This window comes from Haloechinothrix alba (assembly GCF_900188115.1).
Lineage (GTDB): Bacteria > Actinomycetota > Actinomycetes > Mycobacteriales > Pseudonocardiaceae > Haloechinothrix > Haloechinothrix alba.
Genome location: NZ_FZNW01000011.1, coordinates 56385 through 114055, shown reverse-complemented (window position 1 = coordinate 114055; position 57671 = coordinate 56385). Strand labels below are relative to the sequence as shown.

Sequence of the window (57671 nt, the reverse complement as noted above, 5' to 3'; positions counted from 1 at the left end):
GTTGCTGCTCGGCATCCATTCCCAGGAGCGTGGCGAGACAGCGCGGGGCAGCGCATGGTTGTCGCGGGTGCGCAGGCTGGTCGCGGACGAACCCGACAGCGCGGTGCACGGTTACCTGCTCTATACCGACATGTTCGCCACCATGGGCGACGGGGACGTCGAAAACGCGTTGTCCTACGCGCGCCGCATGGAAGCGCTGGGGAACAGGCTCGGCGACCCGAATGTGGCCGCGCTGGGCGTACTCGGCCAGGGGCGGGCGTTGGTGAAGCAGGGATTGGTTGGCGACGGGTTGTCGCTACTAGACGAGGCGATGCTGGCGGCGGTGTCCGACCAGCTCGACCCGACCTGGGCCGGAGCGATCTACTGCCACCTTATGGACGTGTGTCAGGAGCTGCTCGATCTTCGCCGAGCGGTGGAGTGGACGATGGTGGCGACGCGCCAGTTGGATGTGCATCCTGAGGTCAGCACGCTACCGGGAATCTGCCGGGTCCACCGCGCGCAGGTGTTGCAGGTCCAGGGCGACTGGAGACGGGCCGAACGCGAAGCGAGCCGCGCGTGCCAGGACATGTCGCACGTTCACGTCCTGAGCGCGGCCGAAGGTCATTACGAACTGGGCGAGATCCGCAGGCTCAAAGGCGATCGGACCGGCGCGGAAGAGTCGTTCAAGCACGCCCATCGGCTCGGCCGCGACCCGCAGCCGGGACTGGCGCTGCTCAGGCTCACGGAGGGCCGAGTCGACGTGGCGGTCGGATCACTGCGTGCCGCACTGGCCTGCGAGCGAAACGACCGCCTGAAGCGCGCTCGGCTGTGCGCGGCACAAGTCGAGGTGGCCACCGTTGCGGGAGACCTCACGACTGCCGCTGGTGCGTGCGCAGAGCTCGAGAGCACTGCGCACGCGTACGGCAGTTCGGGACTGGAGGCGACTGCGTCACAAGCGCGGGGACGGGTACACCTTGCCGAGGGGTCCGCCAGCGAGGCGTTGGCCGCTCTCCGTGCGGCCTGCCGCAGTTGGCAGGACTTGGATGCGCCTTACGAGGCCGCGAGGACGCGGGTGTTGATCGCGGAGGCCTACCGCGCGCTCGGCGATGACAGTGCCGTCGAGCTCGAGCTCGAAGCCGCCCGCGTCGTGTTCCAGCGGCTGGGCGCCGCCACCGATGCACGGCACGCCGCCGAGCGCGCTGCCAGTGCACCGCTGCCTGGTGGGCTGAGTGACCGCGAGGTCGAGGTATTGCGCCTGGTGGCCACGGGCCGCAGCAACAGGGAGATCGCCGCGGAGTTGGTTATCAGCGAGAAGACGGTTCACCGACACCTGTCCAACATCTTCGGCAAGCTCGAGCTCTCGTCTCGTACTGCCGCCGCTGCGTTCGCCTACGACCACGGTCTCGTTTCCCAGCGGGATGGGTAGTCGTACCCACAACGAGCTCGGTCGTCAATGGCTCGCTTTTCCGATGAGAGTTTCAGCGTGCGCTGCCAGGCTCGACGTCGTAGCCAGCGGGTCGGATGCCCGCTGGCATCGACCGAAGGAGGACGACATGGACCTGTACGTTATTTTCCGCCGAAGCGGCTGGGGCAGTCAGGCCGAGCTCGCAGCCGCGGACGCGCGCTCGAACGCAGAAGCGGACAAGCGCAACGACACCGTTCGCAAGATCCGCTCCTACCTGCTCGAGGAACCCGATGGCCGGTTGGGCACGCTGTGCCTGTACCAGGCGACGGGCCCCGAGGCGTTGCTGGAACATGCCGAGGCCGCTGACCTACCGTGCGATGAGGCCGTGCGTATCAGTGCGATCGACATCCACCGGCCTGATCCCGAGCTCAGCGCGATCTGATCGTCGGATACCGAGCTCCACCTCGTCTGTTGTGGACGGCACCACGGTCCCTGCTGGTAGGCCCAACAATCCGTCCGCCTTCTCCGGATTGGCTGGCACTAGCAGCAGGGACGTCGGTGTCAGCCTGCCGGGAGAGGACATCTCGGTCGCTTCTGCCTCGATGGGGCTTTCCGGGTCGGCCGGCTGATGGTGGTCGCGGAATCGCCCGTCCGCGTTCACCACGTCCGCTGAGAGCAGGTTGTCGCACGCCGGCCCGTACTTGCGGTTCAGGTAGCCGGTACCGCCGCCAAGGGTCAGCCCCGCGACACCGGTGCCGGGCATGATGCCTCCGCTGGTCGCCAGGCCGACGGTCTGGCGCGCGACCGCTCACGCCACGCATGCGGATCGCGGGCTTCCGAACACTGGCTTCGGGGTCGGACAAGTGGGATGATTAACGCGGTGATCGTGGCGCCCCGCTCGGTGCGTGTGCCGGACCAGGCGCAGGCTGATCCGCCCCTGCCGGTGGTCGGGCCGGGACGGTTCCTTCAGTAGGGATTCCCGATGCACGCTACCGACGCAGTCACGCAAGGCCGGGAGTCGTACGCGCGTCGCGCCTGGCGGGATGCCTACGAGCAGCTGTCGGCGGCGGATGGGCCTACGCCGTTGGACGCGGACGACCTCGACCGGCTCGCGAAGGCTGCGTACTTCATCGGCCACGACGATGCTGCCGTCGAGGGCTTCGAGCGGGCCCATCGAGCGTTCCTCGATCGGGCTGACATCGGCCGCGCCGCCCGCTCCGCGTTCTGGCTCGGGTACTTCCTGGTGCAACGCGGCAGGCATGCCGAGGCGGGTGGCTGGTTCGGACGGGCCCAGCGGTTGCTCGACGAGCACGCTCTGGATGCCGTCGAGTGCGGCTACCTGCTGATTCCCGCCGCGAGGAGGGCACTGGACTCCGGTGACCCGCACCGGGCCCACGAGATGTTCGACGAGGCCGTGAGGATCGCACACCGCTTCGGCGACGCCGATCTCATCGCGCTGGGCACGATGGGTCGCGGGCGGGCACTGATCTCGGGCGGCGACGTGCGCCGGGGCATGGCGATGCTCGACGAGGCGATGCTCGCGGTGACCACGGGCGACGTGTCGCCGATGGCGGCCGGGCTCGTCTACTGCGTGCTGGTGATCTCCTGCAGGGACATCTTCGACTGGCGCCGTGCGCAGGAGTGGACGGTGGCGCTGACCCGGTGGTGTGCGAACCAGCAGGACCTCAAGCCGTACCGGGGCCAGTGCCTCGTGCATCGTTCGGAGATCATGCAGCTGCGCGGCGAGTGGCCCGATGCCATGGCGGAGGCGCAGCAGGCCTGCGAGCATCTGGCCGACCCGCCGGGGGACCCTGTACTGGGGATGGCCCATTACCAGCTGGCTGAGTTGCTGCGGCTGCGCGGCGAGTTCTCGGGGTCGGAACGGGCCTACCGTAAGGCGGGTGAGGCCGGACATGCCGTGCAGCCGGGGCTGGCGTTGCTGCGCCTGGCCCAGGGGCGTATCGACGAGGCCGAGGCGGCTATCCGGCGGGTCGTCGCCGAGGCCGAGGACGACCGCGTGAAACGCTGCCGGGTGCTGGCCGCGTTCGTCGAGATCGTGCTGGCCGCCGGGGATATCGACGCGGCCCGCACGGCGAGCGACGAGCTGGCGGAGTTCGCTGCCGATCTCGACACCCCCTACCTGCGTGCGGTCGCTGCGTCCGCACGCGGGGCGATCATGCTCGCCGACGGTGACGACCACGCCGCGTGTGTGGCGCTGCGGCGCGCGTGGCTGTCCTGGCAGGAGCTCGACGCGCCGTACGAGGCGGCACAGGTGCGCCTGCTGATGAGCCGGGCCTGCCGGCGGCTTGGTGACCATGACACGGCGAGCATGGAGCTCGATGCCGCCCGCCGGGTGTTCGAGCAGCTCGGTGCGGGCCCGGCGCTGACCAAGGCCGCCGAGCTGTCCGGCCGGTCGAGGGCGAGCGCACCCGGCGGACTGACCGCGCGCGAGGTCGACGTGCTTCGGCTGGTCGCTACGGGGGCGAGCAACCGCGAAGTCGCCGACCGGCTCGTGTTGAGCGAGAAGACCGTGGCACGCCACCTCAGCAACATCTTCGCCAAGCTCGGCGTCGCGTCCCGGGCCGCAGCCACCGCCTACGCCTACCGGCACCAGCTGGTGTAGCGCACCTCGACCCCAGGGGCGGCTACACAGAAATGCCCATCCGTCCCGGGCCGCCGGAGATGGGTGCTTCCGCCGAAGCGCCGGTGGGTCGGTTTGCCGGATGCTCTGCTCGTCGGTGTCGGCGAGGAGAACGGGGACCGATGATGCCAACCGAACGAGATCCAGGCGTGAGGCGCGGGCCCGGCGACCACGTGGCCGGTCGCACCGAGATCCACGTGAGCGTGCACAGCCGGGACTGACCGGACCCTGCTGAGGAGAGACGGCGATGACCACCGGGTTGCGGACCACCGAGCAGCGGCGCGTCGCGTGGGAGAAGATCGCCCCGGCCTACGACGAGTACGTCGCGCCCCTGGCGACCACCCTCGCGCAGGCGATCATCGGTGAGTTCGGTATCCGGCCCGGCCTGCGTTGCCTCGACGCGGGTGCGGGCGTCGGGGCGCTCGCCGTCCCGGCCGCCCGGCTCGGTGCTCGGGTCGTCGCCGTCGATTTCGCACCCACGATGATCAGCAGGCTCACGGCACGGGCGGCTACAGCCGGACTGTCCGATCTCGACGGTCAGGTCATGGACGGTCAGGCCATCGAGGTCGACGACGGGAGCTTCGACGTGGCCGCCTCGCTCGACGGCATCGCCTGGTTCCACGATCCCCGCGCGGGGCTGGCGGAACTGGTGCGCGTCACGAAGCCGGGTGGCCGGGTGGTGGTCGCCGCGTCCGGGGCGCCGTGGCGGACGGAATGGGGCAGGTTCTTCCGGAGCGCCCTGCACGTGGCGGTGCCCGGTGCCGCCCGGCCCGCGGACCTACCTGCATACGCGGAGCCGTTCGACGATCCGCATCAGTTGCGTCGCGCGCTTACCACAGCCGGGCTTGCCGGTGTGCAGGTGATGACCACCGACGTCAGCACGCGGTTCCGGTCGGCCCAGCACCTGTGGGACGTGGTGATGTCCGGCGACCCGACCGGGACCGGGCGGAGCATCGGGTTGACCGACCGTCGGATCGCAGACACCCGGCAGGTGCTGGACGGGATGTTGCGGGAGCGCTCGGGCGGCCGTCCCGGAGCAGTACTGCACACCGGGCTCGCTGTTGCTACCGGAATCAAACGATCAAGGGGACGGCCCGTCCCCGCACACACCAAGGAGAGAAGATCATGACATCGACAACGTCGACAACCCGGGCGCGGTTCGGTGCCACCGCCCTCGCGCTGGCACCGGCGATGATGTTCGCGGCGCTCGTCAGCCACCCGTTCATCGCGCGGTTGCCGGACGCTACCGGCGTCGCTTCGGCCGTCGAACAGGGCACGACGCAGTGGGGAGTCGTACACCTGCTCACCGCCGTGGGCGTCATCCTGACCGCGCTGGCCTTCCTGGCTGTCCGGGTGTGGCTGCGCGACGCCGGGGAGGACCGGCACAGCGCGTGGGCGCTGCCGTTCGTGCTCGCCGGCAGCGCCCTGTACGCGCTGCTGCCTGCGCTCGAGTTCGCGCCCATGGCGGCCGCGTTGACCGGAGGTGACGTCGCCGGAGTCCAGAGCGAGCTGCAGCCATGGTTCATCCCGATCCTGGCGAGCGGCGGGCTTCTTTTCGCCGTCGGGATCGTGGGATTCGCATGGGCTGTCGCCTCCTGCCGGATCCTGAACCGCTCACTGACGTACCTGGTCGTCACCGCGCTCGTCGTGCTTGCCCTGTCGCGGATGGTTCCGCTCGGCGCGGTGCAGTTCTACGTGCAGGCCATCGCCGGCCTCGTCGCGTTGTGGCCGCTGGCGTACCAGCTCTGGCGCGCACCGCGGTTGACACGGGCCAGCTCGGGACGGGCCGCGGCTGCGCGGCAAGCACCTGCCGTGTCGTGAGCCAGTGGGGCTCGGTGACGGGACGAGTCACCCGTGCCGTTACCGACACCGACCCTGCCGGTAGGACCACCACGTGCCCGGTTCACCCGGTGCGAGTGGCACGACCGGCAGGGTCCCCGGATCTGTGTCGTACCTCCGGCATACCGTGCTGTCCGACGAGGGGAGGACATCGTGCCCGACGCAGTAACGCCCTTCACCGTGGCCCAGGCGCGCGCGGCAGGCTGCGACAGGGCGGCCATCCGGCGTGCGCTGCGCAGCGGAAGGTGGGTCCCGCTGCGGCGTGGAGTGTACGTCCAGGCAGCGCAGCTCGCCGCCGTGGCGGGTTGCCCGGAACGGCGTCATGCCGTCGACGTGGCGGCGGTGCGGCTTGTCCTCGGCTTCGACGCGGTTGCGGGTGGGAATTCCGCCGCCCGGATTCTCGGGCTGGACCTGCTCGACTCGCGTGTCCGGGAACCCGTCCTACTGACCGGTGCGGCGGCGGTCAAGGGCACGCACCGCAACGGCTACGTGCTGCGTTCGGCGGCGCTACCGAGCCATCACCGGGCGACCAGACACGGCGTCCCGATCACATCCGCTGCGCGTACCGTGGTGGACCTGGCGCGAACGCGGTCCTTCGCCGAAGGCGTGGTGGTAGCGGACTCGGCGCTGCGGGCGGGTCTGGTGTCGATCGCCCGGCTGCGCGCTCTGCTCGGGGAGTGCTCGACGTGGTCCGGTACGACTCGGGCACGGCGGGTGATCGACTTCGCCGACCCGCTGGCGGAGTCGGTGTTGGAGTCGCTGTCCCGGATCGCGATACACGAGCAGAACCTGCCCGCACCACGCACCCAGGTGACGCTCGGCGACGATCGTGGCCCGCGCTGTCGCGTCGACTTCCTGTGGGACGACGTTCGCGTGGTGGGGGAGGCCGACGGGCTCGGCAAGTACGAGCCGGGTGATGGCCGCTCCGCACGTGACGTCGTGCGTACCGAGAAGCGCAGGGAGGAGTGGCTCGCCGACGCGGGCTACGAGGTGCTGCGCTGGGGTTGGGAGGACGCGAACGACCCGCCGCGGCTGGCACGGCGGGTCAGGGCGGCCTTCGCGCGTGGAGCCGAGCGCCAGCGCGGTCGCCAGCAGCCCGGTGCGGCGTGAGTTGATCACCGACCCTGCCGGTAGGCCCATCACGTGCCAGGTTCGCCCGGCACAAGTGGCACTACCAGCAGGGTCCCGCGCGCCGCCGGCGCTCATTGCGGCGCGACTACGGGCATGGCCGAAGTCGACAGTCGCTCTGCCCGGTCACGGATGCGGCAGGCCAGCCCCACCTCCGCCTCACGTTCAGCGACCGTTCTCGCTTCCTCCGCTAGGCGGCTGTGTACCGTGGCGACCCTTTCGAAGTATCCGGCCAGCTGGCTCGTGGTCGCGTGCGGGCCAGGACGGCGCAGCACAAGACAGGTCAGTTCGGACAGCGTGCTCATCGGGCCGGGCACCGGCACGCTCGTGGGGGAGAAGGATCGGTTGGCTTCCATGACCGTTGCCCTTTCACGTCCGGTCCCGCGTTCCGCCGCTGGGACGACTGCCCCGAGCATGCGATGGGCCGGGCCGTTCCCACATCGGGAACGTCCCCCTCGTGGTCGTGCCTCGGTAGGGGATCGGCCATCGCATGCGGAGCCGGGCGCCGGCGCGGTCAGCTTGCGGCCAGGAAACGATCGATCTCGTCGAGAAACACGGGCCAGGCAGGCTCGGTTCCGGTCAGGATGTGGTTGCGGCTGTCCAGCAGCACGAGCCGGCTGCCGGGGATGCGCGCGGCCAGTTCCTGCGCCTGCGCCTGCGGCACCCGCACGTCGCCGCGCGCGTGCACGATGAGGGTGGAGCAGCGCACCTGGTCCACGATGCCGGTCACGTCGATGTGGGCGAACGCGTCGAGGAACCGCACCACATTCTCGGTCGAGGTGGTCATGCGTTGTAGCTCGTTGAAGGCTTCCCAGGTCTGCCGGGTGGCGTCGGGCATCAGCCGGCTGGCGAAGACCTGGCGCAGCGAGGGGTCGTCTCGACGCCAGCCGGTCCTGGCGAGCGGGCTGGGACATCGAGACGCACGGGCTGGTCGGGGCACCGCCGACCCGGGTGCTGCCAAGTCAGGGTCGGCACGACACCGTCGACAGGGCGCTGCGGTTCCGCGACCTCGGGGTCTCGGCGATCACGTCTGTACCCACGGACGCCGGTGACCGGATGGACCTTGCGGCGCTGAGCCGGCTCCTCGCCGCCGACGGGGACCACGACTCTCACACCCGGGAGGCGGCGATGCGGATACAGCAGGACGGTACGACCTCGATGGGCGGGACCACCTGGCGAGGACGGGCGCCGTACCTGCTGCGGTCGGGCCCGGGACGCTGCTGACGGTGCGCCGTGCCGAGCCCGCCCCCGCTGGATCCGCGAGCACCGACCCGTGGGCACTGTTCCGGCGGCTGGTCGCGGCCTCAGCGCTGGTCATGGCAGTCTCGGCCGTACTCGTCCTTCGCGTCCCACGCGCCGCGAGCCGGGAATCGCGCGCGTGACAGAGCGTGCGGGCGTGGGCAAGCCAGGGTGAGGTGATCACCGATCCCGCTGGCAGACTCAGAATGTGTCCCTGTTGCCCGACCCGATTGGCTCCCCCAGCAGGGTCCCCGCCGGTCGGCACGACCACGGGCACCCATCCGGTCATTTCGGATCAACGTTCTCAGGAGGAAGCTGGGAGGATGTCGGTGCGACTGGCGGAGTTGCTGACAGGACTGTCGCGGCTGGGCGATCTGGGCTTCGGGCTGCAGGCCGGTGAGTCGCTGCGTTCATCGGCACTCGCGATCGAGCTGGGCCGCTCGCTGGACCTGCCGGACGAGGACGTCCGGGCGGCGATGTACACGGGACTGCTGTTCCACGTGGGGTGTGTCGGCTACGCGCACGAGACAGCGCGGGTGTTCGGGAACGAGTTCGTCGTGAACATGGCCGCGGAGCAGTCCGATCTGGCGGACCCGCGGGACGTCGCGGCGACGATCGTTCCGGCGGTGACACGGGGTCGCTCGCCGCTGCGGCGGGTACAGCTGGCCGTCACCTCGCTCACCAGGGGCAAACGTTTCGGCGCCGCCTACGACACCGCCTCGTGCGAGGTCGGGCGGGACGCGGCGCGACGCCTCGGCCTGCCCGACGGGGTGCAGCACAGCATCTACCACTCCGCCGAGTGGTGGAACGGAGGCGGCTCGCCTGCCGGTCTGGCAGGCGAGGCCATCCCTGTCGCGGCGCGACTCGCCATGCTCACCGGCATCGCCGTGCTGTTCGACACCATCGGTGGGGTCGAGGCGGCAGTCGACGCGGTACGCCGCCGCGGCGGCGGCATGGTGGATCCGCAGCTCGCCGAGCATTTCACCGGCCGGGCGGCGGCGCTGCTGGGCAAGGTCAACGCCACCGACCCCCGCGACCTGGTGCTGGAGGCCGAGCCCGGACCGGTGGTGTCGGTACCCGAGTGGCGGTTGGTCGACATCGCCGGGGTGTTCGGCGACCTTGCCGACCTCAAGACGCCGTACACGCACGGTCACTCGCGCGAGGTGGCCGCACTGGCCCGCGCGGCCGGGCAGCGGCTGAACCTGGGCCCGGACGAGGTTGCCGACCTCGAGGTGGCGGGACTGCTGCACGATGTGGGCCGGGTAGCCGTGTCGACCACCATCTGGGAGAAACCGGACCGGCTCAGCGCGCACGAGTGGGAGCAGGTACGGCTGCACGCCTATCACTCCGAGCGGATCCTGTCGGGATCGGACCGGCTTGCACCCCTCGCGCGGCTGGTCGGAACGCATCACGAACGGTGCGACGGGAGCGGCTATCACCGTGGTTGCGCGTCCACCGAGCTCACGATGGCAGCGCGGGTGCTGGCGGCGGCCGACGCCTACCAGGCGATGACCCAGCAGCGGGCGCACCGGCCTGCGCTGGCGCCCGAGCAGGCCGAGCAGTGGCTGCGCGACGACGCGGCGGGCGGCCGGCTCGACGCGGATGCCGTGGCCGCCGTGCTGGCCGCGGCCGGGCACATGACTGCGGCGGTCCGGCGGGAGCTACCCGCGGGATTGACCACCCGTGAGGTGGAGGTGCTCCGGCTGGTCGCGGGAGGGTGCAGCAACAAGCGCATCGCCGAGCGGCTGGCGATCTCCAGGCGCACGGCCGAGTTCCATGTGCAGCGGATCTACACGAAGATCGGCACGTCGAGCAGGGCGACGGCAGCCATGTTCGCCATGGAGCACGACCTGCTCGACGGCCAGGACCGGTAGTTCTACTGATCCGCGCTCCGCCGCGGCCGGTGCAGGCTCGGGAAGAACCCACCGGGAAGGAGCCACACATGGACACCTGCCGCATTCACCGAGCCATTTCGGCCGACGGCACTGAGATCGCCGGACGTGTGCACGGCCACGGACCGCCGCTCGTACTCGTGCCGGGCGGCCCGGCCGACGGCGAGACCGCCTGGCCGGCGCTGCTTCCGCACCTGTCTGAGCACTTCACCTGCTACGCGATCAACACGCGTGGCCGTGGCATGAGCGGAGACCACCCCGACCACTCGCGCGAGCGCCTCGTGGCCGATGTCGTCGCGTTCGTCGAGAGCATCGGGAACGAGGTGCTGCTGTTCGGCCACTCGGCGGGCGGGACCCACGCCCTGGAGGCAGCGGCACACACCTCGGCGGTCGGCGCGCTCGCGCTCTACGAGCCGACGCTCACCGAGCTCGCCGACGAGAAGGTATCCGCACGGTTCTCGGACGCCTTCGCCCGGGTGCGCCGTGCCGTCGACGAGGGGAGACCGGCCGACGGGGCCTGGATCTTCCTCGAGGAGCTGGCCATGGCCAACGACACCGAGCGGGCGATTCTCTCCGAGGTGGACGCGGCCCGGGAGATGGCGCCGCTCGTCCCCGTCGTCCTGGAGGAGCAGGCACAGTCCGGCCTTCCCCGGCTCACCGAGCTCGCGCTACTCGAACGGGTCACGATGCCGGTGCTGCTGCTGCGCGGCTCGCGGACCAACCCGTTCTACACCGCGGTGGTGACCGAGCTCGCCGAGCGGATCGCCGATTGCCGGGTACGCGAGATCGCGGGCGTCGGTCACCTCGGGCCCGAGATCGAACCTGAGCCGGTCGCGGCCGAGCTGGTGCGTCTCCGCGAGGCTTCGGGCCTGCGACACGGCTGAACCGTCGCGGGGCGTCCGGGACGCCAGTGCCAGCTGCTCGTGATGAGCACATCATGGTTCGTTATCTCTGAGATCGACACGGTCGACCGGAGCGCTTCATAGCTGCATGTCACAGGGTTTGAGTGTGTCATCTTCACGTTAATAACGATAATTTATGTGAACAACACTTGACTTGATGTTAAGAAAGCAGCAAACTCCTGTGACACAGACCACCACGAGGGTGTTGTCCCGGGTCGGGGACCGCACTGCTCGACAGCGAAGGCTTCTGGCCGAGCAGCGCGGGGGACTCGCGTGGTTGCGCGCCGATCATTCGGAGGTTTCGTCAGCACCATGGACCACAACCAGTTTTTCGACAGTCTCGCGAGCAGGGGGATCAGCAGACGGGGCATGTTGCGCATCGCCGGCACCGCGGCAGCCGTCGCCGCCGGCTCACCGATATTGCAGGCCTGCGGCTTCGGCGGCGCCGGGGGGCAGGGCGGCGGCTCCGAGGCGGACGCTGTCACCGGCTCGTTCGACTGGCGCAAGCACGAAGGCACGACCGTGCGGCTGCTGATGAACAAGCACCCGTACACCGACGCACTCAAGGCGAACCGGAAGGAGTTCGAGGAGCAGACCGGCATCAGCCTGGAGATCGACGAGTTTCCCGAGGCGAACTACTTCGACAAGCTCACGCTGGAGCTGCAATCCCAGCAGGGCAACTATGACGCCTTCATGCTGGGTTCGTACATGGTGTGGCAGTACGGTCCACCCGGCTACCTCGAGGACCTCAACCCGTGGATCCAGAACTCGTCGGCCACGCACGCCGAGTTCGACCCCGATGACTTCTTCCCCAACCTGCTCACCGCGGGGCAGTGGAACTTCGAGAAGGGCGCTCCACTGGGCGGCGAGCAGCAGTGGATGCTGCCGTGGGGATTCGAGACCAACACCGTCGCCTACCGCAAGGACGTGTTCGACAAGCTCGGCCTGCGACCCGCGGAGACCTTCGACGAACTGATCGAGGTCGCCGCCGCCATCACCGAGAAGGCCCCGGCGGCGGGCTTCGGTGACATGTACGGCATCGCGGTGCGCGGCTCCAAGGAATGGGCGACCATCCATCCCGGGTTCATGACGATGTACTCGCGGATGGGCTTGACCGACTTCGACTTCTCGGGTGGCGAGCTCGTCCCGAAGATGAACTCGCCGGAGGCGGTCGAGTTCACCGATAAGTGGGCCCGGATGGTCCGGGACTCGGGGCCGTCCGGGTGGACCTCCTACACCTGGTACCAGGCCTCCAGCGATCTCGGTGCAGGCAAGGCGGGCATGCTGTTCGACGCCGATATCGCGTCGTACTTCCAGAACACCGACACGGCCGCGGAGGGCAAGATCGCCTGGTACCCGGGGCCCAAGGGTCCCGATGGCTCGCTGGACACGAACATGTGGATCTGGTCGCTCGGGATGAACGGCGCATCCGAGAACAAGGAGGCGGCGTGGTGGTTCCTCCAGTGGGCCACGTCGAAGGAGCACCTGCAGTTCGCCGCGACCGAGAAGCAGCACATCGACGCCGTCCGTCAGTCGGTCGCCGACTCGGGCGAGTACAAGGACATGCTGTCCAAGCACACCGGGTTCATCGAGACGTTCGAAGAGGTCATGCCGCACACCGAGATCCAGTTCACCCCGCAGACCAGCTTCTTCGACGCCACGACCTCGTGGGCTGCCGCGCTGCAGCAGATCTACGGTGGCGACGACGCGGCGTCGACCCTCGACCGTCTGGCCAGTGACCTCGACAGGACGGTCAACCAGTGATGTCGGCACCCGTCGATACCGAAGACCGGCAGCCCAGCGCTGCCCAGCCGTCGCTGCGCGCGGCGCCGACCGTCTCCAGGCGGCGCCGCGCCCTGCGGCCCTACATCCTGGTCGTCCCGGCGGTGTTGCTGTGTGTGGGCGTGCTCTACCCGTTCGTCCTCGGTGTCTCGTACACGTTCTTCGACTTCTCCGCCACCAACCCCGAACCGGACTTCATCGGCTTCGACAACTTCGCGAACATCCTTTCCAGCGACGCGTTCTGGAACTCCGCCCGGGTCACCGGGTTGTTCGCGCTGGCAGCGACCGCGGTCGAGACGGTCCTGGGGATCGGGGTGGCACTGCTGCTCAACCGCAGCAGCCTGATCGGCCGGATCTTCGAGCGGGCGCTGATCGCGCCGCTGATGGTGGCGCCGATCCTTGCCGCGATCATGTGGCGCCTGTTCCTGCTTCCGGAGGTCGGCTGGGTTCGCCCGATCGCCGAGTCCGTGGGCATCGGCAACTACACGGGGACGGACTCTCCCGTGGGAGCGTTCGCCTGGTCCGTGGTCGTCGATACCTGGATCTTCACCCCGTTCGTCGCCATCATCGCGCTGGCCGGGCTCCGTTCGCTGCCGCGCTCACCGTTCGAGGCGGCAGCGGTCGACGGGGCGGGCTGGTGGCTGACCTTCCGCAGGCTGACGCTGCCCATGATCTGGCCGTACGTGCTTGTCGCGGTGATCTTCCGGCTCATGGACAACCTGAAGATGTTCGACGTCATCTTCGGCCTCACCACGGGCGGCCCCGGCAACGCGACGACCACCCTGCAGATCAGTGCCTACCTCGACGCGATCAGCTACGCGCGGTACAGCCAAGGCCTCACCCACATGATCTTGCTGTGGGCGCTGGTGTTCCTGACCTTGATGATCCTGGTCCGCTACCTGCGCAGGGTCCAGAACCGCGCCGCGGGAGTGTGATGTCGATGTCCACAACGGTTACCGAAACGGCAGACCCGAGCGGCAGCACCGCCGCCGGTAGCGACGCGGCGCCCGCGCGGCCGCGGCCGGAGTTGCGGTCCAGCAGGCGCAAGGCGCTCGCCGGGTCGCTCGCGAACGTCTCGCTGGCGGCCTACTTCGCCTTCTCGTTGATCCCGATCGTGTTCATCCTGGCGCTGAGCTTGAAGTCCAATGCGGACCAGACCACGACCTACCTGGCATTCAGCCCGACGTTCGAGAACTACCGGACCGTGCTCGGCATCGGTGACGGCGGTTCGTCCTACGTACGCTTCTTCCTCGCCAGCCTGGTGACCTCGGTCGGTGCGGTGCTTGTCTCCCTGGCCATCGGCATCCCCGCGGCGTACGCGGCAGCGCGGTACCGCTTCCGTGGCAGCGAGGACCTGCTGTTCACACTGCTGAGCTTCCGCTTCGCGCCGGAGCTCGCCGTCATCATCCCGCTGAGCGTTATCTACCAGCAGCTCGGGCTGTACGACACGTTCGTCGGCATGATCTGGGTACTTCAGCTGGTGACGATGCCGCTGGTGGTGTGGATCCTGCGCTCGTTCTTCCAGGATCTGCCTGCCGAGCTGGAGGAGGCCGCGCTACTCGACGGCTACACCCGGCGGCAGGCCTTCTTCAAGACGGTCCTTCCCCTGGTGCGCCCGGGCATCGCCGCGGTCTCGCTGCTCGCGTTCATCTTCGCCTGGAACAACTTCATCTTCCCGTTCACGCTGACCTCAAGCAACGCGCAGACCGTGACGGTGAGCTCGCTGGCCTTCCTCGGGGGCAATCAGGTTCAGTTCAACCTTGTCGCGGCGGGAGTCGTCATGGCCGCGCTCCCGCCGCTTGTACTCGCGCTGTTCATCCAGCGTTACCTGGTACGCGGCCTATCCTTCGGGGCGGTGAAAAGCTGATGGCAGCGATCGAGGTACAGGGCATACGGAAGAAGTTCGGCAAGCTTGTCGCGCTCGACGACGTGTCGTTCTCGGTGGCCGACGGCGAGTTCTTCTGCCTCCTCGGGCCGTCCGGCGCGGGCAAGACGACCACGTGCAAGAGCGTCGCGGGCCTGGTCCGGCCGGACGAAGGTACCGTGCGCCTTGCCGGCCATGACGTGGGAGACGTCGAGCCGAACCATCGCAACCTCGCGATGTGCTTCGAGAGCTACGCGCTCTACCCGCAGCTCAACGTATTCGACAACATGGCCTCCCCACTGCGCTCGCCGCGTTTCCGGCTGTCCGACGACGAGGCACGCGAGCGGGTGGGCCGCACGGCGGAGATGCTCGGAGTCGCACAGCTGCTGCACCGCGGCGTGGATCAGCTGTCCAACGGCCAACGGCAGCGGGTCGCCCTCGGCCGGGTGCTCGTCCGGCCCGCGGAGGCGTACCTGCTCGACGAGCCGCTCGCCCACCTGGACGCGAAGCTGCGTACGGCCATGCGCGCGGAGCTCAAGAGCATCAGCCACGGTGACCTGACCACCACCACGATCTACGTCACGCACGACTACGTGGAGGCGCTGTCGTTGGCCGACCGCATCGGTGTCCTCAGGGAAGGCCGCATCCTGCAGGTCGGCACCCCCGAGGAGATCTGGGACAGGCCGTGCAACGCGTTCGTCGCGGAGGCGTTCGGCAAGCCGCGGATCGGTTTCGTGGACGGAGGCCTCGTCGACGGCGAGCACGGTATCCGGTTCGTCAGCTCGGACGGCGCCGTCGAGGTGCCTGTACCGGGGGTCGAGGCGAACGCGGGTGAGGCGGTGCGTATCGGTGTCCGGCCGCACGACCTGGAGCTGCATCCCGGTGCCGAGGACGTGCCCGCAGGTCGGGTGCGGGTGGACGGGGTCGTCTACGTCCTCGAACACCTCGGCAGGCAGACCGAGGTCACCGTCCAGGTCGGTACGGCGCTGCTGTCGGTGGTCGTGCCGCGCGAGGATGTACCCGACCTCGCCAGAGACGACAGGGTGGGGCTGTCGCTCGACCCGTGCGCGGTGCACGTCTTCGCGCGGGGCGAGGACGAGAGGCGGATCTCATCGTAATGGAGGGCAGGATCGTGCGAAGTCCGGAAGGTCGGCAGAAGGAGATCTCTGATCTCGTGCTGGAGCGCGGAAGTCTCTCCGCGCAGGAGCTGGCCACGTTGTTCGATGTCAGCGTCATGACCATCCACAGGGACCTGGACGAGCTCGAACGGCAAGGGTTCGTGCGCAAGTACCGGGGTGGTGTCACGGCGCTGCCATCCGGTGTCTTCGAGTCCAACGTGGCGTACCGGCAGAAGGCGATGCGCGCGGAGAAGGAAGCGATCGCCAAGCACGCGTTGCAGTACGTCGAGCCCGGTATGTCGATCATGCTGGACGACGCGACCACGGCCGCCAAGATGATCCCGCACCTGGCCGGCTTCACACCCCTGCGGGTGGCGACGAACTACCTGGAGGGGATGCGCCAGCTGAGCCAGATACGTGAGGTCGCGTTGATGGCGCTCGGTGGCGACTACGAGCCGTTGCACGACTCGTTTCTCGGTGAGACCTGTCTGGAGTGCATCGAGTCGATCCGGGTGGACGCTGTGTTCATGTCCACCTCGGCGCTGTCCGGCCAGTACAGCTTCCATCAGGAGGATCGCATCGTCGCGGTGAAGCGCAAGATGCTCGAGGTCGCGGCGAGGCGATACCTGCTGGTCGACCACAGCAAGCTCGGCAAGGTGGCCCTGCGGCGGCTGGTCTCACTGTCCGAGTTCGACCTGGTCATCGTCGACTCCGGTGCCCCGGAGCACGCCTTGGCCGAGCTGGCGCGCCGGGATGTCGCCTACGAACTCGCGTCGTGACCGCACCCGAACGATCAGCGAATCACCGGGACTGTTCACCGGAGATGGAGTGGAAACAATGAGTGACCTTGCGATACGGGATCTGCGCAAGACCTACCGGACCAAGGGGCGTCCGGAGGTCCATGCGGTGCGCGGTTTCGACCTCGAGGTAGACAGCGGCGAGCTGGTCGGCCTTCTCGGGCCGTCCGGGTGCGGGAAGTCGACCACCCTGCGCATGATCGCCGGGTTGGAGGATGCCACCAGCGGAGACATCCGGGTCGGCAGCAGCTCGGTCGTCGGGTTGCCCCCGCAGCGGCGCAACATCGGTGTCGCGTTCGAGAACTACGCCCTGTACCCGCCGCTGAGTGTCTCGGAGAACATCGCGTTCGGCCTGCGGGCGCGCGGGAAGGGCGACCGCAAGAAGCGGGTCGCCGATGTGGCGCACCGCATCGGCCTCACCGACATCCTGGATGCCACACCGGTGGGATTGTCCTCCGGGCAGAAACAGCGGGTGGCGCTGGCGCGAGCGATCGTCCGGCGACCCGATGTGCTGTTGCTCGACGAGCCACTGTCGCATCTGGACGCCGGGCAGCGTGACACGACGCGGCGCGAGCTTCGGCACCTGCAGCAGGAGCTCGGATACACCACGATCCTGGTCATCCACGACCAGGAGGAGGCGCTGAGCCTCGCCGACCGGGTCGTGGTGATGAACGACGGTGTCGTGCAGCAGGTCGGCACTCCGGACGAGATCTACGACGACCCGATGAACCTGTTCGTCGCCCGGTTCGTCGGGGAACCGCCGATGAACCTGCTCGACGGCGCCCACCAGGCGGACGGCACCGTCCGGCTGTCCACGGAGACCCGCGTGGCCGTCGGCGACGTACCGGATGCGGTGGGGCCGGTCGTGCTCGGCGTGCGACCGGAGGACGTCGTGCTCGCCGGCGAGGCCGACGCGGACGTCAGCGGCGTTGTCGTGGTCTACGAGAACCTGCTCGAGCACGGCCTGCTCACGGTCGAGCTGCCCGGTGCCGAGGAGCGCATCGTCGCCCAGACGGCTCCGGGGCTGGGTCTGGAACCCGGCCGCGAGGTGTCACTGGCCCTGCGCCGTGACCGCACCTACCTGTTCAGCGCGGAGACCGGCAGGAGAGTTCGCTGAGCGGGCAGCTCCGGCCGGTGCGTCACCCGACGGACTGAACAACACGGGAAACGAAGGGAATACCATCATGCTTCTGAACGACGAACGGCGCCAGCTTGTCGACTACGGCAAGCGGATGCAGGCCGACAACCTCACCGTAGGAACGTCGGGCAACATCAGCATCCGCAGTGGCGACCTGATCGCCATCACCCCGAGCGGGGCCGCCTACGACGAGCTCACGCCGGAGTCGATCAGCGTCATCGACCTTTCCGGAAGGCACGTGGACGGGCAGCTGGAGCCTTCCTCCGAGGTGCCCATGCACACCAAGGTCTACCAGCACACGGATGCGGTCGCTGTCGTGCACACCCACCCGCTCTATGCCAGCGCCCTGTCCACACTGCTCGACGAGATCCCGCCGGTGCACTACATGATCGCCCTGCTCGGCGGGCCCGTGCGGGTGGCTCCCTATGCCACCTTCGGCAGCCCGGAGCTGGCCGAGAACAGCGTGCACGCGATGAAGGACCGGTACGGTGTCGTTCTGGCCAACCACGGGGCGACCACCTACGGGGAGAGCCTGAGCAAGGCCTACAGCCGCAGCATTTACCTCGAGTGGGTCTGCCAGATGTACTACCAGGCGCGCCTGCTCGGCCGGCCGCGCCTGCTGCCGGAGGACGAGATCGACCGTGTCGGCGGGAAGCTGACCACCTACGGGCAGACGGTCGAGCCATCCACGACGTAAGGGCCGGCGATGGAGACTTTTCTCGGTGTAGACGTAGGCACCACCGTCACCAAGGCCACGCTCTTCGACGAGGCGGGCACGAGCCTCGCGGTCGTCGAGCGGGCCACGCGGCTCGAGCAACCCGCACCGGATCGCGTCGAGCAGGATGTGGAGGAGGTCCTGGCCAGCGTGGCCGAGGTGATCGCCGAACTGCTCCGGAGCAGCACGAGGCAGGCGCCGAGCCTGCTCGCCATCACCGGCCAGGGTGACGGGTGCTGGCTCGTCGACGAGCGTGGGTGGCCCACCCGCAAGGCGGTGTCCTGGATGGACGCTCGGTCGAGCGGCGTGCTCGCCGAGTGGGAACGCGACGGTACGGCGGAGAGCGTCTTCCGGGTGACCGGCAACGCGCTGTTCCCCGGCGCGCAGGCCTGCATCCTGCGGTGGCTGGACCAGCACGAGCCCGACGCGCTCGACAGGGCGAGCACCGCGACGTACTGCAAGGACGTCATCTTCCAGCGGTTGACCGGCGTGCGCGCCACCGATCCCTCGGACGCGTCGCTGCCGTTCGGCAGGCCCGACGGTGCGGGCTACTCCGAGCAGGCACTGAAGCTGTGCCGGCTGGATCACCGGGCCGGGCTGCTCCCGCCGGTCACCGGGCCGGTGCCGGTCGCCCCGCTCGACGCGGCCGGTGCCGCGCTGACCACGCTCGCCGAAGGTACGCCGGTGACAGCTGGTCCTTTCGACCTGTCCGCCTGCCCGGCAGGTGCCGGCGTCACCGAGCCGGGCGACGGCCTGCTGATCATCGGTACGACGCTCGCCTGCACGGTCGTCACCGACACCGTCGACGTCCAGACCCGGGCCGGCGCCACAGGGATGCACCTGGCGACGACGCGACCCGGCCGCTGGCTGCGCGTGCTGCCGGCCATGGTCGGCAGCGCCAGTCTGGACTGGGTCCTTGGCATGCTCGGCAAGGACCACGACGACCTCGACGCGGCGATCGCGGGCAGCGTCGCCGGGGCCGGGGGAGTGGAGATGCTGCCCTACCTGTCGCCCTCCGGGGAACGTGCGCCGTTCGTCGACGCGGGAGCCCGCGGTCAGCTCACCGGCCTACGGCTGACGACAGCAGCGGCCGACGTGATCCGGGCCACGTGCGAGGGGATCGCCTACGCGGCGCGCGACTGCTTCGCGTCGACCCCGCTGGAGGGGGAGGTCGTCGTGTGCGGCGGTGGGGCGCGGTCACGCCGGTGGCTGCAGGTCTTCGCCGACGTCCTGCAGCGGCCGTTGACGGTGACCCCGGATCCGAACGTCGGCCCGCGCGGGGCCGTGCTCGGCGGCCTGGAGGCGATGGGGCACGCGGTCGACCGGCATGCGTGGTTGCCGCCAGGGGACGTCGTCGCGCCGGACCGGCGGCTCGCCGAGAGCTACGAGCGTGGGTTCGCCCGTTTCACGCAGCACCGCGAAGCTGCACGACCGTTGTGGAGGAGCTCGTGAGTACCGGAAGTAACGCACACGGACGCACGGCCGAAGGGGCCCGGCTGGATCCGGCGCAGCGCGTGCGCGCGCTCGAACGCATGGCTCGGGAGACCTTTGACGTCGTGGTCGTCGGGGGCGGTGTGACGGGTTGCGGCACGGCACTCGACGCCGCGAGCAGGGGCTTGTCGGTCGCGCTCGTGGAGATGCGCGACTACGCGGCCGGCACGTCGAGCCGGTCCGGCAAGCTCATCCACGGTGGACTGCGCTATCTCGAACAGGGCAAGTTCGGCCTGGTGCGGCAGGCGCTGACCGAGCGGGCGCTGATGCTGGAGCGGTTGTGCCCGCACCTGGTGCGGCCGGTGCGGTTCATCTACCCGCTGCGGCACCGGGCCTGGGAACGGGCATACGTGGGAGCCGGCCTGATGCTCTACGACGGCATCGGGGGAGCGGGGGCCGTACCGCGGCACCGGCACCTCGGTCGCAGGGCGGCGCAGCGTCTGGCTCCCGACCTCGGCGGTGGCGGCCTCGCCGGCGCGGTCACCTTCTCCGACGCGCAGGTCGACGACGCACGGCACACGGTGACTCTGGCGCGTACCGCGGCCGCCTACGGGGCGGTCGTCGCCTCCGGGGCCAAGGTCGTCGATTTCCTCACCGAGGGCGAGCGCATCAGCGGGGTCCTGGTACGCGACAGCGACACCGGGCACGAGTTGCCGGTGCGTGCGCACCAGGTGATCAGCGCGACCGGGGTCTGGAACGACACCCTGAGCGCACGCGCGGGAGCCACCGGGGGCCTGCGGGTGAGCGCCTCGAAGGGCGTGCACGTGCTGGTTCCACGCGAGCGGATCCGCTCGGAGGCCGCGATCCTGCTCCGCGCCGAGGACAGCGTGCTGTTCGTGCGGCCCTGGGGCAGGCACTGGCTGATCGGCACCACGGACACGCCGTGGCAGCAGGATCTCGACCATCCGGCGGCTACCGGGGCGGATGTCGACTACCTGCTGCGCAACGTCAACCGGGCCATCCGGCCGAGGCTCACCCGCGACGATGTGGTGGGTGCCTTCGCCGGGCTGCGGCCGCTGCTCACCGCCGATGCGGGCAGTACGAGCGCGTGGAGCCGCGAGCACGCTGTCACGTGCCCGCGGGAAGGGCTCACCGTCGTCGCCGGTGGCAAGTACACCACCTACCGGGTGATGGCCGCCGACGCGGTGGATGCCGCGTTGCGGAACGTGGCAGGGACCGTCCCGGAGTCGTGTTCGGCCGAGGTCCCGCTGCTCGGTGCCGATGGTTACCAGGCTGTCTGGAACTGCAGGCACCGGCTGTTCGAACGCTCCGGCCTGCCCGTGGACCAGATCGAGCGGTTGATCGGACGGTACGGCTCGCTCGTCGAGGAGCTGCTCGACCAGCTCGCCGAGCACCCCGAGTGGGGCGAGCCGATCCCGGGCGCGGAGGACTACCTGATGGTCGAGGCGGCGTACGCGGCGACCCACGAGGGCGCGCAGCACCTGGACGACGTACTGTGCCGCAGGCTGCACATCGGAACGGAGACCGCCGACCGTGGAGTGCGCGCCGCGCGGCACGTGGCGCCGGTCATCGCCCCCGTACTGGGATGGGACGCCGGGACCACCTCGCACGAGATCGAGCGCTACGCGCGCAGGAGCGAGGCCGAGCGGCAGGCACAGCTGGCCGACACCGACGAGGCGGCCAACGCCGTCCGGCTGTCCGCACGGGACCCCCGCCTGTAAGGCGCCCGCGCGGCGTTACTGCCCGTCAGTCACGGCGGGGATTGCTGGGACTCGCCGTCCGCGGCGAGCGAACGCATGTCGGCGAGGTCGAGGGAGCGTTCGAGGCGGCTGAGCAGTCGGGCGAGCTGACCGCGCTCGCTGTGCGTGAGACCGCCGAGCATCTCGGCCTCGTTGGCGAAGTGCGCGGTGGCGACCTCGTCGACAGCGGCCAGTCCCTTCTCGGTGAGCTCGACGTAGACGATACGGCGGTCCTCGGGGTCGCGTTCCCTGTTGACCAGGCCCGCGGTCTGTAGCTTGTCGACCCGCTGGGTGATACCCCCGGTCGAAACCAGGTCGATGTCGGCGAGCTTGCCCGCGGTGCACCTGTAGGGATGTCCGAGGCGCCGGAGCGCGGCGAGCACGCTGAACGACGAGATGCTCAGGTCGTAGTCGTTGAACAGCTCGGTGAGGTGGGCCTGGTACCGGTTGAACGCGCGGTGCAGGCGGCCGAAGACGGCCAACCCGGAGGTATCGAGGTCGGGCCGTTCCCTTCGCCACTGTTCCAGCATGAGGTCGACCGCGTCTGGCTCGGAGTTCGCTCGTCGCGTCATGACCGCCCCACAGGTTTAATGTTCATCGTTAAGAATATCGCTACTAAGATATCAGATTCATCGAGCAATGACGGATTGATCTCGGGGAGCGTGTCGAGCGGGGTCCGGCTCACCGGCCCGGCTCCGCATGGACGCCGGGCAGCCCGGCCGCACGGCCGTCTGATTCCCCCGTCCGGGTTACGTTCGGCGTTCTGCGTACTCGCTTGGCGGGATGGGGAAGCCGTGTCGAGGGGCCGTCGACGGCGCCCTGGAGTAGTCGCTCCCCCTGCGATGCCGGTCCCCGCGGGGAGCACGGTCTGGAGCGGGTGACGGGAATCGAACCCGCACCGCCAGCTTGGAAGGCTGGAGCTCTACCATTGAGCTACACCCGCGTGCGGCCGGTATGCCGACCGGCGCGCACCCAGCTTAGCGGGTGGGGTTAGGCTCTTTGTGCACGGCCCGGGTATGTGGCTGTGCTGCGGGGTGTAGCGCAGCTTGGTAGCGCATCCGCTTTGGGAGCGGAGGGTCGCAGGTTCAAATCCTGTCACCCCGACGGATCCGGGTCGCCGCGGCGCGATGCCTCGGTGACCCGGTGCTCGAGCCACCACCGTGCTCGGTGCTGCCCGGTACCGGTGTCGACGATCCCGGTCGAGTGGTAGTGGGCGAGAGGTCTGCTCGGCCGGTTGGAGCGGCGCGCTCGGCTGAAGCGGCAACCGTGAGCGGGAACCCGATCTGTGCCGAGGGCAGACGAGGACAGACGAAAACAGTTGAAGGTATTGCAAACGCTGAGGAGCAAACGTTGAAGAGCACCGTCGAGCAGCTCAGCCCGACGCGCGTCAAGGTCAATGTCGAGGTGCCGTTCGACGAGCTGAAACCGAACTTCGACCGCGCCTACAAGAAGATCGCGCAACAGGTGCGCATCCCGGGCTTCCGGCCGGGCAAGGCCCCGGCTCCCGTGCTGGAGAGCAGGATCGGTCGAGCTCCGGTGCTCGACGAGGTGGTCAACGAGGCCATCCCCGCCAAGTACCTGGAGGCCGTGCAGTCCACCGACATGCGCACGCTCGGTCGTCCCGAGTTCGAGGTCACCAAGATCGAGGACAAGGATGTCCTGGAGTTCTCCGCCGAGGTCGACATCCGCCCGGAGATCACCGTGCCCGACGTCGAGGGCATGGCGGTCACCGTGGATGACGTCGAGGTCAGTGACAGCGATGTCGACGAGCAGCTCGATGAGCTGCGTGCGCGGTTCGGCACCCTCACCGGGGTCGAGCGGCCGGTCGCCGACGGCGACTTCGTCTCGATCGACCTGTCGGCGACCGTGGACGGCGAGGAGCTGCCGGATGCCAGCACGTCCGGGCTGTCCTACCAGGTCGGTTCGGGTGATCTCGTGGACGGCATCGACGATGCCCTGATCGGCATGGAGGCAGGCGGCACCACGACGTTCACCACCAGGCTGCTGGCCGGCGAGCACGCGGGTAACGACGCCGAGGTGACGGTGACCGTGCAGAGCGTCAAGGAGCGTGAGCTTCCGGAGGCGGACGACGAGTTCGCGCAGATGGCCAGCGAGTTCGACACGATCGAGGAGCTGCGCGCCGACCTGCGTGAGCGGATGAGCCGGTCCAAGTCGATGGAGCAGGGCGTGCAGGCACGCGACAAGGTGCTCGACGAGCTCCTCGAGCGTGCCGAGGTGCCGTTGCCGGAGTCGGTGGTGCAGTCCGAGGTCGACGGCCGCAAGCAGGAAGCGCTCCAGCAGGTCGGCGACGACGAGGACGTCCTTGCCCGCGCTCTGGAGGCCGAGGGCAAGAGCCTCGAGGACTTCGAGTCCGAGACCCGTGCCGAGGCCGAGAAGTCCGTCCGCACCCAGCTGTTGCTGGACACGATCGCCGAGCAGGAGGGCACCGAGGTGTCCGAGGCCGAGCTGACCGAGCGGATCATGTACCAGGCGCAGCGCTTCGGCATCAGCCCGGACGAGTACGTGCAGCGCGCCCAGCAGTCCGGGCAGCTCGGCGCGATCTACTCCGACGTGCGGCGGGGCAAGGCTCTGGCTACGATCGTGCGCAGGACGTCGGTCACCGACGAGTCCGGCAACCCCGTCGACCTCGAGGCGCTGTTCGGCTCGGAGGAGTCGCAGGCGGGCGACGAGGCGGCCAAGCTCGCCGATGCCATGGAGTCCGACGCGGCCGAGGCGACCGAGGTGGTGCAGCCGGACGAGGTCGAGGGCGCGGTCGCGGACGCGGGCGAGGCCACCGACGCCGGCGAGGCCGCCGAACAGTCCGGGGAGAGCGGCGAGACCTCGAACGAGCGGTGAAGCTCTCAGCGAACGTGGGCGGTGTCAGGCATTCTGCGCCGCCCACGTTCGTTAGGGTCGGTGACATGATCTCGCGACGAGGGCGCGAGACAGGGACCGGCAAAGCGACCAACCAGGGCAGACAACGGCACCGGGACGCATGCCTGTCCCGGTCAGGCACGACAACGGCACGAGAACGGTAGCCGCAGATGACCCCGGCAGGGCCGGGGTCATCATGGCAAGAAGGCAGGCAGACGTGACGCACGACGCGACTTCCAGCATGCGGACGACCACCGCTGGAATGAATCTGACCGACTCGATGTACGAGCGATTGCTGCAGGAGCGCATCGTGGTGCTCGGCTCCGAGGTCAACGACGATGTGGCCAACCGGATCACGGCCCAGTTGTTGCTGCTGGCGGCCGAGGACTCCGAGTCCGACATCCGCTTCTACATCAACTCTCCCGGCGGCTCGGTGACAGCGGGCTTCGCCATCTACGACACGATGCAGCTCATCGAGCCCCAGGTCGCGACCTACGCGATGGGCCTGGCCGCGTCCATGGGGCAGTTCCTGCTGTCCTCGGGTGCGCGGGGCAAGCGTTACTCGCTCCCGCACGCCAGGATCCTGATGCACCAGCCCTCCGCCGGGGTCACCGGCACGGCCTCCGATATCGCGATCCAGGCAGAGGTCTACGGCAAGTGGAAGCACGAGCTCGCCAAGATCACCGCGGACCAGACCGGCCAGTCCGTCGAGCAGATCATCGCCGACGGTGACCGGGACCGCTGGTTCACCGCGGAAGAGGCCAAGGAATACGGGTTCGTGGACCACGTGCTCAGCCGTGAGAACCAGCTCGGCAGCGCGGAATCGAACAGCTGACCGACGAGCGGGTACAGGAGACAATCGTGAGTGAACTGCAGCTTCCCCATTCCGGCGGGTCCCAGCTCCCCTCTCAGCTGCCCCAGTCCCGGTACATTCTGCCGAGCTACATCGAGCGCACCAGCTACGGTGTCAAGGAGTCCAACCCCTACAACAAGCTCTACGAAGAGCGCATCATCTTCCTGGGCGTTCAGGTCGACGACGCCTCGGCGAACGACGTCATGGCGCAGATGCTGCACCTCGAGCACGAGGACCCGGACCGTGACATCGCCATGTACATCAACTCGCCGGGCGGGTCGTTCACCTCGCTGATGGCGATCTACGACACGATGCAGTTCGTCAAGCCGGAGATCCAGACGATCTGCCTCGGCCAGGCAGCCTCCGCCGCTGCGGTGCTGCTGGCTGCCGGTACGCGGGGCAAGCGCATGGCGCTGCCGAACTCGCGGATGCTGATCCACCAGCCGGCCACCGAGGGCAGCTACGGGCAGGTGTCGGACCTGGAGATCCAGTCCAACGAGATCCAGCGCGTGCGCAGGCTGATGGAAACCACGCTGGCGACGCACACCAACAAGTCCGCGGACGAGGTCCGTAAGGACATCGAGCGCGACAAGATCCTGACCGCCGAGGAGGCGCTGCAGTACGGGATGATCGACGAGGTGCTCCCGTACCGCAAGGGGACCCCTGCGAGCTAACAGTTGCGAGCTAACAGTTCGATCCCGAGACGCGTGTCGCCGGGGACACAGCCCGGCGCACGCGTCTAGGGTGACCTCGCGGCGGCCTTTCGTTCGCGCTGCTCCCGTTGGGCGCTTACGAGGGGTACGGTCGACTTAGGCACACGACGAACCAGGACGCCAGCGCGAAGCTCATCACGACACGTCAGGTGCGCCGGATTCCGGGGCACCGGAGGGGACAGAGGTCAGCGGCCATGGCACGGATCGGCGAGGGCGGGGACCTGCTCAAATGTTCTTTCTGCGGGAAGAGCCAGAAACAGGTGAAGAAGCTCATCGCGGGGCCAGGCGTCTATATCTGTGATGAGTGCATCGACCTGTGCAACGAGATCATCGAGGAGGAGCTGGCCGAGGCCGGTGACGTCAAGCTCGATGAGCTGCCCAAGCCGACCGAGATCCACGACTTCCTCGAGCAGTACGTGATCGGGCAGGAAGACGCCAAGCGTTCGCTGTCGGTCGCGGTGTACAACCACTACAAGCGCATCCAGTCCGAGAACTCCGAGAACAAGGCCGGGCCGTCGGACGCGAAGGGCGAGTCGGTCGAGGTGGCCAAGTCGAACATCCTGATGCTCGGCCCCACCGGGTGCGGCAAGACCTACCTGGCTCAGACGCTGGCCAGGATGTTGAACGTGCCGTTCGCGATCGCCGACGCCACCGCGCTGACCGAGGCGGGCTATGTCGGCGAGGACGTCGAGAACATCCTGCTCAAGCTCATCCAGGCGGCCGACTACGACGTCAAACGCGCCGAGACGGGCATCATCTACATCGACGAGATCGACAAGGTGGCGCGTAAGTCGGAGAACCCCTCCATCACGCGGGATGTCTCGGGCGAGGGCGTGCAGCAGGCCCTGCTGAAGATCCTGGAGGGAACCTCGGCCTCGGTACCTCCGCAGGGCGGGAGGAAGCACCCGCACCAGGAGTTCATCCAGATCGACACGACGAACGTGCTGTTCATCGTCGCGGGCGCGTTCGCGGGTCTCGACCAGGTGATCAACGAGCGCGTGGGGCGCCGCGGCATCGGGTTCGGCGCGGACATTCATACCAGGTCGGAGACCCGCGAGGGGGACATCTTCGCGGAGACCATGCCCGAGGACCTGATCAAGTACGGCTTGATCCCGGAGTTCATCGGCAGGCTCCCGGTCGTGGCCAGTGTGACGAACCTGGACAAGCCCTCACTGGTGAACATCCTGACCGAGCCGCGCAACGCGCTGGTCAAGCAGTACAAGAGGCTCTTCGAGCTGGACAACGTCGAGCTCGAGTTCACCCAGACAGCGCTGGAGGCCATCGCTGATCAGGCGATCCTGCGCGGCACGGGGGCGCGCGGGTTGCGCGCCATCATGGAAGAGGTACTGCAGCAGGTGATGTACGACATCCCGAGCAGGGAGGATGTCGCCAAGGTGGTCATCACCGAGCAGACGGTGCGGGAGAACGTGAACCCCACGATCGTGTCCCGCCAGGCGTCACGCCGGCAGCGCAGCAGCGGGGAGCGCGGCGAGAAGTCCGCGTAGCAGCGCGGCTGCGTTCACGCCGGTACGCGGTCGCCGCGTGTGTAGACGTCGACGCTGTTCGTCGCCAGCGAGCCGACGAGCGTCATGCCGTGCTCCTCGGCCAGCTCCACCGCCGTCGAGGACGGGTCGTGCGTGGTGGCCAGCAGCGGGACGCCGGCCAGGACCGCCTTGCGTGCCAGCGTGAAGGTGGCGCGCCCGGTGATCAGCATTCCGGTGCCGTAGGCCGAGACGGGCATCCGGTCCTGCATCACCGCCCACCCGAGCAGCTTGTCGACCGCGTTGTGCTGGTCGATGTCCTCGCGGACGGCGGTGATCGCACCGGACTCGTCGAACAGCGCGGCGGCCGGTAGCGCGCCCGCGGCCGCAGGGGTGCGCCGCCGGGACCGCACCGCCGAGGGGAGCGTGGCCAGCATGTCGGCGCGGGCGGTGAACGGCGCGTTCGCCAGGTCGTGCCGGGCACGCACGCGGACCGCGTCGACTGCCGCGGTGCTGGTGACCGCGCAGGAGTCACCGGGGTCCACCAGGAGGTTCGTGCCCGGCTCCGGCGGCGGTACGTGCGGCGCGAGAGCGACATCCAGCACGTTGTAGGTGTTGCGCCCCTGATCGTCCGTACCGGCGCAGTAGCGGGCGGTCCGCACGTCCGCCCTGGAATCGATCACGCCTTCGTCGAGGAGGACCCCGTGGGCCAGCTCCACGTCCTTGCCCGGCGTGCGCAGCGGGACGGCGACGGTGTGCCCGGCTACCCGCACGGCGAGGGGTTCCTCGGCCGCGAGGGTGTGCTGCCTGTTCCGGGATGCCCCGTCCGTGATGCGGCGTACCGGGGTGCGTACGGCGGTCCTGCCCACGTGGTGTTGCTCCTGACTGTCGTCGCCGAACCGAGGACCTCGCCAGCGCGAGCGATCGGCCAGAGATAGCCTGTCGGTCATGATGCTCGCTGAGGACCTGTTGCTGCTCGCCTCCGACGACGATACGGGCCGCAGGATCGGGATGAACAATCTCGAGTACGCGCTGGCAGGTGCCCTGCTCATCGAACTGGTGGGGCTGGAACGGGTGGATGTCGCCGACGACGGGGACGCTGCCGTACGGCTCACCGCCCGCGACGGCGCTCCTCCCGGCGAGGACTTCCTGGCCGGGATCCTGGACACGGTCGCCGAGCTCGACGGGCGCAAGCCCAAGGACGTGATACTCGCGCTGAGCGGCGTGCTGGCGACCAGGCTGCTCGACGGGCTCGCCGAGCGTGGCGTTGCGCGCGCCGACGGCGACGCGCCACCCGCGATACTCCCGGTGAGCCGGTGGCCCTCCGAGGACTCCACGCACGAGTACGACGTTCGCGCGCGGCTGCGTCGCGCGTTGCTCGAGGACGAGGAGCCGGACGAGCGGACCGCCGCGCTGATCTCGCTGCTCGCCGCGATCGACGCGGTGCCGCGTTTGGCCGAGGGCGTCGATCGTGCCGCGATGCGCAAGCGCGCCAAGTCCATCGCCGAGGGGCAGTGGGCCACCGGCCGGAAGGCGCGGGCCATCGAGGAGATCACGGCCATGGTCATGGTCGCCGCGCTGGCCCCGTCGATGATCACGGAGAGCCCGAAGGAGGTGTGAGGAGCCGAATGCCGCGCTCGGTGCGCGTGCGGCACTGGATGCGGCATCGGGCTCCGCCCAGCGCGCCGGACGAGAACGGGCACTGCGTCCAGGTGGCCGTGGCCGGGAGGTCCGTCGGCCTGCGCGACCCCAAGGACCCCGCAGGCGGCTCGCTCGTGCTGCCGTCCCCGGCGTGGAACGCCTTCCTGGACGGGCTGCGCTGACCGACCATGCCGGCCGGTGGGGGTGAGCCGAAGGGGTCCTTCAGTACATATGTGGTACCCGAGGGAGCGTGCGGCTCGCCCCACGTGGCCCGTGTCAACCCCCGCGACGTGCGGTTCGTAGACTGGCAAGCTGTGACAGACAATGCAGCGCAGGCAGTGACCGAACTCCCATCCAGCTGGGACCCGGCCGAGGAAGAGGACGCGCTCTACCAGCGCTGGGTAGACGCGGGTTACTTCACGGCGGACCCCGGCTCGGGTAAGCCGCCGTTCTGTATCGTGCTGCCGCCTCCGAACGTCACCGGCAGCCTGCACATGGGGCATGCGCTGAACCACACCCTGATGGACGCGCTCGTCCGGCGCCGCAGGATGCAGGGATACGAGGCGCTGTGGCTTCCCGGTATGGACCACGCCGGCATCGCCACCCAGAACGTGGTCGAGCGTGAGCTCGCGGGTCAGGGAGTCTCCCGCCACGACCTGGGCCGCGAACGGTTCATCGAGCGTGTCTGGGAGTGGAAGGAAACCTACGGGGGCATGATCCTCGACCAGATGCGCAGGCTCGGCGAGGGCATCGACTGGTCGCGGGAACGCTTCACGATGGATGCCGGTCTGTCCCGCGCGGTGCACACGATGTTCAAGCGCCTCTACGACGACGGGCTCATCTACCAGGCCGAGCGCATCATCAACTGGTGTCCGCGATGCCGCACGGCGCTGTCGGACATCGAGGTCGACCACAGCGACGACGAGGGCGAGCTGATCTCGATCCGCTACGGCGACGGGGACAACTCCGTGGTGGTGGCCACCACCCGAGCCGAGACGATGCTCGGCGACACCGCGATCGCCGTGCATCCCGACGACGAACGGTACGCGCACCTGGTCGGTACCGAGATCGAGCTCCCGCTGACCGGACGGCACATCCCGGTCGTCGCCGACCACCATGTCGACCCGGAGTTCGGCAGCGGCGCGGTGAAGGTCACGCCCGCCCACGACCCGAACGACTTCGAGATCGGCACCCGGCACGAGCTGCCGATGCTGACCATCATGGACGAGTCGGCCGTGATCACGGCCGCCGGACCGTTCGAGGGGCTCGACCGTTTCGAGGCGCGCCCCGCGGTGGTCGCCGCGTTGCGTGAACAGGGACGCATCGTCGCCGAGAAACGCCCGTACGAGCATGCAGTCGGGCACTGCTCGCGGTGCGACACCGTGGTCGAGCCGCGGCTGTCGCTGCAGTGGTGGGTGCGGGTCGGACCGCTCGCGCGGGCGGCGAGCGAGGCCGTGCGCGACGGACGCACCGTGATCCACCCACCGGAGCTGGCCAAGCGGTACTTCGACTGGGTCGACAACCTGCACGACTGGACGATCTCGCGCCAGCTGTGGTGGGGCCACCGCATCCCGGTGTGGTACGGCCCGAACGGCGAGACAGTCTGTGTGGGACCCGACGAGGCGCCTCCCTCCGGAGAGGGCTGGTACCAGGACGCGGATGTGCTGGACACGTGGTTCTCCTCGGGGCTGTGGCCGTTCTCCACGCTGGGGTGGCCGGACGACACCAGGGACCTCGCCACCTTCTACCCCACGAGCGTGCTGTCCACCGGATACGACATCCTGTTCTTCTGGGTCGCCCGGATGATGATGTTCGGGCTCTACGCCATGGACGACGTGCAACCATTCGACCACGTCTACCTGCACGGCCTGATTCGCGACGCCAGCGGTAAGAAGATGTCCAAGTCGAAGGGCAACGCGCTCGACCCGCTGGACTGGATGAACAACTACGGCGCCGACGCGACCCGGTTCACCCTCGCACGCGGCGCCAGCCCGGGCAGCGACATCGCGCTGGCCGAGGAGTGGGCCGCCGGGGCACGCAACTTCTGCACCAAGCTCTGGAACGCGACCAGGTTCGCGCTGATGAACGGCGCGACCGTCGACACGCCGCTGCCGGAGTCAGGCGAGCTGACCGAGGCGGACCGGTGGATTCTCGGGAGGCTGGGCGAGGTCGTCGGCGAGGTCGACGCGCGGTTCGAGGAGTTCCAGTTCGCGAAGGTGATCTCGGCGCTGTACCACTTCACGTGGGACGAGCTGTGCGACTGGTACCTCGAGCTGGCCAAGGTGCAGATCACCGGGGGACGTGCGGCGAGTACCCGTGCGGTTCTCGGGCATGTCTTCGACACGGTGCTGCGGTTGCTGCACCCGTTCATCCCGTTCGTCACCGAACGGCTCTGGACCGCGCTGACCGGCGGGGAGTCGGTGGTGATCGCGGAATGGCCCGGACAGCGCGCCGGTTACGCCGCCTACGCCGACGCGGCAGCGACCAGCCGGATCGCCGATATGCAGAAGCTGGTCACCGAGATCCGGCGGTTCCGCTCGGACCAGGGCGTCAAGCCCGGGCAGCGGGTCGCGGCCCGGCTGTCCGGAGCGGGGTTCGCCCAACTGGACGGGCACGAGGAAGCCATCCACACGCTCACCAGGCTCAACCGGGCAGGTGAGGCGTTCTCCCCGAGCGTGGCGTTCGAGGTGGGACTCAGCTGCGGTAACGCGTCCGTGGAACTCGACCTGTCCGAGGCCGTCGACGTGATCGCGGAGCGCAAGCGCCTCGACAAGGATCTCGACGCGGCACGTAAGGAGCTGGAGCAGACGGAGAAGAAGCTGGCCAATCCCTCGTTCGTGGAGAAAGCGCCCGCCGAGGTCGTCGAGAAGATGCGGGCGCGCAAGCAGGCGGCGGAGACGGAGATCGAGCGTATCGAGTCGCGCCTGGCGTCGCTACCGGGCTCGTAGTGATGAATGACCCTCCGGGGTCGAACGCGTTGGGAGTACCACCCCGTGCACGATGATCGCGAGGACGAGGTTCTCGACGAGCTCTCCGAGGAGCAGCTCGCGGCGGGACCGATGCCGGACACCCCCGAGGCCGGTGACGAGCCGATCGAGCCGGACCCCGAGGAAGAGCGCCGTGCGCAGCAAGAGCTGCTGCGGGTGGAAGCGGAGCTGAACCAGCGGTGGGGCGAGACCAAGATCGCGCCGACCCTGAAGCGCATCACGGCCCTGCTGAACATGATGGGCGAGCCGCATGCGACCTACCCGCTGATCCAGATTGCCGGGACCAACGGCAAGGGCTCGGTCGCGCGGATGGTCGATGCCCTGCTGACGAGGATGGGGTTGCGGGTGGGCCGCTACACCAGCCCGCACCTGCAGGTGGTGACCGAGCGCATCAGCGTGGACGGTTCGCCGGTCAGCGCGTCGACCTATGTGGACGCCTACGCCGACCTGCTCCCATTCGTGTCCATGGTGGACGAAGCGCGGGCCGCGGACGCTCCGAGGATGACCAAGTTCGAGGTGCTGACCGCGCTGGCGTTCTCGATCTTCGCCGACGCCCCCGTGGAGGTGGCGGTGCTGGAGACCGGGATGGGCGGTACGTGGGACGCCACGAACGTCGGGGAGGCACAGGTCGCCGCGATCACCCCGGTCAGCCGCGATCACGTCGAGTACCTCGGCTCGGATGTGGTCTCGATCGCCAAGGAGAAGGCGGGCGTCATCGGCAAGGACGGTGTCGCGGTCGTCGCCGAGCAGGACCCGGAGGTCCTGCACGCGCTGATGGAGCGCGCCGTGGAGGTCGATGCCACGGTAGCCAGGGCCGGGCACGAGTTCGGTGTACTGGAAAGGGAGAAGGGCGTAGGCGGCCAGCAGCTGAAGCTGCAGGGCCTCGGCGGTGTCTACGAGGACATCTTCCTGCCGGTGCACGGCGAGCACCAGGCAGCCAACGCCGCGCTCGCGCTCGCCACCGTGGAGGCGTTCTTCGGCGCGGGACCGGATCGCCAGTTGGTGGTCGAGGCCGTCCGGGAGGCATTCGCCGACCTCACGTTGCCCGGCCGCCTCGAACCCGTCCGGGGAGCGCCCACGGTGTTGCTCGACGCTGCGCACAACCCGCACAGCGCGCAGGCCCTCGCCGCGACGGTGGACGCGGAGTTCGCCTTCCGCAGGCTCGTCGCGGTGATCGGCGTGCTCGACGACAAGGACGCGCACGGCATCCTCGAGGCGATCGAGCCTGTGGTGTCGGATGTGGTGGTGACCCGCAACGCGTCACCGCGCGCGCTGGAGCCCGAGGCGCTCGCCGAGATCGCGATCCCGATCTTCGGTGAGGACCGTGTGCACGTGCACCCGCGTCTCGACCTGGCGGTGGAGTCGGCCGTGGCGCTCGTCGAGCACACGGAGGACCCGGAGGAGCCCCTCGCAGGCGGCGGTGTCCTCATCACGGGCTCGGTCGTCACAGCGGGCGAGGCCAGGGCGCTGTTCGGTAAGGACCCGGCGTGACCGGTGAGGCGGGCACCCCGCCGCCACCCGCGACGGACCCGATGAAGGGGTTCCGCGGGGTGATGGCGGGCGCGCTGATCCTGCAGGCGATCGTGCTCGGTCTGGCGTTGCTGGTCGTGGCCGATCTCGGTGCGGGTGTCACGAGCTGGCAGGGCTGGAGTCTCATGGGGGTCATCGCCGCGCTCCTGGCGAGCTGCGGCGTGTTGCGCCAGCGTGGAACCGTCCCGGTTGTCCTGCTGCTGCAGGGTGCGCTGATCGCCTTCTTCGGTGCGCTGCCCGCCGTGGGGGTGGTCGGGGTGGTGTTCCTCGGGGTATGGATCTACATGTTGTGGCTGCGCCGGGAGGTGGCCAGGCGCATGGCCGAGGGCAGGCTACCGGGCCAGCAGGCATAGCCCGGCAGGAGTAGCCCAGCAGGCCAAGCCCGGCAGGAGTAGCGGAGCGTCATCGTCCGTATCGCCCGCGACCTGCGATCTCGTCCGGGCAGGGGACGGCGCAGGTCATGCCGGGCACGTTTCGCGATTCGACGGATCTGTACGTTACCCCTGCTTCATCCTGACGTCACCTGTTAGTGTGACGCGGCTAGGTGCGGTACTACAGGGTTGTTCACCGACTGACCGGGCTGGCGCGGCCGCGACGGCAGCCCGTCCGGAACGCACGCGCGTACTGAGGGGTGTGTCCGGTGAACGGCCCGACATTGCCCGGGAACACGGAGAGTTGTTCACGAGCCGGTTGACGGGGGCTGCCTCGTGGGGGCTGTGCGTGGCGACGGCGAGCGACCGGCGGGCGAGTGACCCGATGAGTGGACCGGGCCCTGGACAGGAGCAGGAGAAGCGGTAAGCAGGTGAGTACAGCGCAGCCTCACGAACCCGATGGCCACGTGCCAGGGGAGTCGGCCGCGGGGGCTCGGCGGTCGCGCTCCGGCCGCGCGGGCGCTGCCGTACGTCGGGTCCTCGCGGGAGGGCAGCGGAGCTGGTCGACCACGCCGGGCAGGCTCTCGATCATCGCGGTCTCGCTGGTCGCGGTCATCCTCGCGGCCGGCGTCGGGGCTGCCGCCTCGACCAGTGGCAGGGCGCAGGCCACCGCGAACCTCGTCGATCGCCAGGAGCCGATGGCCGCGACCGTGCAGGAGGTTTACCGGGCGCTGTCGGATGCCGACGCGACCGCGGCGATGGCGTTCCTCGCAGCGGGCGACGAGCCAGAAGAGCTGCGGGTGCGCTACGAGGACGACATCGCCGTCGTCGGGCCGTCGCTGGCGCTGGCCGGTTTCGATGCGGTGAGGGACGCGGAAGCCGCGCGCCAGGTTTCGGTGGTCGTTCGGCAGGTCCCCGTCTACTCCGAGCTCGTGGGGACGGCGCGCGCGAACAACCGCCAGGGGTTGCCGGTGGGCGCGGCCTACCTGCGGGAGTCCTCGCATCTCATGCGGGAACGGGTCCTGCCCGCCGTCGAGGAGCTGTACCGGATCCAGCGCGAGCGGCTGGCGCAGGCGCAGTCGGCGACCACGAGCGTGCCGTTCATCGCGATCGCCCTGCTGGCCGTCGCGCTGGTGGGGTTGCTGCGCGCGCAGTCCCACATCAGGCGCCTGGTGAAGCGCCGGTACAACATCGGTCTCGTCGTGGCGACCGTGGCGCTGGTCGTCGGTCTGATCTGGAGCGCGGTCGCGCTGTCGGTGCAGGGCACGCTTGTCACGTCGGGACAGCGTGACGGGTCCGAGCAGGTGGACGTGCTCGTGCAGACCAGGATCGCGGCTCTGCAGGCCAGGGCCGACGAGCTGCTCGCGCTGGTCGCGCGCGGAGACGGCGAGGCATACGAGGACAGGTTCGCCGAGCTGGCCGGGCAGATCGCCGGGCAGGACGGCACCGGTGGCAGGCTGGGCGAGTTGCGCGACACGGCATCCGCGCAGCTCTCCGGCCCCGTCGAGGACGCCGTTGCCAGTGCGACCGGGTGGCTTCGCACCCACGAGACGCTGCGTGATCTCGCCGACGGCGGCGACTACAACGACGCTGTCGAGCTGGCCGTGGACACCGAGTCCGAGACGGGGAGCGGAACCGCGTTCGCGCGGCTCGACAGCAGTCTGGCCGAGGCGATCCAGGCCGGGCGGGAGGAGTTCGTGACCTCGACGGTTACCGGCGAGCGCGCGCTGACCGGCCTCGTCGAAGGGTGGCTGGCGCTGGCCGCGGTCGGAGCAGGCGGGGTTGTGATCGGCATCAGACAGCGCCTCAGGGAGTATCGATGAGACGTCTGACGGTCCTGATAGCCGTACTCGGGCTGCTGGTGGCGGCGTGTGGCCCCGTGGGGCAACCCCGGACGCTGGTACCCGTCGAACCGGCGCAGCGTCCCATGCCTGCCAACGCCGGGGTGACCGAGCAGCTGCCCGATGAGGAGGACGAGCCCGATGAGGACGACGAACAGGACTGCGGCGACCCCGCGGCGAGTCTGCCGCCGGACGGGACCGACGTGCCGGAGGGCTCGACGATGGACGAGATCATCGAGCGGGACAGGCTGATCGTCGGGGTCGACCAGAACACCCACCTGTTCGGGTTCCGTGACCCCACCACGGGCGAGCTGGAGGGATTCGACATCGACATCGCGCGTGAGCTGGCGGACGCGTTGCTGGGTGACCCGGACAAGGTGCAGTTCACGGCCTTGTCCGTTGCGGACCGCATCCCCGCCCTCACCGAGGGCGCGGTGGACGTCGTGGTCTTCATGATGACGATGAACTGCGAGCGGCGCGAGCACATCGATTTCTCCAGTGTGTACTACGTGGCAGGTCAGCGGGTGCTCGTTCGTGAGGACTCCAGCTACTCCTCGCTCGCCGATCTCGGGGGTGAGCCGGTCTGCGCCCCGCGCGGGTCGACATCGTCGGTGAACGTCGACGCCGCCGACCCCCGGCCGGAACTGGTGGAGGTGGACAGCATCTCGGACTGCTTGGTGTTGCTGCAGCAGGGGCAGGTCGAGGCGATCTCCACGGACGACACGATCCTCGCGGGGATGGCCGAGCAGGACCCGACCACCGAGATCGTCGGGGAGCGGATCAGCAGCGAGCCGTACGGCATCGGGATACCCAAGGGAAACGAGGACATGGTGCGTTACGTCAATGCCTTCCTCGAGGAGCTTCGCCAGCAGCGATGGTCGGAGCTGTACGCCACCTGGCTCGAACCGGCCCTCGGCCCGGCCGAGCCGCCGGAACCCACGTACCGGTAGGGAGCCCGACCCGGTGTCTCGATGGTCGCTGTCTCGCCGGTCCGGCCGGGGCCGTTGCCGGACGTGCGAAGTACCTGGGGAAGGAGTGGTTTCGTATCTAGACTCGAGATTCGCCCGGTGTGGCCCGCGTTGTGGATGTAGCGAAGAGGGGAGAGCGGCATGACTTGGTGCCCGCGCGTCGGCTGCGCGGGAGTGATCGACGAGGACGGCTTTTGCGAGTCGTGTGGGCTGCAGGCCGAGAACGGAGGCCGCCCCTCCACCCGCACGGACAGCGTGGCGACGTGGTCGCGCCCATCGGTCACGACCGGCTCGGCGCCCTCGCGTCCGGGCACATCCGGCCGGGGAATGCTCGGCGCCGGTCTGGTCGACGTGCCGCCGGTCCCGTACCGGGATCCGGCGGAAGTCGTCATTACCGACCCGCGCGTTCCCGAGAATCAGCGCTTCTGCGCCCGGTGCGGCAGCGAGGTGGGTCGCTCCCGCGCGGACCGCCCCGCCCGCTCGGACGGTTTCTGCCCGCAGTGTGGTCAGCGCTACCGGTTCACACCGGCCATGGGGCCGGGGGATGTCGTGCACGACCAGTACGAGGTTCTGGGCTGCCTGGCCCACGGCGGGTTGGGCTGGGTGTACCTCGCCCGCGACCGCGCAGTGTCGGATCGGTGGGTGGTGCTCAAGGGGCTGATCGACAGCGCCGACGCCGACGCGACAGCGGCGGTGATCGCCGAGCGGCACTTCCTGGCCAAGGTCGAGCACCCGAACATCGTCAAGATCCACAATTTCGTCCAGCACAGCGAGTCCGACGGTGGCAGCACCGGCTACATCGTGATGGAGTACGTCGGCGGGCAGTCGTTGAAGGACCTGGTCAAACAGCGGCGGCGGGAACACGACGGGCAGGCGAGCCTGCCGGTCGAGCAGGCGCTCGCCTACACCATCGAGGCGCTGCGCCCCATCGGCTACCTGCACGACGAGGGCTTGCTGTACTGCGACGTCAAACCGGACAACATGGTGCAGACCCAGGAGCTGCTCAAACTGATCGACCTGGGGGCGGTGCGGCACGCGGGCGACGTCTCGGCCGCCGTCTACGGCACCGTCGGGTACCAGGCACCCGAGGTCACCGAGCAGGGGCCGTCGGTGGCCTCGGACCTGTACGCCATGGGGCGGACGTTGGCCGTGCTCACCATCCCGTTCGACTTCACCGGCAGCTATGCCACGCGGCTCCCGCCTCCGTCCGAGGCCCGGCTGCTCGCCGAGCGCGAGTCGTTCCGCAGGGCGCTGCTGCGGGCCTGCCATCCCGACCCGGCGCGCCGGTTCGGCTCCGCTCCCGAGATGGCCGAGCAGCTTACCGGCGTGCTCCGGGAGGTCATGGCGGCCTCCGACGGGCAGCCCCGGCAGGCCGCGTCCACACACTTCGGGCCGGAGCTGCACGGGTTCGCCACCGGCGGTTCGTCCGGGGCGGCGCTGAGAACGACAGAGCTGGACGAGGTCGCTCACGAGCTGCCGGTGCCCCGGGTGGACACGGCCGACCCCGCCGCGGACCTGCTGACCACCCTCGCGGCGGCCTCGCCGACGGAGCTGCTCGCGTCGCTGCGTGACGTGCCCGTCACAACCGAGGTGCGGCTACGCAGGGTTCGTGCGTTGATCGAGCTCGGCGATCGGCAGGGGGCCCGGAACGAGGCCGACGCGGCGGACGAGGACGGGACCTGGCGTGCGCGCTGGGCGATAGCGCTGGCCGCGCTCGCGGCCGCCGACCCGGTGCGGGCGCGCGGCGAGTTCGACTCGGTGCTGGGCATGCTGCCCGGTGAGCTCGCGCCCAAGCTGGGGTTGGCCGTCTGCGCCGAGCTCCTCGACGATCTGGTCGACGCCGAGCACTACTACCGCATCGTGTGGCGGACCGACCGGTCGTTCGTCAGCGCGGCTTTCGGGCTGGCCAGGGTGTTGTTGCGCGGCGGTGAGCGGGCCGAGGCGGCTGCCGTGCTCGGCTCGGTACCGCCGACGTCGGCACACCACCTCGCCGCTCAGGTCGCGGCCGTGCGGGTGGGCACCGTGGCAGCCGAACCCGAGTCGCTGACCGCCGAGGACTTCTCGGGTGCCGGTGAGCGGATAGCGGACCTCGACATGGACGAGGTCGGGCAGGTGCAGTTGGAGGTCGAGTTGCTGGCGGCCGCGCTGGAGTGGTCGTTCGCCGGGGACGACGGGCAGGCAGGCGAGGTACTGGGGTGCTCGCTGACGGAGGATCCGCTGCGGTTCGCCCTCGAGCACCGGTACCGCGTGCTCGCCCGGCACGCGAGTAGCCTGACCGAACGCTACGCCCTTGTCGACCGGGCCAACCAGGTGCGTCCATGGACTCAACTGTGATGTCGACACGGTGCCCTTCCTGCGGCGAGCCGGCACGGCCCGGGGACGTGTTCTGTGAGGCCTGTGGGGGCCGGATCGGCGAGTCTACGGCGGGCGCCGCGGCGGTCCCGCCCGAGCCGCGGGCGGAGGCCGCGGCACGGGTGACGGAGCCGCCGGGCACCGAACCGCGGGCGGACTCCTTCGCAGCGGAGGCCATGACGAGGGCTCTGACGCAGTGGCCCGTCGCCGACCTCCCGACGAGGGCCGATCCGGCGTGGCCCATCGCCGAACCCCCGACACGGGCCATCCCGGTCCGGCCCGTCGGCGAGTCCCCCACGAGGGCTGTACAGGGCGGGCCCGCCGAGCCGACCACGACGGCGGAGCCGGCCGGGCCGCTGCACGAGTCCGCGCCGCAGGCGGAGCCGGTATGGCCCGGTGAGGCTGCACTGGACGAGGCGGCCGTGCGGTCCCCGGATGCCCGGACGCGCATCACCGTGACGCCGGTCGGCGGTTCCGTGCGGGACAGCCAGGATGGCTGCGTGCACTGCGAGTACCGCGACGTGGACGAGGACGGGTACTGCCTGAGGTGCGGCCTTCGCCAACCGACCGGCAGGGACCGGATGGCCGATGACGTGGGTGTCGTGGCAGGAGTCAGCGACAGGGGGCGGGTGCGCGAGTCCAACGCCGACGCCATGGCGTTCGGTTTCACCGGGGACGCCGCGCAGCCGGAGTACGTCGCCGCGGTCGTCTGCGACGGCGTCGGTTCCGGTGCGATGGCCGGTCAGGCGGCGCAGAACGCCGCGGATGCCGGGGCGGCCGAGCTGCTCGGCTGTCTCGCCGACGGGCTGGACGCGCGCAAGGCCAGCACCATGGCGATAGCGGCTGCCGGTGACGCGGTCAACGCCCTCGCCGAGCCCGGTCCGGCCGAGGAGGACACGCCTGCGACGACGTACGTCTCCGCCGTGGTGACCGGGGCCGAGGTCACGGTGGCGTGGCTGGGCGACAGCCGGGCGTACTGGGTGGCCCCCGGTGCCCGGGCGGATGCTGCCGGTGCGCACGGTGGTCCCGGCGAGGGCGTCACCTGCCTGACCACCGACCATACGGTGCGCAACACCTACCTCGCCGATGGCATGCGGGCCGCGCACACCCTGACCCGGTGGCTCGGTGCCGACTCCGACGGTACGGACCCGCAGGTAAGCACGGTCCGCCCGGACCGTGCCGGCGTGCTCGTGTTGTGCACCGACGGGTTGTGGGGTTACCTGGATGACCCGGGCACGCTCGCGGCCCGGGTCCTGACGCACGGCAGCGCGGCCGGTGCGGCGGCCGGTCTGGTGGGGTATGCGCTGTCCGAGGGAGGCCGCGACAACGTCGCGGTGATTGCCGTGCCCTTCCCGGCGGGGAGAAGGTGGCCGTGATGGAGCAGCCACACTTCGATGTCGAGGTCGCGCAGAACCGGTACCTGCCACGGGGAGCGGACACGGTCGATGCGATCGTGACGGTCACCGCGCACCCGCCCGCGCAGGAGCTGCGACCGTCGGTCGCGGTGGTGATCCTGCTCGACTGCTCGGCCTCGATGCACCGGCCGAGCAAGCTGGCCGCGGCCAAGCGCGCCGCGCACGCCGCGATCGACAGCTTGCGCGACGGCGCGGGTTTCGCCATCGTCGCAGGCACGCACGAAACGACCATGATCTACCCGGACTCCTCGGAGCTCGCGGTGGCAGGCGACACCACGAGGTACGAGGCCAAGCGCGCCGTTGACGAGATCACCGCAGGCGGCGGCACCGCGATGAGCCGGTGGCTGCGTGCGGCGGGCGCGCTGTTCGCCGGGAGCGAGTACGAGCTCCGGCACGCCATCCTGCTCACCGACGGGCGCAACACCTCGGAACAGCCCGAGGCTGTCTCCGCGGCGTTGACGGAGCTGCAGGACACGTTCCGCTGCGACTGCCGCGGTGTCGGCACGGACTGGCTGGTCAGCGAGCTTCGCCAGATATCGGAGGCGCTGCTGGGCACGGTCGACATCGTGGCCGAGCCCGACGAGCTGGTCACCGACTTCGCCGCCATGATCGAGCGGGCGATGCGCAAGTCCGTTCCCGACGTCACGCTACGGCTGTGGACCCCGAAGGAAGCGGCCGTCACGGTCGTCCGGCAGGTCGACCCTGCCGTGCTCGACCTGACCGCGCATCAGGAGAACGCCCACGTTCAGGCCTGCGACTACGCGACAGGCGCGTGGGAGTCCGAGACGAGGGCCTTCCAGGTGCGTATCGCCGTACCCGCGGCCGGGGTCGGCGACACCATGCTGGCGTGCCGGGTCAGCGTCGTCGACGCGGCCGGTGAGGTACTCGGCCGCGGCAAGGTCCTCGCCACATGGACCGATGACCCCGCCTACTACGGTGCCCTCGATCCGCAGGTGGCGCACTACACGGGACAGGTCGAGCTGGCGACAGCCATCCGGCACGGGCTGGACGCCCACCGTTCCGGCGACCCGGACACCGCTACGCACGAGCTGGGTCGGGCCGTCGCGCTCGCGGCGCAGTCCGAGCACGCCGAGACCATGAAGCTGCTGTCCAAGGTGGTGGACGTCGAGGACGCCGAAACCGGCCGGGTGCGCCTGAAGGACTCTGTCGACGAGCTCGACCACATGACGCTGGACACCCGCTCGGTGGTGACGACCCGCAGGCACGGACGGTCCTGACGTGGTGCACACACCTCCGCGCGGGCACAGGTGCCCGGCGGTACCCGGACCCTCTCGGCATGCCGCCGGGTGCCGGCGTCGTAAGCTGCGGGGGAACATCCGACGGGAACGCAAAGGAACGAACTATCGTGAACGAGCGCACACTTGTGCTGGTCAAGCCCGACGGCGTCGGTAAGGGCCTTGTTGGTGAAGTCATCTCGCGTATCGAGAAGAAGGGCCTGAGCCTGGCCGCGCTGGAACTGCGGTCGGTCTCCCGGTCGGTTGCCGAGGAGCACTACGCCGAGCATCAGGGCAAGCCGTTCTACGAGGACCTGCTCGAGTTCATCACCTCCGGCCCGGTGGTGGCCGCGATCGTCGAGGGGCCGCGCGCGGTGGCGGCGTTCCGCCAGATCGCGGGCGGTACCGATCCGGTGGACAAGGCAGCCCCCGGCACACTGCGCGGCGACTACGGACTCGAGGTGCAGTACAACCTCGTGCACGGCTCGGACTCGGCCGAGTCGGCCGAGCGCGAGATCAAGCTGTGGTTCCCGGAGCACTGAGCCTGCGCGCGCCGGTCCCCGCGGCTAGGGTCTCCACGCGTGGAGGGTGCTCGAACGTGACGTTCCTTGACCTCCACTGAACTCGAAGGTGCAAGGTGGAGGCATGGCTGCTGCCGGGGAGCGTTCCGCGCGGGAACTGAGCCCGCTGGTCTCAGCGAAGGCGCTGGTCAAGCGGTTCGGCGAGGTCGAAGCCGTGCGCGGCATCGACGTGGAGGTCTTCAAGGGCGAGGCGTTCGGGTTTCTCGGCCCGAACGGCGCGGGTAAGTCCTCCGCGATGCGCATGGTCGGCTGCGTGTCCCCACGCTCGGACGGCGATCTGCGGGTGCTCGACATGGACCCGCAGATCGACGGTCCGAGTATCCGTGCACGCCTGGGCGTGGTGCCCCAGGAGGACAACCTGGACACCGAGCTCAGCATCCGGCAGAACCTGCAGGTCTACGGCCGCTACTTCGGCCTGTCCCGGGCGCACGTCCGGGCCAAGGCGACCGAGCTGATGGAGTTCGCGCAGCTCACCGAGCGTGCCGACGACGAGGTGGACACGTTGTCCGGGGGGATGAAGCGGCGGTTGACCATCGCCCGTTCGCTGGTCAACGACCCGGACCTGCTACTGCTGGACGAGCCGACGACGGGCCTGGACCCGCAGGCCAGGCACTTGCTGTGGGACCGATTGTTCCGGCTCAAACAGCTCGGCGTCACCCTGCTCATCACGACGCACTACATGGATGAGGCAGAGCAGCTGTGCGACCGGCTGGTGATCATGGACAACGGCCGGATCGTCGCGGAGGGCTCGCCGCCGGAGCTGATCGCGAGCTACTCCACCCGTGAGGTGCTCGAGCTGCGGTTCGCGCCGGGTGAGTCCGGCGACGTCGCCTCCACCGTGGACGGGCTGGCCGACCGGGTCGAGGTGCTGCCGGACCGGGTGCTGCTCTACACCGAGAACGGTGAGGCGGCCCTGAGCGCCACGCATGCGCGTGGGGTGCAGCCGCTGTCCTGCCTTGTCCGGCGCAGCACGCTCGAGGACGTGTTCCTCAGGCTGACCGGCAGGACCCTGGTCGACTGAATGGACACGTCGGCACCCGTCGCGCGGCAGTCCCCCGGACGCGTGGTCCACCCGTTGCGAGCGGCCTGGCTGCGGGTAGAGGGCCAGTGGATGTGGTACCGCAGGTACTGGCGGTCCAATCTGTACTCGTCAGGCCTGCAGCCGCTGCTGTTCCTCGCCGCGATGGGACTCGGTTTCGGTTCCCAGGTCGAGCCGGGCCCCGACACGGGCGGGGTGGACTACCTGCACTTCGTCGCCCCGACGCTGCTCGTCTCGGGAGCGATGATGATCGCCGTGTTCGAGTCGACCTGGAAGGTCGCGTCCGGATTCCAGTGGCAGCAGCAGTACGTCGCGGTGGTAACCACCCCGATCACGCCGGGGCAGGTGTTCGGCGGTGAGCTGATGTGGGTCGGGATGCGGCTGCTGCTCTCGGCGGTCGTGTACGGGATCGTCGCCGGTGCGCTCGGCGCGTGGTTGGGACCCGGTGCCCTGCTGGTGGTGCTGGTCGGCGTGTTGACGGGACTGGCCTGCGCAGCGCCGATCATGGCGCTGTCGGCGACCGTGCGCAACCCGAGCAACGCGTTCAGCGCGCTGCTGCGGTTCGTGGTGATGCCGGTGATGCTGTTCTCCGGGACGTTCTTCCCCATCAGCTACATACCCGTGCCTGCGCGGATGCTGGCGTGGGTGTCCCCGTTGTGGCACGGCAACGAGCTGGCTCGGGCCGCCGCGCTCGGTGGCGGGGAGTGGTTGCCGCTCGTGGGGCACGGCGCGTTCCTTGTGGCGTTGCTGCTCGGCGGCGGCCTGCTGGCACGCAGCCGCTTCTACCGCAGGCTGGTGGTGTGAGTGGCTGCGAACACCGAGGTCACCGGCACCGCGCGCTCGCGATCGGTCACGCTGCGGATCCTGCCGCCGGGGCTGTACGCCGGGCGCGCCAGCAAGGTCCTCGAGCGCTCACTGCTGGTGTCCAGGAAGATGTGGCTGGTCTTCGTGTCCGGGATCGTGGAACCGGCCGTGTACCTGCTGGCCTTCCAGATCGGTTTCGGGCGGCTGGTCACCGAGGTCGTGGGGCCGGGTGGCGAGGTGATGAGCTATGCTGCCTTCGTGGCATCCGCGCTGATGGTGGCCTCGGCGATGAACGGCGCGGTCTACGACGCGACGTTCAACGTGTTCTTCAAGATCCGGCATGCGAGGACCTACGAGGGGATGCTGGCCACACCGGTCGGTCCCGTCGATATCGCCATGGGCGAGGTCAGCTGGTCGATGCTGCGCGGCGGGCTGTACGCCGTGGCCTTCCTCGCGATCATGACGCTGCTCGGGCTGTCCGGTTCGCCGTGGGTCGTGCTGCTCGTACCGGTGGCACTGCTGGTGGCGTTCACCTTCGCCGCGCTCGGTATGGCGTGCGTGACCTTCATCCGCACGGTCTCGCAGTTCGACTACATCCAGCTGGCTGTCATGCCGCTGTTCCTGTTCTCCGCGACGTTCTACCCGCTGTCGGTGTACCCGGAGCCGCTGCGTCCGGTGGTGCAGCTGTCCCCGCTGTATCACGGGGTCGAGCTCGCCAGGCAGTTGTCGGTGGGGGTGGTCGATCCTGCGTTGCTCGGTCACGTCGGCTACCTGGCCGCACTGGCGGCACTCGGACTCTGGGTGACGTCACGCAGGCTGGCCGGGCTGTTGCTGCGGTAGCGTCGCCACCGGCAGTGCCCCGGCTGTGGTGGGAGCCGAAGGTGACATCCGGCTCCCTAGAGGAACCCGCTGTCACCTTCGGCTCCCACTCCGAGCGGTCCGGCGCGGCCGGCGGCACGCGAGACACGGGGAGACGTGATGTACCTGTTGACATTCGGCCACGGCACGGCGGAACCCTCCGGGATCGCGCAGCTGCTGCGCGGTGCAGGGGTCGGGAGCGTCGTCGACGTGCGCCGGGCACCGGGTAGCAAGCGCAACCCGGCGCTCGCGCGTGACGAGATGTCGAGCTGGCTTCCCGCCGCGGGTATCGCCTACCGCTGGGAGGAGCGCCTCGGCGGATGGCGCAAGGTGGCAGCCGACACCCCGGACACGGCGCTGCGCAACCGAGCTTTCCGCGGGTACGCCGGCCACATGCGCACCGCGGAGTTCCTCGCGGCGATCGACGCGTTGCTGTCGGGTGCCGAGCGGGAACGCACCGCGATCATGTGCGCCGAGTCGGTGTGGTGGCGCTGCCACCGGAGCATGATCGCCGACTTCCTGGTGCTGGCCAGGGAGGTTCCCGTGGATCACCTGATGCACGACGGCACGCTGCGGCGGCACCGGCCGAGTGAGGAAGCGCGGTTGATGCACGAGGAGCGTGTGCTCGTCTACGACGCCGACCAGCCGCCGCTGAGTCTGTGATGTGCGATCGCGCCACCGCCTCCAGCACCGGTCCGACCCGCATCGCGAGCAGGCCGGGCTCGTACGCCGAGCCTGCTCGGCCCGACGTGGTGGCGCGAGCGCGGCACCGCCCGCGCCGGGCCGCCCCGTCCTCGCGTGCTTACTCCCGGGAGGGGGCGCTGTCCGCGTCGTCAACCGCCGCGTAGGCGTCGACGATCCCGTGCCCGTAGAAACCGTTGTACCCGCTGTAGCCGCTGCAGTACCCCTCCTGCTTGCCGTCCCCGCTGATGTCGTAGTCGGCTGGGCACGGCACGTTGCGCGTGCTCGAGGTGAGCGTGCCGGCGATCTGTTCCGGGCCGTGGTCCGGGTTGGCGGATGCGACCAGTGCGGCCACGCCGGAGACGTAGGGTGCGGCCATGGACGTACCGCAGACGCGGGTGTAGCCACCCGGCGCCGCGGACAGCACGCACCGTGGCGCCTCGCCTCCCGGTGCCGCGACGGACACGACCCCCAGCCCGTACGAGCTGTAGGTGGCTTTGCGCTCGTCGCTGTCGACGGCTGAGACGGTCAGCATGGATCGCAGGCTCGCCGGGAGCGCGTGGCACCCGTCCTCCTGGTCACCCGCTGAGGTGGGGGAGAGGTTCACCCCGTCGTTCGTCGTCGCGGCGATGTTCAGCGTCCCCTCGGCGGTGGCGTGGTCGGCGGCGCGGGCGATGGCCTCCCGCGCGACATCCAGCTCCGTGCCGCTGACGCAGGACAGCGACCCCGGGTCGACGACGTAGCTGGAGTTGGTCACGTCCAGGCTGTTGGCTGCAGCCCACATCAGGCCGCAGACGACGGCTTCCGGATCGGCGTACCCGCGGTCCCCGATGACCTTGATGGACGCTATGCCCGCTTCCGGGGCGACGCCGGTGATGCCGGTGCCGTCCTCGGCTGCCGCGATGGTCCCCGCCACGTGCGTGCCGTGCCCCGAGGTGCTCGGTGACCAGGACTCGGCCGTGGGGTCCGGTTTCCCGGACAGGCAGCCGGCCGACAGGTCGGCCCGTACGGCCTCGGCCAGTTCCGGATGCGCCGCGTCGATGCCGGAGTCCAGCACGCCGACGACCACGTCCGGGTCGCCCGCGCTCACCGACCGGGCGCGAGGCACCTCGAGCATGCGCATCCCCCACTGCTCGTCGGACCGGTCGGTTGACGGGACGACCTCGGGATCGGTCGGTGCCAGCGTCGACGGTTCGGCACGCGGTACGCGCCGCGACTCCGCGCTCGACCCGCTCGCGTCGCGGCGCTGCTGGGCGCTGAACGAACGGGCATCGCCCAGCCGCTCGGTGAAGCCCGCGTCCCGGCTGTTCGCGACCGCGACGGCGATCTCGGGGTAGTAGGTGACGGAGTCCCCGCAGGCGGCTTCGATGCGCTCGGTGGCGTCGCTCTCCCGCGTCCCCTCGTCGAACACCACGAGATGACGTACAGTCTCGCCGGAGCTCGCGCACGCGGCCCGGTCGGCGGCCGGCGCGGGAGTGGACAGCGGATCGGCCGACACGCCGACAGCGGTACTCAACGGGGCCAGTGTGATCGTGGCGCTGATCACAACGGTACCGATGGCACGCGGCGCGCACGTCGACAACCTCGCGAGGGCCATAGCTGCGCACCGTAGCCAGTCCCGTGCCCTGCGACAAGGGAGTAGCTCGAGTTGACCGCACACGGATGGCTTCTCTCGGCCGAACGGGCCGGGCCGGTGTCGGTGGACGGGCGGGTACCGGATCGACCGAGTGACACCCGAAGGCGCGGCAGTGTGGGATACTGGTGGAGGTCGCCGAGCCAGCGTGCCTCCGGCAGCTAGACCGTGTGGCGCGGTACGGTCCGGGGATCTGGCGGCTTCGTGCAGGAAGGGCCGCGTCGTCGCCACCACGGGTGGCTCGACGATGCGGTACGAGGCCGACCGCCTTCAGCCAGGGCGGGGAGTCGCCGAAAAGAAAAGCCGGTCACTCGGCTTAACGGCCAGTGACCGGCAGGGCGCAGGATTCCCGCTGTGGCAAACACCACAGCGGTACACAACAGAACGACGCATGCCGGGAAGGTTGTTCATCAGGCAGCCGGTGCGGCCGTACCACCTAACGGGCGGCTTGCGACGGCTGAGAAGCATGTGCCGCGCGTGAGCGGGCACTGTCGCGGATGATGGGTAACCGGACCACAGGGAAAAGCGCACGGGAGGGTCATTCACGAGCCAGCGAACGCGGCCATCCGTCCGTCGTCCGGACACGACCACGACAGCGCGTAGCTACATCGTGGGGTAGTGAGCCGGGGGTGAGCGGGAGGCTCGCGGTAGGTGGCTGCGCGGGGACGGCAGCGATGAGGGCTACGTCGTCGAGGTGATACAGCCTTACCGGTGAACACAGGCAGGGGTGTGGGGTCATCGCCGAAGTCGGGCGGTGGATGCACGCCTCGCACGGGACGCAGAAAGGTGCCCCTGAGCGGCCGCACCTGGAGACACGTCGACACCGCGGTGTCGCCGGCCAGGTGCGCCCGGGGGCGGAGGAGACACATGACGAACACGGAAGGACCCGCCGAGACCACTGGCGGGGATACCGGCACACCTGCGTCCGATTGGGCAGCGACTCTGCCCCAACGGATCAGGGTGCACGCACTGGCGAAGCAGCTCGGATCGACGAGCAAGAAGGTGCTCGGCGCGTTGAGTGAGCTCGGTGAGAGCGCACGCAGCCCGCAGTCGAGCGTATCCCGGGAGGTCGCCGTCCGGGTCGCCGAAGCGGTGGGCGCCCCAGCGGCGCCGGCAGGCACGGGCGCACAGCCGACAGGGCACGACTCCGCGGCCGCCACGAGCGAGGCCACCGGTGACGCGCCGGAGCAGGCCCAGCAGCCGGAACGGCAGCCGGAACAGCAGCCGGAACAGCAGCCGGAACAGCAGCAGGCTGGTACGGCCGCTCCACAGGCACCCCAGTTCACCCCGCCGTCGCCGGTCTTCCTGCCACCGGAACCCGCTCCGGAGCCGGCACCGGACCCTGCCGGGGCGGCCGGCACAACGGACGAGTCCGAGCAGGACCCGGCCACCGAGGTCACGGAGGCGGTCGCGGACGGGACGGGTACCGCGAGTAGTCCCGAGGGCGCCTCCGGCGACGGTGCGGACGACGACGCAGCCGCGAAACGCAGGCGCAGGCGCGGGCGCCGGGGTCGTGGCCGCGGCAAGGGCGGCGAGGACGAGGCGGGTGGCACGTCCGGCGCCGGTCAGCCCGACGAGCAAGCGGCCAAGTCCGGGAAGGCGGCACAGGCCGGCGAGGCCGGGCAGAGCGGGCAGGCAGCGGCAGGCAGCACCGAGGCGGACGCCTCCGAGTCCTCCGACGATGGGGACAGCCAGCAGGACGACTCCGGGTCGGGAGACGGCAGCGGAGCCGACTCAGGGGAGGCCTCCACGCGCCGCCGTCGCAGGCGACGCAGGCGCAAGGGCGGCGATGACGGCGGGTCCGCGGACGACACCTCGGACAAGCAGTCCGGCAGTGGCGACTCGGACACCGGTGATGATCAGGTACGGAGTGTTCGCGGCTCCACGCGCCTGGAGGCCAAGCGCCAGCGGCGCAGGGACGGCCGGGAAGCCGGTCGCAAGCGTGCTCCGGTGCTGTCGGAGTCGGAGTTCCTCGCGCGGCGCGAGTCCGTCGAGCGGACCATGGTGGTCAAGGAAAGCGCCGCGGGCGGCAACGGCAAGGGCTCCAAGGACCACCGCACGACCGAGATCGCGGTACTCGAGGACAACATGCTCGTCGAGCACTTCGTGACCTCGGCGGGTTCGGGCTCGATCGTGGGCAATGTCTATCTGGGCCGCGTGCAGAACGTGCTTCCCAGCATGGAGGCGGCGTTCGTCGATATCGGTCGCGGGCGCAACGCGGTGCTCTACGCGGGGGAGGTCGATTGGGACGCTGCCGGCCTCGAGGGCAAGTCCCGCAAGATCGAGCAGGCGCTCAACACCGGTGACAGCGTGCTGGTGCAGGTCACCAAGGACCCGGCCGGTCACAAGGGTGCGCGGTTGACCACCCAGGTCTCGCTTCCCGGGCGGTTCCTCGTCTACGTGCCGGGCGGCGGTGCCACCGGCATCTCCCGCAAGCTGCCGGAGAACGAGCGGCGCAGGCTCAAGGACATCCTCAAGCGCGTGGTCCCGGACGACGCCGGTGTGATCATCAGGACCGCATCGGAAGGCATCAGCGAGACCGAGATCGAACGCGACGTGCGCAGGCTGCAGGCGCAGTGGGAGGTCATCAAGGAGAAGTCGCAGAGCGCGCGCGGTTCCTCCGGCAACAAGAGCGGCGCACCCACGCTGCTGTACGAGGAACCGGACATGCTCATCAAGGTCGTGCGTGACCTGTTCACCGAGGACTTCGGCAAGCTCGTCGTGCAGGGGTCGGTGGCCTGGGAGACGGTGGACTCCTACGTCCAGCACGTGGCGCCGGACCTCACCGGCAGGCTGGAGCGCTATGTCGGCAGCGGGGACGTCTTCGAGGACTACCGCATCCACGAGCAGATCACCAAGGCGCTCGACCGCAAGGTATGGCTTCCCTCCGGGGGCTACCTGGTCATCGACCGCACCGAGGCGATGACGGTGATCGACGTCAACACCGGCAAGTTCACCGGATCGGGCGGCAACCTGGAGGAGACGGTCACCCGGAACAACCTGGAGTCCGCCGAGGAGATCGTCCGGCAGCTACGGTTGCGGGACATCGGCGGGATCATCGTGATCGACTTCATCGACATGGTCCTGGAGTCCAACCGTGATCTGGTGTTGCGCAGGCTCACCGAATGCCTGGGCAGGGACCGGACCCGCCACCAGGTCGCCGAGGTGACCTCGCTCGGGTTGGTCCAGATGACGCGGAAACGGATCGGCACCGGCCTGCTCGAGGCGTTCTCGCACTCGTGCGAGCACTGCAAGGGGCGTGGTGTCGTCGTCGGTACGGAGTCCCACGCCCACGGCGGGCCGCCGTCCGACGGGGGCAAGCAGGGCAAGCAGCGCGGCAAGCGCAAGGGCGAGGACACCTCGCGCGGGGACCGAGGAGACAGGGGAGATACAGCCTCGGCCGAGCCGACAGGACGGCAGCGGAAGTCCGCGGCCTCGGCCGTGCACGCGATGGCCAGTGCCTCCAAGGCCGCAGCGGACAAGTCCACGGGTGGCCCAACAGCTGGAACCGCGGCTGGAACTGCGGTCGGCTCCACCAGTGGCAAGGACAGCACGGCCGGGCAGGGGACCGCGGAGGGTGCGGAGGCTCCGGCAGGCTCCGGAGCGTCGGCCGCTGCGGGGGCGAGCGCGCCCGCGCCGTCGGAGAAGCCTGCCGAGCCGGAGAAGCCCGCCGAGCCCGCAGAGCCTGCGGGGACGACGGGCGCGCCCGCCACGGACGAAGCGGCCGGGCCGGGCCCGGTCACGCAGGCCGAAGCAGCACAGCCGTCGGAATCGACCGCGGGAGCGGGCAGCGCGACCGGCGATGACGACGACGTCGCTGAGGTTCCGGCCCCGGCGAAACGCTCGGTGCGCAGGCGCGCGCGGCGTGCGGCGTCCCGCCCGGCCGGACCGCCGGTCGGCGCGTCGACCTCGACGACGTCGGGTCAGGAGGAGAGCTGATGATCGGCATTTGCCCCACCCCGGTGCAACGACGCCTCGGGGTGCCACGTAACCTGTAGGTCGGCCCGCAGTCAGTGCGGGCATCGTGCGCGCCTCGCGGGCGGACGCCCCGGAGCGCACGTTCCCATCCACTGTCGAGCAAGCAGGAGCATCCGTGTCGGCGTACGCGATCGTCAAGACCGGCGGCAAGCAGTACAAGGTGGCTGTCGGCGACGTCCTCGAGATCGAGAAGCTCGAGGGCAAGCCGGGTACCGAACTCACCTTCCCCGCGGTGCTCGTGGTTGACGACGGCGCTGTCACCACGGACGCTGACGCGCTCGCGAAGGTCTCGGTGACCGGCAAGGTCGTCGAACAGACCAAGGGCCCCAAGATCCGCATTCACAAGTTCAAGAACAAGACCGGGTATCACAAGCGGCAGGGTCACCGTCAGCAGCTGACCCGCGTCGAAGTCACCGGCATCAACAGCTAGGTAAGGAACCTGACTAGCCATGGCACACAAGAAGGGCGCATCCAGCTCGAAGAACGGCCGCGACTCCAACTCCAAGCGGCTCGGCGTCAAGCGCTTCGGTGGTCAGGAGGTGCACGCGGGCGAGATCTTGGTGCGCCAGCGCGGTACCAAGTTCCATCCGGGCGCGCATGTCGGGCGCGGTGGCGATGACACGCTGTTCGCGCTGTCTGCAGGCTCCGTGCACTTCGGCCAGAAGCGTGGCAAGAAGACAGTCAACATCGTTCCGGGTGAGGGCTGACCCCGACCATCGGGCGGGGACCCGAAGGTTTACGGCATATCCTCAAGGGGCGGGACCGAATACGCTTCGGCCCGCCCCTTACGCTGTGTTACAGCGGTCGCGCAGCGAACGGTGCCACGAGGCGTCGTGGCCGCGGCGGGGTAGCGCGAAGCAGGAGAGGCAGAAGTCATGGCCCGGTTCGTTGACCGTGCGGTGATACATCTCACCGCCGGCAAGGGCGGCAACGGCTGCGCATCGATCCGCAGGGAGAAGTTCAAGCCGCTCGGTGGGCCGGACGGCGGCAACGGCGGCGATGGCGGCGACGTGGTCCTCGTGGTCGACCCCGGCGTGCACACGCTGCTCGACTTCCACTACCGGGCACACCTGCGAGCCGGCAACGGTAAGCAGGGACAGGGAAGCAACCGTGCGGGTGCGGCAGGCAACTCGCTCGAGCTGCCTGTACCGGACGGCACCGTGGTGCTCACCGAGGACGGAGAGGTGCTCGCGGACCTGGTGGGCGCCGGAACCCGGTTCGTGGCCGCACAAGGCGGGCGCGGTGGGCTCGGCAACGCGGCACTGGCCTCCCGGGCGCGGAAGGCGCCGGGGTTCGCGCTGTTCGGGGAGGAGGGCGAGGCGCGCGACCTGGTGCTCGAGCTACGCTCGGTCGCCGACGTGGGCCTTGTCGGCTTCCCCTCGGCAGGCAAGTCCTCGCTGATCTCGGTGCTCTCGGCAGCGCGACCGCAGATCGCCGACTACCCGTTCACCACGCTCGCCCCCAACCTGGGCGTCGTCACCGCAGGTGAGTCGGCTGACGACGGTGCACGGGGGACAGGGACGGTGTTCACCGTCGCCGACGTGCCCGGCCTGATCCCGGGTGCGAGCGCGGGCAAGGGGCTGGGCCTGGACTTCCTGCGGCACATCGAGCGGTGTGCGGTGCTGGTGCATGTGGTGGACTGCGCGACGTTCGAACCCGGCCGGGACCCGGTGTCGGACGTCGACGCGCTCGAGGCGGAGCTTGCCGAGTACACCCCGCAGCTCGGTGGCGACCTGGCATCGCGCCCCCGGGTGATCGTGCTGAACAAGGTGGACGTACCGGACGCCGCCGAGCTCGCCGAGCTGGTGCGCCCGGATCTCGTCGCGCGCGGTTACGACGTGTACGAGGTCTCCACGGCCACGAGGCAGGGGTTGCGGGAGCTGAGCTTCGCGCTGGGCAGGCAGGTCGAGCAGGACCGCGCGCAGCAGCCACCCGCCGAGCCGAAGCGCGTCACGCTGCGACCGAAGCCCGTCGACGACACCGGGTTCACGGTGGAACGCGACCCGCACGACCCGGAGGGGTTCGTGGTGCGCGGCAGGCGACCGGAACGATGGATCGCCCAGACCGACTTCGACAACGACGAGGCCGTCGGCTACCTCGCGGACCGGCTCGCCCGGCTCGGTGTGGAGCAGGAGCTCGCCAGGCAGGGGGCCGTTCCGGGGTCCCCGGTCACCATCGGCGGGATGACCTTCGAGTGGGAGCCGTCGACTCCGGCGGGCGTCGCCGCCAGCCTGGGCGAGCGGGGGGCCGATACGCGGCTGTCCGACCATCCCAGGGTCACGGCTGCGGAGCGCAAGCGTGCTCGTGACCTACGCCGTAGCGGGGAGCAGGATCCTGACGAGAGCGGCGAGGCGAGCGGGGAGGAACACGTGTGACCGCCTCCCGCGTCCGCAACGGCATCGCCAAAGCCAGGCGCCTCGTCGTCAAGGTCGGATCCTCGGCACTGACGTCCACGGAGGACGGCATCGACACCGCACGTCTCGACGCGCTCGTGGACGCTGTCGCGGCTCGGGTCGCCGAGGACGTGCAGGTGGTGCTGGTCTCATCAGGGGCCATCGGGGCCGGGATCGCCCCGCTCGCGCTGGGAGGCCGTCCCGAGGACCTCGCTACCCAGCAGGCCGCCGCGAGCGTCGGGCAGCTCGCGCTGGCGCACGCCTACGCCGAGTCGTTCGCCAGGCACAGCCTCACCGTGGGGCAGGTGCTGCTGACATCGGACGACGTTGCCCGCCGTGCGCACTACCGCAACGCCCAGCGGACGTTCACCCGGCTGCTGTCGCTGGGTGCGGTGCCCGTTGTCAACGAGAACGACACGGTGGCCACCGAGGAGATCCGTTTCGGCGACAACGACCGGTTGGCCGCGCTGGTGGCCCACCTGATCGGGGCCGAGGCGTTGGTGCTGCTCTCCGACGTGGACGCGCTCTACGACGGCGACCCGCGCAGCGGAAGCACCCGCAGGGTGGATGAGGTGACCAGTGTCACGGACGTGGCTGAGCTGGAGATCGGCAGGTCCAGCTCCGGTCTGGGCACCGGAGGGATGGTGTCCAAGCTCGCCGCCGCACGCACCGCGGCGGCTGCCGGGATACCCGTGTTGCTCGCCGGGGCGCTCGACGCGGCGCGCGCGCTGGAACGTGCCGATGTCGGGACAGCCTTCGAGGCCGCGGGGTCCAGGCTGTCGGCGCGTCGTTTCTGGCTCGGCTACGCGGCAGGGGTCACGGGGCGGCTGCACCTCGACGACGGAGCGGTCGCAGCGGTTGTCGGCCGCCGCCGGTCGCTGCTCGCCGCCGGGGTGACCGGTGTGGACGGTGACTTCCTGGCAGGCGATGTGGTGGAGCTGGTGGACCCGGCGCAGGGGGTGGTGGCGCGCGGCGTCGTCGCGTTCGACGCGGGAGAGCTCCCGGCGATGCTGGGCCGCACGAGCGACGAGCTGCCCGAACACCTGCGGCGCGAAGTGGTGCACGCCGACGACCTCGTACCCATCACGCGATCGATCCATGATGTGACATGAGTCACAGTAGGTCTCGTATCATGTCGCGGGGTCGGGCCCGTCCCGCCAGTGCACCGACCTTCGCGGGGGGAGGCGCGGTGCCCGGTGGCGATACGTCATCGGCGCAGGCGGTGCGCGGGAACCGGCACCTCACGGGGAGTTGCGGGTGCTGCCCGCGTACCGCCTGCGAGCGGGGGACCGTCGCTGCCGTACGCTGCTGAGGTATGCCAGTGCGGCGTCGAATCGGAATCATGGGCGGGACCTTCGACCCCATTCATCACGGACACCTCGTCTCGGCCAGTGAAGTGCAGTCGCGGTTCGGGCTGGACGAGGTCATCTTCGTGCCTACCGGACAGCCGTGGCAGAAGGTGGGACGTGTCGTCAGCAATGCCGAGGACAGGTACCTGATGACGGTCATCGCCACGGCCTCGAACCCGGTGTTCTCGGTGAGCAGGATCGATATCGATCGGGGCAGCGAGACATACACCGTTGACACGCTGCGTGAGATGCGGCAGATATACCCCAGGGACGAGCTGCTGTTCATCACCGGCGCCGACGCCCTCGAACAGATCCTGACCTGGCGCAACGTCGAGGAGCTCTTCGAGCTGGCGCACTTCATCGGCGTCACCCGGCCCGGTTACGATCTCAACGACCACCACCTCCCGCACGGCAAGGTCAGTCTCGTCGAGGTCACGGCGATGGCGATCTCGTCGACATCATGCAAGGAGCGTGTCGCGCGCGGCGAGCCGGTGTGGTATCTCGTGCCGGACGGGGTCGTGCGCTACATCGACAAGCGCAAGCTCTACCGTGGTGATTCGTGATGCCGTGCCGGGTGGATCTCGGCGCACGCTCCGACAGGTCGGATCGCAATTCCCGGCACAGTGCCCGTCGCGCCGGTGGTTGACGGCCGATCAGCGCGGCCGGGTCGCTGCCGGTAGGCTCGGACGAGTGCCCGGGCGGGTGCCGTGAGCAGGGCAGCAGGAACACGGTGTGAGGAGTGAGAGTGACAGCGACGTCGGACGCACAGCGGATCGCCGAGACCGCCGCTCACGCGGCGGCGGACAGGAAGGCATCCGACATCGTCGTGCTCGACGTTTCCGAGCAGCTTGTGATCACCGACTTGTTCGTTATCGCCTCCGCGCCGAACGAACGCCAGGTCGGCGCGATCGTGGACAACATCGAGGAGAAGCTGCGCGAGGCCGGGAGCAAGCCGACCCGCCGCGAGGGCGCGCGCGAGGGCCGCTGGGTGCTGCTGGACTACGTGGACGTCGTCGTACACGTACAGCACGATGAGGAGCGCTCGTTCTACGCGCTCGAGCGCTTGTGGAAGGACTGCCCGCAGATCGAGATCGCGGGTCTGGTGCGGAACGAGGCCGGCGAGGAGCCGTGAGCGCGACCGACCGACCGGAGGAGGGGAAGGTCCCACCTGCGGGGCCGGGCGCCGCGGGCCTGCGCAGGCTGGTGCTGTGGCGGCACGGTGAGACTGAGTACAACGCCGCCGGACGCATGCAGGGCCAGATCGACACGGAACTGACGCCGGTCGGATGGGACCAGGCGCGGTTCGTGGTGCCCCGCCTGGCACGTTTCGCGCCCGAGCTGGTGGTCTCCTCGGACCTGCGCAGGGCCAACGACACAGCGACCGTGTTCACCGAAGCCATCGGAGTGGGCCTGCAGGTCGACAAGCGGCTGCGGGAGACACATCTCGGCCAGTGGCAGGGGCTCACCTCAGCGGAGGTCGACGAGGGCTGGCCGGGTGAACGGCAGCGCTGGCGTGCCGACGCGTCCTGGTCACCGCCCGGTGGAGAGTCCCGGGTGGACGTTTCCGAGCGAGCCTACGAGGTGGTCGCCGAGCTGCAGGACAGTACTTACGCCGCGGTGATGCTGGTCGCCCACGGCGGCCTCATCGTGGCCCTGACCGCGCGCCTGCTCGGGCTGCCGCTGGCCTTGTGGCCGATCTTCACCGGTATCGGTAACTGCCACTGGGTCGACCTGGGCCGGGACCGTGGGCAGTGGCGGTTGCTGGCGTACAACGCGGGCACGGAATGATGTCTCCGCGGATTCTCGTGCTCGGGGATTCGTTGACGTTTCACGGTCCCGACCGCGCGTATGCCGCCGATGAACCGCGGCTGTGGCCGAACGTGGCCGCCCGCGATGTCGGTGGAGCGGCCGACATCGTCGCACGCAGCGGGTGGACAGCGCGGGACGCGTGGTGGGCGCTGATCAGTGACCCCAGGGTCTGGGCGGACCTGCGACGGGTCGACGCGGTGGTGCTCGCGGTCGGCAGCATGGATGCGTTGCCGTCCCCGCTACCGACCTACCTGCGCACCGGCATGCGCTACCTGCGCCCGGACGGGCTACGGCGCGCGACGCGCGCCGCGTACCGGTCGGTGCAACCGCGCCTGGCCGTGGCGTTGCGTGGCAGGCCCGCGGCCTTGCCGACGAAGCTGACCGTGCGATACCTCGACCGGTGCACCAGGGCGATGCGCGTGCTGCGGCCCGGTATGCCGATCCTCGGCATCGTGCCCGCTCCGCACCACGCTCCCGCGTACGGCTACGTGCACGCGGTGCGCGACGCCACGTCGCGAGCGGTGGCCGCATGGGCCGAGCGCGCAGGGGTGCCCCTCGTCGACCTGCCGGGGCTGATCGGGGACCACGTGCGTCGCGGGCAGGGCAACCCGGACGGCATGCACTGGGGCTGGGAGGGCCACGAGCTGGTGGGAGC

General features: G+C 69.5%; 52 protein-coding genes and 2 tRNA genes (2 of these 54 cut by a window edge). 47 read left to right on the top strand and 7 right to left on the bottom strand.

The window, feature by feature from the left end; all coding sequences use genetic code 11:
* Both CHB84_RS12370 and CHB84_RS12365 read left to right on the top strand, forming a co-directional pair.
* Window positions 1-1405 carry the 3' portion of a helix-turn-helix transcriptional regulator gene (locus CHB84_RS12370; protein ID WP_089301731.1) on the top strand. Its footprint begins 239 nt before the window's first position, so only the last 1405 of its 1644 coding nucleotides appear in the window; the start codon falls outside the window, past its left edge; it ends in the stop codon at window positions 1403-1405.
* Window positions 1406-1532: 127 nt separating this feature from the next.
* The gene (locus CHB84_RS12365) at window positions 1533-1826 is read left to right on the top strand and encodes a nickel-binding protein (protein WP_089301730.1); all 294 of its coding nucleotides are present in this window, start codon (window positions 1533-1535) and stop codon (window positions 1824-1826) included.
* Here CHB84_RS12365 and CHB84_RS23910 read toward each other — a convergent pair.
* Window positions 1752-2147 carry an FAD-binding protein gene (locus tag CHB84_RS23910; protein WP_089301729.1) on the bottom strand — a complete coding sequence of 132 codons (396 nt, stop codon included), beginning with the start codon at window positions 2145-2147 and terminating at the stop codon, window positions 1752-1754. The genes CHB84_RS12365 and CHB84_RS23910 overlap by 75 nt on opposite strands.
* Window positions 2148-2366: 219 nt before the next feature.
* Here CHB84_RS23910 and CHB84_RS12355 point away from each other — a divergent pair, with 219 nt between their 5' ends.
* The 4 genes from CHB84_RS12355 to CHB84_RS12340 all read left to right on the top strand — a co-directional run bounded on the left by CHB84_RS12355 (window position 2367) and on the right by CHB84_RS12340 (window position 6974).
* On the top strand, window positions 2367-4007 hold the full coding sequence (locus tag CHB84_RS12355; RefSeq protein WP_089301728.1) for a helix-turn-helix transcriptional regulator: 1641 nt from the start codon (window positions 2367-2369) through the stop codon (window positions 4005-4007).
* Window positions 4008-4272: 265 nt separating this feature from the next.
* Window positions 4273-5154 (top strand): class I SAM-dependent methyltransferase, encoded by an 882-nt coding sequence (locus tag CHB84_RS12350; protein WP_089301727.1) that lies wholly within the window; start codon window positions 4273-4275, stop codon window positions 5152-5154.
* The gene (locus tag CHB84_RS12345; RefSeq protein ID WP_089301726.1) at window positions 5151-5846 is read left to right on the top strand and encodes a hypothetical protein; all 696 of its coding nucleotides are present in this window, start codon (window positions 5151-5153) and stop codon (window positions 5844-5846) included. The genes CHB84_RS12350 and CHB84_RS12345 overlap by 4 nt, the downstream gene beginning before the upstream one ends.
* 171 nt (window positions 5847-6017) lie before the next feature.
* Entirely contained in the window at window positions 6018-6974 is a 957-nt protein-coding gene (locus tag CHB84_RS12340) for a type IV toxin-antitoxin system AbiEi family antitoxin domain-containing protein (RefSeq protein ID WP_176439924.1), read from the top strand.
* A gap of 92 nt (window positions 6975-7066) precedes the next feature.
* On the opposite strand, the gene CHB84_RS22380 is transcribed toward CHB84_RS12340, so the two are convergent.
* Together CHB84_RS22380 and CHB84_RS12335 are read right to left on the bottom strand one after the other, a co-directional pair.
* Window positions 7067-7348: a hypothetical protein gene (locus tag CHB84_RS22380; protein ID WP_141134661.1), complete on the bottom strand. Its 282-nt coding sequence runs from the start codon at window positions 7346-7348 to the stop codon at window positions 7067-7069.
* Window positions 7349-7506: 158 nt separating this feature from the next.
* A complete protein-coding gene (locus CHB84_RS12335) occupies window positions 7507-7830 on the bottom strand; it encodes an alpha/beta fold hydrolase (RefSeq protein WP_176439923.1) in 324 nt (107 codons plus the stop codon).
* A 113-nt stretch (window positions 7831-7943) separates the two neighbouring features.
* Between CHB84_RS12335 and CHB84_RS12330 the strand changes: the two genes are divergently transcribed.
* From CHB84_RS12330 to CHB84_RS12275, 12 genes are all read left to right on the top strand, one after another.
* A complete protein-coding gene (locus tag CHB84_RS12330; RefSeq protein WP_089301724.1) occupies window positions 7944-8216 on the top strand; it encodes a hypothetical protein in 273 nt (90 codons plus the stop codon).
* 338 nt (window positions 8217-8554) lie between these two features.
* Window positions 8555-10105 carry an HD domain-containing phosphohydrolase gene (locus CHB84_RS23795; RefSeq protein ID WP_176439922.1) on the top strand — a complete coding sequence of 517 codons (1551 nt, stop codon included), beginning with the start codon at window positions 8555-8557 and terminating at the stop codon, window positions 10103-10105.
* 68 nt (window positions 10106-10173) lie between these two features.
* Window positions 10174-11007 carry an alpha/beta fold hydrolase gene (locus CHB84_RS12320; protein ID WP_089301722.1) on the top strand — a complete coding sequence of 278 codons (834 nt, stop codon included), beginning with the start codon at window positions 10174-10176 and terminating at the stop codon, window positions 11005-11007.
* Between the two features lie 330 nt (window positions 11008-11337).
* On the top strand, window positions 11338-12789 hold the full coding sequence (locus tag CHB84_RS12315; RefSeq protein ID WP_245818703.1) for an ABC transporter substrate-binding protein: 1452 nt from the start codon (window positions 11338-11340) through the stop codon (window positions 12787-12789).
* The gene (locus CHB84_RS12310) at window positions 12789-13742 is read left to right on the top strand and encodes a carbohydrate ABC transporter permease (RefSeq protein WP_089301721.1); all 954 of its coding nucleotides are present in this window, start codon (window positions 12789-12791) and stop codon (window positions 13740-13742) included. The genes CHB84_RS12315 and CHB84_RS12310 overlap by 1 nt, the downstream gene beginning before the upstream one ends.
* 5 nt (window positions 13743-13747) lie before the next feature.
* Window positions 13748-14674, top strand: coding sequence for a carbohydrate ABC transporter permease (locus CHB84_RS12305; RefSeq protein ID WP_089301798.1), 927 nt, complete (start codon window positions 13748-13750; stop codon window positions 14672-14674).
* The gene (locus CHB84_RS12300; RefSeq protein WP_089301720.1) at window positions 14674-15789 is read left to right on the top strand and encodes an ABC transporter ATP-binding protein; all 1116 of its coding nucleotides are present in this window, start codon (window positions 14674-14676) and stop codon (window positions 15787-15789) included. The genes CHB84_RS12305 and CHB84_RS12300 overlap by 1 nt, the downstream gene beginning before the upstream one ends.
* 14 nt (window positions 15790-15803) lie before the next feature.
* Window positions 15804-16568, top strand: coding sequence for a DeoR/GlpR family DNA-binding transcription regulator (locus CHB84_RS12295; protein ID WP_245818702.1), 765 nt, complete (start codon window positions 15804-15806; stop codon window positions 16566-16568).
* 58 nt (window positions 16569-16626) lie between these two features.
* On the top strand, window positions 16627-17703 hold the full coding sequence (locus CHB84_RS12290) for an ABC transporter ATP-binding protein (RefSeq protein ID WP_089301718.1): 1077 nt from the start codon (window positions 16627-16629) through the stop codon (window positions 17701-17703).
* Between the two features lie 67 nt (window positions 17704-17770).
* A complete protein-coding gene (locus CHB84_RS12285) occupies window positions 17771-18421 on the top strand; it encodes a class II aldolase/adducin family protein (protein ID WP_089301717.1) in 651 nt (216 codons plus the stop codon).
* Window positions 18422-18430: 9 nt separating this feature from the next.
* Window positions 18431-19891: an FGGY-family carbohydrate kinase gene (locus CHB84_RS12280; protein ID WP_089301716.1), complete on the top strand. Its 1461-nt coding sequence runs from the start codon at window positions 18431-18433 to the stop codon at window positions 19889-19891.
* Window positions 19892-19971: 80 nt separating this feature from the next.
* A complete protein-coding gene (locus tag CHB84_RS12275) occupies window positions 19972-21612 on the top strand; it encodes a glycerol-3-phosphate dehydrogenase/oxidase (protein WP_089301797.1) in 1641 nt (546 codons plus the stop codon).
* A 29-nt stretch (window positions 21613-21641) separates the two neighbouring features.
* Here the strand turns inward: CHB84_RS12275 and CHB84_RS12270 are convergent, their stop codons facing one another.
* On the bottom strand, window positions 21642-22202 hold the full coding sequence (locus CHB84_RS12270) for a MarR family winged helix-turn-helix transcriptional regulator (protein WP_089301715.1): 561 nt from the start codon (window positions 22200-22202) through the stop codon (window positions 21642-21644).
* 297 nt (window positions 22203-22499) lie between these two features.
* Window positions 22500-22573: transfer RNA gene (locus CHB84_RS12265), tRNA-Gly, on the bottom strand.
* An 87-nt stretch (window positions 22574-22660) separates the two neighbouring features.
* On the opposite strand from CHB84_RS12265, the gene CHB84_RS12260 reads away from it, so the two are divergent.
* The 5 genes from CHB84_RS12260 to clpX all read left to right on the top strand — a co-directional run bounded on the left by CHB84_RS12260 (window position 22661) and on the right by clpX (window position 27575).
* A tRNA-Pro gene (locus tag CHB84_RS12260) sits at window positions 22661-22734 on the top strand.
* Window positions 22735-22980: 246 nt separating this feature from the next.
* Window positions 22981-24486: a trigger factor gene (gene tig / locus CHB84_RS12255; protein WP_089301714.1), complete on the top strand. Its 1506-nt coding sequence runs from the start codon at window positions 22981-22983 to the stop codon at window positions 24484-24486.
* Between the two features lie 214 nt (window positions 24487-24700).
* On the top strand, window positions 24701-25339 hold the full coding sequence (locus CHB84_RS12250; protein ID WP_089301713.1) for a ClpP family protease: 639 nt from the start codon (window positions 24701-24703) through the stop codon (window positions 25337-25339).
* A gap of 35 nt (window positions 25340-25374) precedes the next feature.
* A complete protein-coding gene (locus tag CHB84_RS12245; protein WP_089301796.1) occupies window positions 25375-26031 on the top strand; it encodes an ATP-dependent Clp protease proteolytic subunit in 657 nt (218 codons plus the stop codon).
* A 233-nt stretch (window positions 26032-26264) separates the two neighbouring features.
* Window positions 26265-27575, top strand: a complete 1311-nt coding sequence (clpX, locus tag CHB84_RS12240) for an ATP-dependent Clp protease ATP-binding subunit ClpX (RefSeq protein ID WP_089301712.1) — start codon at window positions 26265-26267, stop codon at window positions 27573-27575.
* Window positions 27576-27589: 14 nt separating this feature from the next.
* Here the strand turns inward: clpX and CHB84_RS12235 are convergent, their stop codons facing one another.
* Window positions 27590-28420, bottom strand: coding sequence for a formate dehydrogenase accessory sulfurtransferase FdhD (locus tag CHB84_RS12235; RefSeq protein ID WP_089301711.1), 831 nt, complete (start codon window positions 28418-28420; stop codon window positions 27590-27592).
* A gap of 79 nt (window positions 28421-28499) precedes the next feature.
* Between CHB84_RS12235 and CHB84_RS12230 the strand changes: the two genes are divergently transcribed.
* The 15 genes from CHB84_RS12230 to CHB84_RS12160 all read left to right on the top strand — a co-directional run bounded on the left by CHB84_RS12230 (window position 28500) and on the right by CHB84_RS12160 (window position 45836).
* Complete coding sequence (locus CHB84_RS12230; RefSeq protein ID WP_089301710.1) at window positions 28500-29171, top strand: GOLPH3/VPS74 family protein; 672 nt, start codon at window positions 28500-28502, stop codon at window positions 29169-29171.
* 8 nt (window positions 29172-29179) lie between these two features.
* Entirely contained in the window at window positions 29180-29374 is a 195-nt protein-coding gene (locus tag CHB84_RS12225; RefSeq protein ID WP_245818699.1) for a DUF397 domain-containing protein, read from the top strand.
* 132 nt (window positions 29375-29506) lie between these two features.
* The gene (locus CHB84_RS12220) at window positions 29507-32140 is read left to right on the top strand and encodes a valine--tRNA ligase (RefSeq protein WP_245818698.1); all 2634 of its coding nucleotides are present in this window, start codon (window positions 29507-29509) and stop codon (window positions 32138-32140) included.
* A 45-nt stretch (window positions 32141-32185) separates the two neighbouring features.
* Window positions 32186-33670 (top strand): bifunctional folylpolyglutamate synthase/dihydrofolate synthase, encoded by a 1485-nt coding sequence (locus CHB84_RS12215; RefSeq protein WP_245818697.1) that lies wholly within the window; start codon window positions 32186-32188, stop codon window positions 33668-33670.
* Window positions 33667-34062 carry a DUF4233 domain-containing protein gene (locus tag CHB84_RS12210; RefSeq protein WP_089301707.1) on the top strand — a complete coding sequence of 132 codons (396 nt, stop codon included), beginning with the start codon at window positions 33667-33669 and terminating at the stop codon, window positions 34060-34062. Before CHB84_RS12215 ends, CHB84_RS12210 begins: the two co-directional genes overlap by 4 nt.
* Window positions 34063-34511: 449 nt before the next feature.
* Window positions 34512-35903 (top strand): hypothetical protein, encoded by a 1392-nt coding sequence (locus tag CHB84_RS12205; protein ID WP_141134659.1) that lies wholly within the window; start codon window positions 34512-34514, stop codon window positions 35901-35903.
* On the top strand, window positions 35900-36871 hold the full coding sequence (locus CHB84_RS12200; RefSeq protein WP_089301705.1) for a glutamate ABC transporter substrate-binding protein: 972 nt from the start codon (window positions 35900-35902) through the stop codon (window positions 36869-36871). Before CHB84_RS12205 ends, CHB84_RS12200 begins: the two co-directional genes overlap by 4 nt.
* Before the next feature lie 159 nt (window positions 36872-37030).
* Complete coding sequence (locus CHB84_RS12195; protein WP_089301704.1) at window positions 37031-39223, top strand: serine/threonine-protein kinase; 2193 nt, start codon at window positions 37031-37033, stop codon at window positions 39221-39223.
* 194 nt (window positions 39224-39417) lie between these two features.
* Window positions 39418-40617, top strand: coding sequence for a PP2C family protein-serine/threonine phosphatase (locus CHB84_RS12190; protein WP_217898526.1), 1200 nt, complete (start codon window positions 39418-39420; stop codon window positions 40615-40617).
* Complete coding sequence (locus CHB84_RS12185) at window positions 40617-41894, top strand: VWA domain-containing protein (RefSeq protein ID WP_089301702.1); 1278 nt, start codon at window positions 40617-40619, stop codon at window positions 41892-41894. The genes CHB84_RS12190 and CHB84_RS12185 overlap by 1 nt, the downstream gene beginning before the upstream one ends.
* 128 nt (window positions 41895-42022) lie before the next feature.
* Window positions 42023-42433 carry a nucleoside-diphosphate kinase gene (gene ndk, locus CHB84_RS12180; RefSeq protein ID WP_089301701.1) on the top strand — a complete coding sequence of 137 codons (411 nt, stop codon included), beginning with the start codon at window positions 42023-42025 and terminating at the stop codon, window positions 42431-42433.
* A gap of 103 nt (window positions 42434-42536) precedes the next feature.
* Window positions 42537-43493 carry an ABC transporter ATP-binding protein gene (locus tag CHB84_RS12175; protein ID WP_089301700.1) on the top strand — a complete coding sequence of 319 codons (957 nt, stop codon included), beginning with the start codon at window positions 42537-42539 and terminating at the stop codon, window positions 43491-43493.
* Complete coding sequence (locus CHB84_RS12170; protein ID WP_089301699.1) at window positions 43494-44315, top strand: ABC transporter permease; 822 nt, start codon at window positions 43494-43496, stop codon at window positions 44313-44315. It begins immediately after the preceding gene.
* Window positions 44316-45155 (top strand): ABC transporter permease, encoded by an 840-nt coding sequence (locus CHB84_RS12165; protein ID WP_089301698.1) that lies wholly within the window; start codon window positions 44316-44318, stop codon window positions 45153-45155. It begins immediately after the preceding gene.
* A 138-nt stretch (window positions 45156-45293) separates the two neighbouring features.
* The gene (locus tag CHB84_RS12160; RefSeq protein ID WP_089301697.1) at window positions 45294-45836 is read left to right on the top strand and encodes a DUF488 domain-containing protein; all 543 of its coding nucleotides are present in this window, start codon (window positions 45294-45296) and stop codon (window positions 45834-45836) included.
* Window positions 45837-45975: 139 nt separating this feature from the next.
* On the opposite strand, the gene CHB84_RS12155 is transcribed toward CHB84_RS12160, so the two are convergent.
* A complete protein-coding gene (locus CHB84_RS12155) occupies window positions 45976-47451 on the bottom strand; it encodes a S8 family peptidase (RefSeq protein WP_089301696.1) in 1476 nt (491 codons plus the stop codon).
* Between the two features lie 903 nt (window positions 47452-48354).
* On the opposite strand from CHB84_RS12155, the gene CHB84_RS12150 reads away from it, so the two are divergent.
* From CHB84_RS12150 to octT, 9 genes are all read left to right on the top strand, one after another.
* Window positions 48355-51426 (top strand): translation initiation factor IF-2 N-terminal domain-containing protein, encoded by a 3072-nt coding sequence (locus CHB84_RS12150; RefSeq protein WP_089301695.1) that lies wholly within the window; start codon window positions 48355-48357, stop codon window positions 51424-51426.
* A gap of 154 nt (window positions 51427-51580) precedes the next feature.
* A complete protein-coding gene (gene rplU / locus CHB84_RS12145) occupies window positions 51581-51895 on the top strand; it encodes a 50S ribosomal protein L21 (protein WP_089301694.1) in 315 nt (104 codons plus the stop codon).
* 19 nt (window positions 51896-51914) lie between these two features.
* Entirely contained in the window at window positions 51915-52172 is a 258-nt protein-coding gene (rpmA, locus tag CHB84_RS12140; RefSeq protein WP_089301693.1) for a 50S ribosomal protein L27, read from the top strand.
* A gap of 168 nt (window positions 52173-52340) precedes the next feature.
* On the top strand, window positions 52341-53840 hold the full coding sequence (gene obgE, locus CHB84_RS12135) for a GTPase ObgE (protein ID WP_089301692.1): 1500 nt from the start codon (window positions 52341-52343) through the stop codon (window positions 53838-53840).
* Window positions 53837-54970: a glutamate 5-kinase gene (gene proB, locus CHB84_RS12130; RefSeq protein ID WP_089301691.1), complete on the top strand. Its 1134-nt coding sequence runs from the start codon at window positions 53837-53839 to the stop codon at window positions 54968-54970. The genes obgE and proB overlap by 4 nt, the downstream gene beginning before the upstream one ends.
* Window positions 54971-55173: 203 nt before the next feature.
* Window positions 55174-55770: a nicotinate-nucleotide adenylyltransferase gene (gene nadD, locus CHB84_RS12125; protein WP_089301690.1), complete on the top strand. Its 597-nt coding sequence runs from the start codon at window positions 55174-55176 to the stop codon at window positions 55768-55770.
* Window positions 55771-55952: 182 nt separating this feature from the next.
* Window positions 55953-56339: a ribosome silencing factor gene (gene rsfS / locus CHB84_RS12120; RefSeq protein ID WP_089301689.1), complete on the top strand. Its 387-nt coding sequence runs from the start codon at window positions 55953-55955 to the stop codon at window positions 56337-56339.
* A 59-nt stretch (window positions 56340-56398) separates the two neighbouring features.
* Complete coding sequence (locus CHB84_RS12115; RefSeq protein ID WP_089301794.1) at window positions 56399-56995, top strand: histidine phosphatase family protein; 597 nt, start codon at window positions 56399-56401, stop codon at window positions 56993-56995.
* Window positions 56995-57671: the 5' portion of a diglucosylglycerate octanoyltransferase gene (octT, locus tag CHB84_RS12110; protein WP_089301688.1), read on the top strand. Its footprint extends 52 nt past the window's final position; 677 of the gene's 729 nt are visible here — the first part of the coding sequence; it begins with the start codon at window positions 56995-56997; its stop codon lies off the right edge, out of view. The genes CHB84_RS12115 and octT overlap by 1 nt, the downstream gene beginning before the upstream one ends.

Coding starts and splice junctions, on each gene's coding strand:
- CHB84_RS12365 (WP_089301730.1), top strand. CDS start 1,533: ATGGACCTGTACGTTATTTTCCGCCGAAGCGGCTGGGGCAGTCAGGCC.
- CHB84_RS23910 (WP_089301729.1), bottom strand. CDS start 2,147: ATGCCCGGCACCGGTGTCGCGGGGCTGACCCTTGGCGGCGGTACCGGC.
- CHB84_RS12355 (WP_089301728.1), top strand. CDS start 2,367: ATGCACGCTACCGACGCAGTCACGCAAGGCCGGGAGTCGTACGCGCGT.
- CHB84_RS12350 (WP_089301727.1), top strand. CDS start 4,273: ATGACCACCGGGTTGCGGACCACCGAGCAGCGGCGCGTCGCGTGGGAG.
- CHB84_RS12345 (WP_089301726.1), top strand. CDS start 5,151: ATGACATCGACAACGTCGACAACCCGGGCGCGGTTCGGTGCCACCGCC.
- CHB84_RS22380 (WP_141134661.1), bottom strand. CDS start 7,348: ATGGAAGCCAACCGATCCTTCTCCCCCACGAGCGTGCCGGTGCCCGGC.
- CHB84_RS12335 (WP_176439923.1), bottom strand. CDS start 7,830: ATGCCCGACGCCACCCGGCAGACCTGGGAAGCCTTCAACGAGCTACAA.
- CHB84_RS23795 (WP_176439922.1), top strand. CDS start 8,555: ATGTCGGTGCGACTGGCGGAGTTGCTGACAGGACTGTCGCGGCTGGGC.
- CHB84_RS12320 (WP_089301722.1), top strand. CDS start 10,174: ATGGACACCTGCCGCATTCACCGAGCCATTTCGGCCGACGGCACTGAG.
- CHB84_RS12315 (WP_245818703.1), top strand. CDS start 11,338: ATGGACCACAACCAGTTTTTCGACAGTCTCGCGAGCAGGGGGATCAGC.
- CHB84_RS12310 (WP_089301721.1), top strand. CDS start 12,789: ATGTCGGCACCCGTCGATACCGAAGACCGGCAGCCCAGCGCTGCCCAG.
- CHB84_RS12305 (WP_089301798.1), top strand. CDS start 13,748: ATGTCCACAACGGTTACCGAAACGGCAGACCCGAGCGGCAGCACCGCC.
- CHB84_RS12300 (WP_089301720.1), top strand. CDS start 14,674: ATGGCAGCGATCGAGGTACAGGGCATACGGAAGAAGTTCGGCAAGCTT.
- CHB84_RS12290 (WP_089301718.1), top strand. CDS start 16,627: ATGAGTGACCTTGCGATACGGGATCTGCGCAAGACCTACCGGACCAAG.
- CHB84_RS12285 (WP_089301717.1), top strand. CDS start 17,771: ATGCTTCTGAACGACGAACGGCGCCAGCTTGTCGACTACGGCAAGCGG.
- CHB84_RS12280 (WP_089301716.1), top strand. CDS start 18,431: ATGGAGACTTTTCTCGGTGTAGACGTAGGCACCACCGTCACCAAGGCC.
- CHB84_RS12275 (WP_089301797.1), top strand. CDS start 19,972: ATGGCTCGGGAGACCTTTGACGTCGTGGTCGTCGGGGGCGGTGTGACG.
- CHB84_RS12270 (WP_089301715.1), bottom strand. CDS start 22,202: ATGACGCGACGAGCGAACTCCGAGCCAGACGCGGTCGACCTCATGCTG.
- CHB84_RS12250 (WP_089301713.1), top strand. CDS start 24,701: ATGGCAAGAAGGCAGGCAGACGTGACGCACGACGCGACTTCCAGCATG.
- clpX (WP_089301712.1), top strand. CDS start 26,265: ATGGCACGGATCGGCGAGGGCGGGGACCTGCTCAAATGTTCTTTCTGC.
- CHB84_RS12230 (WP_089301710.1), top strand. CDS start 28,500: ATGATGCTCGCTGAGGACCTGTTGCTGCTCGCCTCCGACGACGATACG.
- CHB84_RS12225 (WP_245818699.1), top strand. CDS start 29,180: ATGCCGCGCTCGGTGCGCGTGCGGCACTGGATGCGGCATCGGGCTCCG.
- CHB84_RS12200 (WP_089301705.1), top strand. CDS start 35,900: ATGAGACGTCTGACGGTCCTGATAGCCGTACTCGGGCTGCTGGTGGCG.
- CHB84_RS12195 (WP_089301704.1), top strand. CDS start 37,031: ATGACTTGGTGCCCGCGCGTCGGCTGCGCGGGAGTGATCGACGAGGAC.
- CHB84_RS12190 (WP_217898526.1), top strand. CDS start 39,418: ATGACGAGGGCTCTGACGCAGTGGCCCGTCGCCGACCTCCCGACGAGG.
- CHB84_RS12185 (WP_089301702.1), top strand. CDS start 40,617: ATGGAGCAGCCACACTTCGATGTCGAGGTCGCGCAGAACCGGTACCTG.
- CHB84_RS12175 (WP_089301700.1), top strand. CDS start 42,537: ATGGCTGCTGCCGGGGAGCGTTCCGCGCGGGAACTGAGCCCGCTGGTC.
- CHB84_RS12170 (WP_089301699.1), top strand. CDS start 43,494: ATGGACACGTCGGCACCCGTCGCGCGGCAGTCCCCCGGACGCGTGGTC.
- CHB84_RS12160 (WP_089301697.1), top strand. CDS start 45,294: ATGTACCTGTTGACATTCGGCCACGGCACGGCGGAACCCTCCGGGATC.
- CHB84_RS12155 (WP_089301696.1), bottom strand. CDS start 47,451: ATGGCCCTCGCGAGGTTGTCGACGTGCGCGCCGCGTGCCATCGGTACC.
- CHB84_RS12150 (WP_089301695.1), top strand. CDS start 48,355: ATGACGAACACGGAAGGACCCGCCGAGACCACTGGCGGGGATACCGGC.
- rpmA (WP_089301693.1), top strand. CDS start 51,915: ATGGCACACAAGAAGGGCGCATCCAGCTCGAAGAACGGCCGCGACTCC.
- obgE (WP_089301692.1), top strand. CDS start 52,341: ATGGCCCGGTTCGTTGACCGTGCGGTGATACATCTCACCGCCGGCAAG.
- nadD (WP_089301690.1), top strand. CDS start 55,174: ATGCCAGTGCGGCGTCGAATCGGAATCATGGGCGGGACCTTCGACCCC.